This is a genomic window from Desulfitibacter alkalitolerans DSM 16504, from assembly GCF_000620305.1.
GTDB classification, from domain to species: Bacteria; Bacillota; DSM-16504; order Desulfitibacterales; family Desulfitibacteraceae; genus Desulfitibacter; species Desulfitibacter alkalitolerans.
In genome coordinates, this window is the sequence record NZ_JHVU01000032.1 from 1 (window position 1) to 40,979 (window position 40,979).

General features: G+C 43.7%; 38 protein-coding genes, 2 pseudogenes and 2 riboswitches. Of the genes and pseudogenes, 8 read left to right on the forward strand and 32 right to left on the reverse strand.

The window, feature by feature from the left end; translation table 11 throughout:
* The 15 genes and pseudogenes from K364_RS0105055 to K364_RS0105125 form a co-directional block, all read right to left on the reverse strand.
* A pseudogene (locus tag K364_RS0105055) lies at positions 1–761 on the reverse strand (tyrosine-type recombinase/integrase); the annotation flags it as partial.
* 89 nt (positions 762–850) lie between these two features.
* Entirely contained in the window at positions 851–1,081 is a 231-nt protein-coding gene (locus K364_RS0105060) for a DUF6133 family protein (RefSeq protein ID WP_028306881.1), read from the reverse strand.
* A gap of 130 nt (positions 1,082–1,211) precedes the next feature.
* A complete protein-coding gene (locus K364_RS0105065) occupies positions 1,212–1,427 on the reverse strand; it encodes a DUF6133 family protein (protein ID WP_242841660.1) in 216 nt (71 codons plus the stop codon).
* Positions 1,428–1,525: 98 nt separating this feature from the next.
* On the reverse strand, positions 1,526–1,942 hold the full coding sequence (locus K364_RS0105070; protein ID WP_028307115.1) for a SpoVG family protein: 417 nt from the start codon (positions 1,940–1,942) through the stop codon (positions 1,526–1,528).
* A gap of 55 nt (positions 1,943–1,997) precedes the next feature.
* Positions 1,998–2,564, reverse strand: a complete 567-nt coding sequence (locus K364_RS0105075) for a YodL domain-containing protein (RefSeq protein ID WP_028307116.1) — start codon at positions 2,562–2,564, stop codon at positions 1,998–2,000.
* 16 nt (positions 2,565–2,580) lie between these two features.
* Positions 2,581–3,309 (reverse strand): hypothetical protein, encoded by a 729-nt coding sequence (locus K364_RS0105080; RefSeq protein WP_028307117.1) that lies wholly within the window; start codon positions 3,307–3,309, stop codon positions 2,581–2,583.
* Between the two features lie 41 nt (positions 3,310–3,350).
* On the reverse strand, positions 3,351–7,958 hold the full coding sequence (locus tag K364_RS0105085; protein ID WP_028307118.1) for an S-layer homology domain-containing protein: 4,608 nt from the start codon (positions 7,956–7,958) through the stop codon (positions 3,351–3,353).
* Between the two features lie 88 nt (positions 7,959–8,046).
* Entirely contained in the window at positions 8,047–8,631 is a 585-nt protein-coding gene (locus K364_RS0105090) for a hypothetical protein (protein WP_028307119.1), read from the reverse strand.
* Positions 8,624–8,917 (reverse strand): division/cell wall cluster transcriptional repressor MraZ, encoded by a 294-nt coding sequence (locus tag K364_RS0105095; RefSeq protein WP_028307120.1) that lies wholly within the window; start codon positions 8,915–8,917, stop codon positions 8,624–8,626. Before K364_RS0105095 ends, K364_RS0105090 begins: the two co-directional genes overlap by 8 nt.
* The gene (locus K364_RS0105100; RefSeq protein ID WP_028307121.1) at positions 8,914–9,363 is read right to left on the reverse strand and encodes a hypothetical protein; all 450 of its coding nucleotides are present in this window, start codon (positions 9,361–9,363) and stop codon (positions 8,914–8,916) included. Before K364_RS0105100 ends, K364_RS0105095 begins: the two co-directional genes overlap by 4 nt.
* 34 nt (positions 9,364–9,397) lie before the next feature.
* A complete protein-coding gene (locus K364_RS0105105) occupies positions 9,398–10,330 on the reverse strand; it encodes a DNA adenine methylase (protein WP_028307122.1) in 933 nt (310 codons plus the stop codon).
* Between the two features lie 4 nt (positions 10,331–10,334).
* The gene (locus K364_RS27820) at positions 10,335–10,535 is read right to left on the reverse strand and encodes a hypothetical protein (protein ID WP_028307123.1); all 201 of its coding nucleotides are present in this window, start codon (positions 10,533–10,535) and stop codon (positions 10,335–10,337) included.
* A gap of 87 nt (positions 10,536–10,622) precedes the next feature.
* Positions 10,623–11,828, reverse strand: coding sequence for an antirestriction protein ArdA (locus tag K364_RS0105115; protein ID WP_028307124.1), 1,206 nt, complete (start codon positions 11,826–11,828; stop codon positions 10,623–10,625).
* A gap of 61 nt (positions 11,829–11,889) precedes the next feature.
* Complete coding sequence (locus K364_RS0105120; protein ID WP_028307125.1) at positions 11,890–12,216, reverse strand: hypothetical protein; 327 nt, start codon at positions 12,214–12,216, stop codon at positions 11,890–11,892.
* Positions 12,216–12,725: a hypothetical protein gene (locus tag K364_RS0105125; RefSeq protein ID WP_028307126.1), complete on the reverse strand. Its 510-nt coding sequence runs from the start codon at positions 12,723–12,725 to the stop codon at positions 12,216–12,218. Before K364_RS0105125 ends, K364_RS0105120 begins: the two co-directional genes overlap by 1 nt.
* A gap of 546 nt (positions 12,726–13,271) precedes the next feature.
* On the opposite strand from K364_RS0105125, the gene K364_RS27825 reads away from it, so the two are divergent.
* The 7 genes from K364_RS27825 (at position 13,272) to K364_RS22900 (ending at position 19,498) form a co-directional block, all read left to right on the forward strand.
* Positions 13,272–13,604 (forward strand): LytS/YhcK type 5TM receptor domain-containing protein, encoded by a 333-nt coding sequence (locus tag K364_RS27825; RefSeq protein WP_416338607.1) that lies wholly within the window; start codon positions 13,272–13,274, stop codon positions 13,602–13,604.
* A 202-nt stretch (positions 13,605–13,806) separates the two neighbouring features.
* A riboswitch (NiCo riboswitch) is annotated at positions 13,807–13,897 on the forward strand.
* Positions 13,898–13,997: 100 nt separating this feature from the next.
* Positions 13,998–16,535 carry a cation-translocating P-type ATPase gene (locus K364_RS0105135; RefSeq protein ID WP_028307128.1) on the forward strand — a complete coding sequence of 846 codons (2,538 nt, stop codon included), beginning with the start codon at positions 13,998–14,000 and terminating at the stop codon, positions 16,533–16,535.
* Between the two features lie 4 nt (positions 16,536–16,539).
* Entirely contained in the window at positions 16,540–16,833 is a 294-nt protein-coding gene (locus K364_RS0105140; protein ID WP_126309280.1) for a hypothetical protein, read from the forward strand.
* Between the two features lie 153 nt (positions 16,834–16,986).
* Positions 16,987–17,268, forward strand: a complete 282-nt coding sequence (locus K364_RS27830; RefSeq protein ID WP_242841661.1) for a zinc-ribbon domain-containing protein — start codon at positions 16,987–16,989, stop codon at positions 17,266–17,268.
* Complete coding sequence (locus tag K364_RS22890; RefSeq protein ID WP_197723828.1) at positions 17,261–18,031, forward strand: protein kinase family protein; 771 nt, start codon at positions 17,261–17,263, stop codon at positions 18,029–18,031. Before K364_RS27830 ends, K364_RS22890 begins: the two co-directional genes overlap by 8 nt.
* Positions 18,032–18,054: 23 nt before the next feature.
* Positions 18,055–18,750 carry a TVP38/TMEM64 family protein gene (locus tag K364_RS22895; protein ID WP_051533815.1) on the forward strand — a complete coding sequence of 232 codons (696 nt, stop codon included), beginning with the start codon at positions 18,055–18,057 and terminating at the stop codon, positions 18,748–18,750.
* A 241-nt stretch (positions 18,751–18,991) separates the two neighbouring features.
* Complete coding sequence (locus K364_RS22900; RefSeq protein ID WP_126309279.1) at positions 18,992–19,498, forward strand: GGDEF domain-containing protein; 507 nt, start codon at positions 18,992–18,994, stop codon at positions 19,496–19,498.
* Positions 19,499–19,888: 390 nt separating this feature from the next.
* Here K364_RS22900 and K364_RS27835 read toward each other — a convergent pair.
* From K364_RS27835 to K364_RS0105240, 15 genes and pseudogenes are all read right to left on the reverse strand, one after another.
* Positions 19,889–20,459, reverse strand: a pseudogene (locus tag K364_RS27835) (AAA family ATPase).
* 492 nt (positions 20,460–20,951) lie between these two features.
* Positions 20,952–21,302, reverse strand: coding sequence for a hypothetical protein (locus tag K364_RS0105175; protein WP_028307133.1), 351 nt, complete (start codon positions 21,300–21,302; stop codon positions 20,952–20,954).
* A 239-nt stretch (positions 21,303–21,541) separates the two neighbouring features.
* Positions 21,542–21,667 carry a hypothetical protein gene (locus tag K364_RS27535; RefSeq protein ID WP_277995548.1) on the reverse strand — a complete coding sequence of 42 codons (126 nt, stop codon included), beginning with the start codon at positions 21,665–21,667 and terminating at the stop codon, positions 21,542–21,544.
* Positions 21,657–21,917: a type II toxin-antitoxin system Phd/YefM family antitoxin gene (locus tag K364_RS0105185; protein ID WP_028307134.1), complete on the reverse strand. Its 261-nt coding sequence runs from the start codon at positions 21,915–21,917 to the stop codon at positions 21,657–21,659. Before K364_RS0105185 ends, K364_RS27535 begins: the two co-directional genes overlap by 11 nt.
* A 220-nt stretch (positions 21,918–22,137) precedes the next feature.
* Positions 22,138–23,238, reverse strand: coding sequence for a plasmid pRiA4b ORF-3 family protein (locus tag K364_RS0105190; protein ID WP_422857202.1), 1,101 nt, complete (start codon positions 23,236–23,238; stop codon positions 22,138–22,140).
* Between the two features lie 12 nt (positions 23,239–23,250).
* Entirely contained in the window at positions 23,251–23,412 is a 162-nt protein-coding gene (locus K364_RS26600) for a hypothetical protein (RefSeq protein WP_156946405.1), read from the reverse strand.
* 70 nt (positions 23,413–23,482) lie between these two features.
* Positions 23,483–24,304 carry an ABC transporter ATP-binding protein gene (locus K364_RS0105200; RefSeq protein ID WP_028307136.1) on the reverse strand — a complete coding sequence of 274 codons (822 nt, stop codon included), beginning with the start codon at positions 24,302–24,304 and terminating at the stop codon, positions 23,483–23,485.
* 14 nt (positions 24,305–24,318) lie between these two features.
* Complete coding sequence (locus K364_RS0105205) at positions 24,319–25,362, reverse strand: FecCD family ABC transporter permease (RefSeq protein ID WP_028307137.1); 1,044 nt, start codon at positions 25,360–25,362, stop codon at positions 24,319–24,321.
* Complete coding sequence (locus tag K364_RS0105210; RefSeq protein ID WP_028307138.1) at positions 25,359–26,372, reverse strand: FecCD family ABC transporter permease; 1,014 nt, start codon at positions 26,370–26,372, stop codon at positions 25,359–25,361. The genes K364_RS0105205 and K364_RS0105210 overlap by 4 nt, the downstream gene beginning before the upstream one ends.
* A gap of 75 nt (positions 26,373–26,447) precedes the next feature.
* Positions 26,448–27,467, reverse strand: coding sequence for an ABC transporter substrate-binding protein (locus tag K364_RS0105215; RefSeq protein ID WP_028307139.1), 1,020 nt, complete (start codon positions 27,465–27,467; stop codon positions 26,448–26,450).
* Positions 27,468–27,570: 103 nt separating this feature from the next.
* A complete protein-coding gene (locus K364_RS0105220) occupies positions 27,571–29,196 on the reverse strand; it encodes a helix-turn-helix domain-containing protein (protein ID WP_028307140.1) in 1,626 nt (541 codons plus the stop codon).
* A gap of 444 nt (positions 29,197–29,640) precedes the next feature.
* A riboswitch (cyclic di-GMP riboswitch) is annotated at positions 29,641–29,731 on the reverse strand.
* 68 nt (positions 29,732–29,799) lie between these two features.
* Positions 29,800–33,519 (reverse strand): S-layer homology domain-containing protein, encoded by a 3,720-nt coding sequence (locus K364_RS27060; protein WP_028307141.1) that lies wholly within the window; start codon positions 33,517–33,519, stop codon positions 29,800–29,802.
* 38 nt (positions 33,520–33,557) lie between these two features.
* Positions 33,558–34,019, reverse strand: a complete 462-nt coding sequence (locus K364_RS0105230) for a zinc-ribbon domain-containing protein (RefSeq protein ID WP_028307142.1) — start codon at positions 34,017–34,019, stop codon at positions 33,558–33,560.
* 6 nt (positions 34,020–34,025) lie between these two features.
* Positions 34,026–34,598 carry a zinc ribbon domain-containing protein gene (locus K364_RS0105235; protein ID WP_028307143.1) on the reverse strand — a complete coding sequence of 191 codons (573 nt, stop codon included), beginning with the start codon at positions 34,596–34,598 and terminating at the stop codon, positions 34,026–34,028.
* A 96-nt stretch (positions 34,599–34,694) separates the two neighbouring features.
* A complete protein-coding gene (locus K364_RS0105240) occupies positions 34,695–38,087 on the reverse strand; it encodes an S-layer homology domain-containing protein (protein WP_028307144.1) in 3,393 nt (1,130 codons plus the stop codon).
* A 218-nt stretch (positions 38,088–38,305) separates the two neighbouring features.
* On the opposite strand from K364_RS0105240, the gene K364_RS25430 reads away from it, so the two are divergent.
* Positions 38,306–39,727, forward strand: coding sequence for a helix-turn-helix domain-containing protein (locus K364_RS25430; protein WP_028307145.1), 1,422 nt, complete (start codon positions 38,306–38,308; stop codon positions 39,725–39,727).
* A gap of 56 nt (positions 39,728–39,783) precedes the next feature.
* Here K364_RS25430 and K364_RS22920 read toward each other — a convergent pair whose 3' ends face one another.
* Both K364_RS22920 and K364_RS27840 read right to left on the reverse strand, forming a co-directional pair.
* Positions 39,784–40,260: a JAB domain-containing protein gene (locus tag K364_RS22920; RefSeq protein WP_051533818.1), complete on the reverse strand. Its 477-nt coding sequence runs from the start codon at positions 40,258–40,260 to the stop codon at positions 39,784–39,786.
* Complete coding sequence (locus K364_RS27840; protein ID WP_028307146.1) at positions 40,239–40,481, reverse strand: TOTE conflict system archaeo-eukaryotic primase domain-containing protein; 243 nt, start codon at positions 40,479–40,481, stop codon at positions 40,239–40,241. Before K364_RS27840 ends, K364_RS22920 begins: the two co-directional genes overlap by 22 nt.
* Positions 40,482–40,979: the final 498 nt, after the last annotated feature.

Below are 40,979 nucleotides of genomic sequence, written 5' to 3' on the forward strand. Positions count from 1 at the left end.
TCTGCGGGCAGCACAACCACTCTAAGGGGATTGTCCCGGCCTGACCGGGCGCTTTGTTTCCCCTTGGAACGTGAGGGCCGGATGGTTTGTTCCACCGGATCATAGTGCTGGAGCCGCATACTCAGCACTTCATCGATCCGGAAGCCCTCCAGCGTAATGCGGAATACCGCCTCATCCCGCAGCGTTTCAAAATGGCTGCACAGCGCATCCTTTTCCGCCTCCGAATACCACTTGATATATTCCCGGCGGGACTTTTGCCGCGGCAGGCTGCTGTCAAGAATATACTGGTAGTCGCAGGAATAAATTTGGCCATACAGGAAGGATTTCCGCGCCCTGTATGTATCTGTTTTGGTTTGAAACGTGATGTTGGTTTCGTAATTGTTGGCAAGCCATTTGTACATCTCGGTAATGGCTGTCAGGTACCTGCCGGCTGTGGCGCAGACAACCTCCGTTTCAAGGAATTTCAGCTTGAGTTCCTCAAGACCTCCATAAAGCAGATAGTGAATAAAGCTTTTCACATGCCTGTTGGTGGCGGTATCGTACTCCACGCCGATACTATGGAGATAATTCAGGTACACCACCAGCTTTTTGGCGTACTCTTTTCCGGTATTGGCATTTTGAAGGCTCCTGCTCTCGATCCATTGATTGATCTCAAACAGAGGAATCTGATAGTCGGTAATCATATGCCTGTAAACCATTCCGCCGGACTGTGTTTCAAAGGCAAAGCGCACAAGCTTGAACCTTTTCTTATCATTTTTCATGACATGACCCCTTTCTGACCAGGCGGATTATTTTTTGCCTGCTCAGAAAAAGTATAGCATGCCCTGTGTTTCACAAGAAAAGGATGCTCTTAACCGCCATAGTTGAACATGTCTTGAATACGGTCGCGTAATTCCGGCATAATCATTTCGCCAAAGAGAGCATAAAGCCCGGCGAGGAGCAAAGCGCCGATGACAACAGCAATTAAAATTTTAATTGCCGTATCCACAAAGCCTTCGCCGCGTTTATCCATTAATATCCGCCTTGTTCTTACTGCCATCTCAAAGGATTTGCCCTTGATAGAGTTGATAAAGTTTTTCATGGATGATCTTCCTTTCATATTTGAATTTTGGTTTGGTTTGCATATGATGAGAGGGAGAGGGAGGAAACCTTATTGAGAAAAGTTTTCCTCCCCCCAAACTCCCCCTCCTTCCAAAAGGAAAGGGGACTGTTTAAGCGTAGCACTTTCTATCGTGTTTATACCGTGAAGAAAAAAGCACCGTTTCTCCGAACAGGGCATAGAGCCCGGCGAGGACAAGCGCGCCGATTACAACGGCCATTAGGATTTTTATGGCGGTATCCACAAATCCCTCCCCGCGCTGGGAGCAGAGCAGGGTCTTTGCCGTGAGATACTTCAAAGTCAGATGGTCACGGATATTGACCGCCATGTTGGACAGGTTTCTCTTGATCTTGTTCAGGAATTTCTTCATATTAATTTACCTCCGATATTTTTGTTGTAGTTGTTGTGTGACAAGGATGGCGGGACCTATAGTCCCGTCATCTGCATGCCGGAGCGCTGCTCCGGCGTTTGTTCAAAAGGGGATACTTCCGCCTTCTGCTGGTTCTGTCCCTGGCTCTGCGTCAGAGCCTGATGGTAAGCGTCAATGACGACGTTGTTCAGCTGCTCCCGGAATTCCTTGGTTACCGGGAAGCAGATGTCCTTGTATTCACCGCTTCCGGCCTTGTAGCTGGGCATGGCTACAAACAGCCCCTTAGTGCTGTCCATCACCTTCACGTTGCGGATGGCAAAGCAGTCATTCAGATTGACGGATGCGATAGCACGGATATTGCCCTCCGGCCGGATGGAGCTGATTTTCACATCTACCTTCATGGGCAGGGGCTGTTCCGCGGCGGTCTGTGCATCCTGCTGGGGAGCCTTGGGTGCTGCCTGGGTTTTACTCATGGTCGATTCCTCCTTTTCATTAATAAAGCAGCCTTCCGGCTGCGAGTGACTTGGGTTACATACTCATCTGCGGGCCTTGCTCCAACTCTTGTCCCGATTCCTGAAACGGTATCTCCCGGAAGCCGAAGCGGTCGACATAGTGGAAGGAGTTGCCCGATTCATCATACAGCTCCACGACGTCCGACATAGAGAGGCTGTGCCCTTCGTAGCTGGGCGGGTGGTCCAGGTTGAATTTAGCATAGAGTTCCTCCAGATCGTTGGTTTCCACTTCGCCGTCGTATACCACTTGGTAATTGGAAGGGTCAGGCTCCCCGAAGCGCTCCGTGAGTTCGTCGTATCCGATGAATTTCATCATAATATCGGCATCCGGCTTCAGCTGATGCACCCTGCATTTCTTCAGCACCTGCAGGTTGCCCTCCGGGTCGAGCTTACCCGTCGCCAGACGGTCAAAGGTACCGGGCCTCCACTCAATGTTAAGCCCTTTGGTGTTTGAAAGATAAGATTTCAGCTCATCGTTTTCAAACATCGGGTCCACTATGGCCGTTGCCCGTTTGGTGTCAAGATAGCCCGCCGTATTGCCATAGTAGAGAATGCGGTTGTTTTTGATTTGGATTCCGTTCATATAGCACCTCCTTGCGTCACATTCCTCCCATTGTCTGCTCCATGCCGGATTCCTGGGATGCAGACTCCTGAGAAGTCCATCCGGTCATGGATTTGATGACCATGGCTTCCTCCTGCAGTTTAGAAACTCCCAGCTTTTCGTTGTTGTAATCGGCCAGCTCTCGGTTCTTTACCGGATCGCCGGTATCCCAATCCGATTTGTAGTAGCCGGTTTCGCCATGCTTGATGCAGATCAGGCTCCCATCACTGGACAGGGTGGAAAAACACATTTCCGGTAAATCCTGTTCTGTATCCAGGAGCTTTTGAAGCTTGTTCATATCCTGCTGACGCTTGTCGTAGATATATAGATAGGCATTGTAATCGCCCTGGATCGGCGTACACCGCAGGCAATAACGGTAATGCTCGCTTTCGGCAACAAACCCGTAGCTTCCTCTGGAGCCGTCACCCAGCCTGCCGTCACCATGGCCGCAGCAATATTCTGACATTGCCGAAAGATCTCTCAATGGTCCGGTTTTGCGGAGCTCATCCACGAAGGACTGAAGCTCCGACTTGAATTCCGGTGTATTCAGCGCGTCTTCGTTGTGCGGCCACCAGGTTGACCAGAACTCCCTGCCGTCATGCCCAAAGTCCACGCGCATATGTCCGACCGTGCCAAGCTCAGCATCTTTCGCATCCTGAGAATAGAACAGCCCCGCTTCCTCAATCGAAGCGGGGCGCAGACAAAGCCTCCGGTTTTCAGCGCTCATTGGTGATTCCTCCTTTTCTGTTTTCCGTAAATTCCGCCGAGTTACTGGAAATAGAACGTAACGGAATAGGTGATGTTTGACTTGTTATACATGCACGTATGGTTCGTGTAGTAGTAGAACTCCAACTGGCTGTAGATTCCGGCCGCTAGAGTACGGCTAAAGGTGATGCCGTTGGTGGTGGTCTGGTAATCCAGTTGGTCCCACTGCCCGGTCAGGACGTTGTACCCGCGGACGCGGCCGTAATCCTGACCGCTGTGCCCGTCAACCGGCGGCACTGTAAAGGTATAGCTGGTGATGGTCGCTCCTGCGATGCCTTGCTCCAGGATGACCGATTCCGGTCCGGTCAACGTCATGCCGCCTCCATGGTTGGGGTCAGCAACGAAGAACACAATAGCCGCCCAGGGTGATTCAGCTCCGGTGGAGTCCACCGCCTTGACGCGCACCACATTCTTGCCCAATGGATAGGCGGTACTGGTCTGTGCCGGCCTGCCCTCCCACACATAGGTTATGGCGTCGCCGTCCGGGTCGGTGCTGCTTGCCGTGATAGTGATTGCTACGCCGGGAGCTATACTGTTGCCATCCGGCGTTCGGGTAATGACGGGTGTGGTCGGCGCCGAGTTGGTCACGGTGAAGGAGATGGCAGTCCAGTCGGAATAAAGCCCCCAGGCATCCTTTGCCCGGACATAGACTGTATGGTTGCCCACAGCATAGTAGCTGTCGGAGGTGTTTCCGGAGTATTCCAGGGTAACGGAATCCCCGTCCGGGTCGGAAGCGTAGGCATAGAGGTTGACCAGGAGATTACCATCCTTGGCTGTTCTGGTTACCGAGGCGCTTCCTGAAGGCTTGTTTGGCGCGCTGTTGGTGATGGTGATGCCCTGCGAGTAGCTGAAGGTTCTGCCTGCGCTGTCAGTGGTGCCGGCCGTCAGGACATAGCTTCCTGTGGCGCTGATGGCAATGGTGCCGCCGCTGTTTGACAGACTTCCTGTGTAACTGGCCGTGCTGCCGTCCCTGATCAGCGACCAGTTGAGGGTTCTGCCCTCCAGCCCGGAGGTCGATGGTAACGACACGCTGAATCCGGAACCGATATGTGCAGAGGAAGGAACCGTAAAAGCAAAGCTGGCGATGGGCTTGATTGTTCCGGCATTGGAGGTAAAGGTGAATTTTCGCCCGTTGGTGTCGGTGACTACTGCCTGCAGCTTCACGGAAATGGTTTTATCCGTATTGAACCGTAGGGTGCCGCCACTCATTCCAAGGGTTCCGGTGGCATAATCCGTGTAGGGCGTAAAAGCACCCCCATCGACGGAAAGGTACCAGTCTGCCGTGACTCCGCTCAGCTCGGTACCGGAGGCAGTAACTGCCAAGGATTCGCCGCTGTAGGTCAGCGACGGGATGCTGATGCTCATAGTCGGGATGGGGGATATTGTGAAGCTCCGGCTTCTCGTAAACGTGCGGCCGGTGGGGTCCGTCATGGTCAGGATAAGTTCATACTGCCCCTTCGTGGGGAAGGTGATCGATCCACCATCCTTGGTCAATGTCCCGGTCGCATAGGCTGAATACGGCTTTGCTTCGCCATTGCCCTGAATGATCGTCCAGTCTGCGGTGAGGTTATCCAGATCGGTACCGCTGACGCTGACAGTCCCGGCTTCCCCAGCGTACCAGGGCTGCGGGATGCTGATGCTCATGGTCGGGATGGGATACACCGTGAGGCTCCGGCTTTCCGTGAAGGAGCGGCCGTTGGTATCCGTCATCGTGAGGATAAGTTCATACTGCCCCTTTGCCGGGAAGGTGATCGTGCCGCCCTCCTTGGTCAAAGTGCCTGCAGCGTAAGTGGAATAAGGCTTTGTATCTCCATTTCCTTGCTTAATAGTCCATCCCTCGGTGAGGTTTTCTAGATCGGTTCCGCTGATGCTGACCGTTCCTGCTTCGCCGGCATGCCAGGTCTGCGGGAGGCTGATTGACATCGTTGGGATGGGAAAGACGATAAAGCTCTGGCTTCGTACAAAGGTGCGGCCGGTGGGGTCTGTCATTGTGAGAATCAGCGTGTATTGTCCTTTTGTCGGGAAGGTTATAGTCCCGCCTGTTTTCGTCAGGGTTCCGGAGGTATAAATGTTATAGGGCTGTGTACCGCCGTCGCCCTGAATGACCGTCCAGTCTGCGGTGAGGTTATCCAGATCGGTACCGCTGACGCTGACCGTTCCTGCTTCTCCGACATACCAGGTCTGCGGGAAATTCAGCAGAACGGACGGGATGGGATAGACTGTGGTGGAGGAGCTGTAAGAGAACACCCGGCCCAGGGCGTCCGTCATGGAGGCCGTCAGGGTGTATTCTCCAACATCCTTGAACTGGATTTTGCCGCCGTAAGCGTTCAGGCTGCCCTCCAGCGCGTCGGTGAGCTCTGCCGGCTTGCCATCCTTTGTGAGCGTCCATTCCACCGGTAGCACGTTGTTGTTGCCGCGGGTCCGAAGGTCAACGGTGCGGTCGGTATGCGTCGATGCCGGCAGCTCGAAGGAAATATTCAGAACCGGCAGGACTTCGATCTTACCGCCATCCTCATAGAGGAACACACGCCCGGTTTCATCGGTGATCCTTGCAATGAGCTCATAGGTTCCGGCGTGTTTAAAGCGGATGGTTCCGCCGTTGTTGTCCAGAGTCCCGTTGATGTAGGTCGCAAGATCCTGGAATCCGAAGCCGTTCTCCAACAGCCATTCCACTTTTAAGTTCCCTAATTCCAAGGTTTCTGGAATCACAGAAACAGCGGTATCGGTGTGGGCGGTTTGCGGCAGCTTGTAAGTGATGCTGGGTACAGGATAGACCTTGATGGGTGCGGTATAGCTGTAGGTTCTGCCTGCAGGGTCGGCAAAGGCGGCTTTCAGCACATATTCGCCCTTTTCCTTAAGCCTGATGGTGCTGTTTGTATCCGTGAGCGTTCCTTCGATGCAGTCGGCAACAGGTACGGCTTCGCCGTCTTTTGCCAGCGACCACTGGATTTCGGCAGTCCCAAGATTCTGGAATGTTGCCTTTACAAGAACACTCGTATCGGTATGCGCGATCTCCGGCAGATAGAAACCAACGGAACCCACAGGGTAGACCGTGACGGTCTGTGAGGCTTCGAAGGTACGGCCGGTTTCATCGGTGAGGGTTCCGGTCAGCATGTACACGCCCTTGTCCTTGAACCGGATGTTTCCTCCCGCATCGGTCAGGGCGCCCTCCAGCTCGTCGGATAGCACAGCGGCTTCACCATTCTTGGTCAGGCTCCACACTACAGACAGGCCGCCGTTTTCAGTCAGCGTGGTGGCTACCTCCACGGTTTTGTCCGTATGGGAAGCAGCGGGCAGCGTGAAAGCAATACCGACTATCGGGTAAACCTTGGTGCTCTCTGTATGCGTAAAAATGCGCCCGGTTTCATCGGTTATGGTGGCGGTCAGCTTATAGCCGCCCTTGGTCTTGAAAACAAAGATGCCGCCGTCATTCCCCAGCGTACCATCCAGTATGTCTGTAGTCTGGACGGCTTCTCTGTCCTTTTCTGCCGTCCACATGATGTCGTGGTCGTATAGCTTTTCCAGCAGGAAGGTAAGGGTGACCGACTTGTCAGTGTGAGTAGTTTCCGGCAGGTCAAAGGTCAGGTCAATCACGGGATAGACCGTCACAGTTTTGCTTAAGACCGTTTCTTTTCCTCTGGCGTTTTTCGCCGTTGCCGTGAGAGTGTATTTGCCTTCCTCCTTAAACTGGATTGTACCGCCCTCCAGTCCCAAGCTGCCGGTGACGGCGTCTGCCAACTCCACCGGCTGTTCAGAGCCGTCCACCGCTGTTTTCGTCATTGTCCAGGTGAAGCTCTGCATATATTTCCACACGGGCATCACCTTGATCTCAGTATCGGTGTGTGCAGTTTCGGGCAGGTCAAACCGCACCTGTGCATCCGGGACATAATAGGAGCCGCCGCCTGAACCACCGCCCGGCGTGGGTGTCGGTGTCGGGGTCGGAGACGGGGTTGGTGTCGGCTGTTCCTTATCCGGGTCGGTAGGCGTCGGTATCGGTGTCGGCGTAGTGGTATCGGTTGCCGGGGTTGTTGGGGATGGTGTCGGTGTTGCTGGTTTCGGGTCGGCCTTGTCAAACATGTCATCGGCTTCTCCTTTGGTCACCGGGTCGTTCGGATGGAGCTTGTTATCCTCCGTATCCCCGATGATACCATCCTCCTTTCCAACAATGACATAGCCCTTGTTATCGTCCGCGATATCCGACTGGTCATCGTAGCCGCTGTGTCCTTGGGTGTTTTTCGCTTCCTCGTCCTGGCCCTTGGCCCGCACCATCATTTTAATGATCTCGGCGCGGGTGATGGGCTCGTCGGGTTTGAAGCCGTCCGGGTAATCGGCAGGGTCAATGATGCCGGTGTCAACGAGGGCCTCGATGTACTTCTCCGCCCAATGTCCGTCGATGTCGGGAAAGCTGGGCGTGTCTTTTTCCGATCCGGTGGTGTCCAGCTTCAGCTCCTTTGCCAGTTCCGCGGCAAATTCCCCGCGGGTGATGATATCGTTCTGCCCTATGAACAGTTCAGGATGCAGGCGATAGGCAATATAAAAGCCGCTGGTCACCAGCAGCACTGCCAGAAGAAATACCGCGAGGATACATTTCCTTTTGTCTTTCAGGTTCATAAATTTTTCATACCTCTCTTCCTTTTAAATTTGATTGTGAAAAAGCCGGAATCATATTCTTGATTCCGGCTTTAAGTCCTTAATATTTTCATAGCTTCAGCTCCATGCCTCCCGGCTCCTGCCCATCGCGGTGTGCATCCAGTATCTCCTGCGTGGGGTAGATGACCTTTCCCTCTACCATTTCAAAAACGCAGAAGTCATCGCGGTCACAGATCATGATCCTGTGCTGGTAGTCCTTCTGCATCTCGATGTAATCCTGTACCTCCTTGGAGCTGCACAGCCATACGCCGGAGGTGTAGCGGCCGTCCGGCAGGTAGCAGTAGCCGCTGAACTGCGGCTCGTTGCCCTTTAAATCCAGTGCGCCGATGGGCCGGATTTGAGAGAGCTGGAGGCGGGCCTTCTCAGAGAGGGCTTCCGGTTTTGCGATACCGAAGACGTCGCTCCGGTTCCAGCGGACATGTTCGCCATCCGCAAGAGAGACAGTGAAAATGGAACGGCCAATGGGATAGGGATTGCTGCCGTTGCCTCCGGTGCAGAAATAGAGCTGCCGTTCCGCGTTTCGGTATTCCTCCGGCAGTGCGGAGGAGTGAAGAACAATCACTTTTCCCGCGATGGACATGTCATAACCGACCTGCCGGCAATCCTCCTGTGTTAATAGGGTCTTATCACTCATGTCGTTGTCCCTTCCTCTGCTCAACGAGTTCCAGGAGCTTTGCGGCAATGGAAATCTGCTTTTCCTCCGGCATCTCCCGGATGGCGGCATGGACATAAGCTTCCACTGCCTCCGGCGACATGTCGCCCACCTCAATGAGATCGACCTTCTTCACGCTGACGGTTCCCTGGCTGACGCCGACCTTGACGATATCGCCGTAGTCCATGCCGGAGGCTGTGCGGAGCTCCTTGGGGATGAGGACGCGGCCTTTGCCGTCCATGATCTTGTAAATCGGTTTTGCTTTCATACGAAATAGCCCTCCTTTTTCATGACCTCCCGAACGGTTTCGGGGTGGACGCCGAAGGATTGGAACAGGGTCTTAAGACCATCCGGCAGGCGGTTCAGGATATCCGACTCCTTGATGATGATGGCGCCGGGAACACAGGTGACGTCCAGATCGCTGTCGATGGGAATGCCTGCGGCGTTTAAAAGCTCATGAGGAAGCGCGAAGTCATCCTCCGCTTCACCGTCCTCCGGTTCCTCATCCTCGTCACAGTCCGGAGCGAATGCAAAGGTTACCGGGGTATCTGGCGAGACGACCATCACCGGGCAGGGAAGCAGTCCTTCCTCTGAAATCGCCAGGGTCACGGTCATCTCTGAGTCTGGCTGGATAGCCGCCGCGTTGATGAATTCCATGGGCAACGGCAGGCGGCCTTCCTTGTCTACGCAAATACGTTTTTCAATCAGTTTCATAATGGTTTTCCTCCTAAATTTGATTTTTGAATAGTTATTCCATGCCATAAAATCCGGCAAGGTCGAAGAGCCCCAGCTGGGTCGGCATATCCCGCAGCCGTTCGCCGGTGTCGTAGTTGGAGATCAGGACTTCGGCATACTCGCTGCCGTTATCATAACGCTGGGCCAGATTGTTCAGGCGGCTGACCGATTCAATCTGGAAGTCCTGATATAGCTCCCGTATGAATTCACAGTCGTTGTAGCTTACCAGACACTTGCCCTGACAACCTGCCAGCGCATCCCGCAGACGGTAGTGATCCTCCTTGAGAAATTCCACCGCATAGTGACCTTCTGTCAAATAGTACGGCGGGTCGCAGTAGATAAAGGCGTTCTCCCGGTCGTATTGCTTGATTACATCCTCGAAGTCCTTATTCTCGATGACGGTATCCTTTAATCTTCGGCTGCCCTGCCAGAGCAGATGAAAGGTCTTACGGATATCGAAGGGCTGGCAGCCGTAGCTGGTACAGCCGCTTCCGTAACTGTAGCGTATGAGCTTAAAGAAGGCAGCGGCGCGTTTGATGTCATTCATCTGTGCCTTCTCAATGAGGATGGTTTTGATTTCCTCGAACTGGATCGGAGTCAGCTGCCGCTGAGCCAGCTCCAGTTCCTTCAGCATAAATTCGCTGGTGAATTCCTCCTTCTCCAGATATCGTTTTAGGACCATAAACTCGTCGCGGCCGTTTAATGGAAGGAATCCCAGTTCCGTCAGGAACGCCATCGGCTGGTCACGGACACAGCGGAACAGATTCGTCAGGTCGGAATTATAATCGTTGTACACCTCCATGACCGCGTTCAGGGGACGCCCAAACAGCACCCAGCCTCCGCCGCCGAAGACTTCGACATACCGCCCGTATTCCTTAGGCATCCTTTGGTAAATGAGATCCCGCAATGCTTTCTTGCCGCCCACCCAGCTGATGATGCTGTTCATCGCATCACCTGCCTTTCTTTTTGCCGTGTATCCGATCCAGGTCGGTCTTTAAACAGGAACCGTCGGGACTCCAGCAGATAAATCCGACGCCGGGATAAGGACAGCCCTCGCAGCGGGAAGGCTCCTTCGGGGAAGGTATCGTAAACTTCGGAGGTCCGGTGATCTCCGCGACTGTTTTTTCTTCTGTTTTTAAATCATGATTCATAGCTTCAGCTCCTTCCTCGGAAAACAAAAAAGGCGCTGCCTTTTTTGTAAAGACAGCGCCATTCTGTTCCGATATGTAGTTGGCCGGTCAACGCATCTGTTGGCCGGTTTGCTTGATGGAAAAGTCCAGGGTCATTTCCTGGTTGTTGCGGCGGATGATGCCATAGGGAGTAGTGATGGCTTTTGCTTCCTGCATCCATTTGGAATCGCAGCGTGAAAAGTGGAGCAGCTTCAAGTCGGGATCGCTTTCCGGAATGTGATAGCGTAGGAGGAATTCCTGCCTTGCATATTCTTCTGGTGAGGATAGGTCAGGATTAAAATCATAGCAGTCCAGGTTTCTGGTCAAGTCCAACGCCTGGTCGATGTCCGAGCAATCGCTGATTTCCAGGGCAGCTTTGAATTTCGGAAGCTCTCCGGCGTTCTCCAGTTCTCGGATACGTTCGGCAAGGAGATTCATTTTATCAATGTCCTCACTGAAAGAGAAAGCCTGCTCCAGCATCGGAATGGGACTGGAGCAATGGGTAAACACACATTCCTCCAGTGATACCGCACCCAGCTGCTCCAGTGCCGCGAGGATTTTCTTATCTCCAGCCGGCAGGAGAAGCGGCACAGTCTTATCCGGTTCCTTATCTTCCATATTAAAATCCGCCTCGGCTAGCTGGAGTTTGAAAATATATGGTGCTTCCTCCGGGAGATCGGGAAGGTGAGCGCCGTCATAGATTTGGTTCATAACACCGGAGCCATGCACTACATAATAACCATTCTTGAATATACCGCCTTCCGCTTTCCGCTGCTCATAACCGATTTTCTCATAGTCCAGCAGCTCCAGCAGTTCCTTCTGATACTCCGGCGGTATATGATTGACCGCGTCGATGAAGTCGTTGTCCACATAGAATTTTCCGAGCTCCCGATCATTGTTCACGGGAACCACATGGACATCCTCCAGACTATAAGTTAGATTAATGAGTGCTTTCATGTCCGGCCGTTCATCGCCCATCGCCACACACCCGTTGAAAGCCAGCAGGTCATGCGTGGGCAGATCGCTGATGCGGTGTGCCAAAAAATTTAGTTTGTCGAGGGAAGGCTTCTCCTGAATGAAGTTCAGTTCCTCGCCCTGCATATTAAAGCACTCGACAATTTGATATGGCAGACCGTCCCTGATCCGGGCGCGATCCATTGCGTCCTGTATCTCGTCCCGGCTGGCGGGAAGGTTTAGGTAAGCACCGACATATCCCGGCGCGTCATATAAGTCCGACCGCATGAGTGTAACGATCATCACTTTTTCTTTCTGCATTTGATCAACTCCTTCTGAAATAAAAAAGCGCCCTTCAGTTTCAGGTAGAAACCAAAGAGCGCTACATGTTCATCTGCAATCCCTGGTCGGGATAGAGGATAGCGAAGCGTGCAGTCTGCAGCTTTTCCGCCTCACCGTTTTTAATAATTTCGTTGTGTGAGCCGATCCACTGTAAGTCCTCCAGAGCAGCTAGCTCGGGCGGGCCTTGTCCATACCGGAAGGATTGGACAACCACAGAGATATATTCCGAGCAGCCGCAGTCCTCTACCAGCTCCTGATATGTCTGCGATCTTTGTATGTCCTCCACTTCAGGGATGCCGCCCATGATGGCAACGTCGCGGATGCCGGTATTGGTTTCCAAACCGATGAGTGAAAATATCTTGCTCATCACATCCCTCCCATCACGGGACCGCCGTGTTCAAGGTCGGGAGCTTTGTTTTTCATTTCATTCTCCAGCTTAAGGGAATAGTTTTCATGATTCCAAAAACTGACGTAAATCTCGCCGTCAGGAGTTTTGATGGGACGCTGCTCGAAACCTTCGCCGTATCCGTCAGAATTTTGTCCAGAGACATAATCCAAGAGTGCGGCAACTTCTTCGCCGGAGAGGGGCTCCTTCAGTCCGGCATTCATAACTCCCCACAGCTCGCCGTCAACAACCTCCACTGATGGATAAAGGCTATACACTTTTTTGTTGAGAGCTTCGTCGTGGATATATTCGGCAAGACCTCGATCGTTTTCGAAGAAACGATTCTCCTTGGCAATGGCAGCGAGAATCTGATCCTCATATGCCACAGCTTCCCTGGGAGAAAGTTCTTCCTGATCATCTTCCGAGCAGTCGTACTGAGGATAGGTGATGAGCTTCAGAGGAAAAAAGAATCGCATGGTTTCATTTGACATCGTGTTGTCCTCCAATCTTTTTGAGTTGTCAGTGCTTTCAGGGAAATAAAAAAAGGGCTATGCTTTTCGTTTTTAGAAAAACATAGCCCACATTTTTTTAGCTCAGTGCCAAAAAGACACTCCATTTTTAGCCTGTAAATAAAAATAAAAACATCAAGATATCCTCATAACAGGAATATTCAAGTTAACTAATATAGAAAACATAGCCTTTATCGTGGGCGTGTTGACAAATCGGATAATAGAACTGATCGGCATCAGTGTTGCCCATGACCAAGACCACGTATCTGCCAGAAAAAACTGCTTTAGAGCGATGGAAAGCAGTTACGAAATGTGATATATTTTTTCTTATATGTATGTTATAAAATTATGATGATGAACAAATCAAAGAACACAAAAGGGTATAAGTGAAAAATGTATGAATTTGCGAAAGAATTGTTTTTTAACGCCACGATCATGATATCGTTTATTACTTTGAGTAACCAATTATTTAGAGAAAAAATTGCAACACCTTCTTCAACAATGCATAGGAAAGTATTAACTGGGTTAATGGCGGGGTTGCTAGGTTGCCTGCTAATGGTTTTCAGCGTACATGTTACGTCTGATATATATCTTGATTTGCGCAATCTGCCGATAATTATGATGGCGCTATATACGACATTTCCGTCAGCAATTGTTGCGTCATTAGTAATAGGACTGTTTCGTATAGCATACTTTGGCATAAACCAATCATCTATTATTGCTTTTGTCGCCGCAATTTGCATAGGTATAGGATGCGGATTAATAGGAAAGTTAAACATTAGAAGGTCGGTAAAGTGGATATTGTCTATATTGATAGCATTCATTATTGCTGCATTGCCAATGGCTGTTGCTTTGTCATAGGCTTTCAAAAATAGTATGTTATCAATCAATTTCAAATTAATGCTGAGGAATATGTCAGCGACAAAGGAGAAAATGCTGAAGCGATTAATCACAATTAGTAACTTAAAACTTATAAACTATATGAATATGAGTATTTTAACTTGACATAGCCATAATTTGCATGGTATTCTCTTAATAATCTCTTTGCACTGCATATAAATCTACAGTACAATCTGATCAGGCGATGAACTTTGTAAAAGTTCATGGGGCTGGGCCTAATTAGGCAGCAGGTGAATACAACCTGTGGGACAGTAAAATGTTCCACAGGTTTTTTTTATATCTATTTTGGGACATATCTGAAGATTGCAATGCCATAGAGCTATCTTATAACAAGAAAAATTGGAGGTAACTATTATGACAGATGAAAAGATCAACAGGCTGAAGGGGCTGACAACCTCAGAGGCAACAAAGCTTCAAGAACAGTACGGCAAGAATGAGCTAGTTCCGGAAAAGAAAGAAAATATATTTCATAAAATCTTTCAAGTCATCACAGAGCCAATGTTTTTATTACTGATCATTGCAGCAGCAGTCTACTTTATACTTGGAGAGCCAAAAGACGGAGCAATCATGCTCGTATTTGTAATCGGGATAATAAGCATTGAAGCAATTCAGGAATGGAAAACAGATAAGACACTGAAGGCATTGAAGGACTTATCGGCTCCTCGTATCAAGGTGCTGCGTGATGGGGAAGAAAAGATTATCAACAGTGTGGATTTGGTTCCTGGAGATATCATGTTCATAGCGGAAGGTGTCAAAATTCCGGCAGACGGAACTGTTGTAAGGGCAAGTACGCTATGTGTTGACGAATCCTCTCTCACTGGAGAATCGCTTGGTGTCTGGAAAGTGACTAGCGATAATTATGTTAATGAAAACAATGATTATTGGCGACGTGATTATTGCTATGCAGGAACCCTTGTTACACAGGGTACAGGTACTGTTTTAGTTGATAAAATCGGACTTTCTAGTGAGTATGGAAAGATCGGCAAGGATATCGCTGTTGCCCCGATAGGAGATACACCTCTTCAGAAGCAGACAGGCCGATTGGTAAAGCTGAGCGGTATGATTGCTGCGGTGCTGTTTGTTTTGGTTGGTGTTGTTACATTCTTTAACATTCCTGATCACATAATTAAAAGCAGAGTTATTGAAAGCATACTATCAGGAATTACCCTTGCAATGGCTATGATTCCAGAGGAGTTTCCAGTTATATTGACGGTTTTCTTGTCCATGGGTGCTTGGAGGCTTGCAAAAAAACAATCGCTTGTAAGAAGGCTTCCTTCAGTTGAAACCTTAGGTGCAGTATCTGTTCTGTGTGTCGATAAGACAGGCACAATAACACTAAACAAAATGTCAGTTAGAGAAACCTTCAGCACCTCAGGCGATGAAAAATACATATCCAAGATAATGGGTATGGGCTGCAAGCCTGACGCGTACGATCCTATGGAAAAGGCTATGATCGCTCGATGTGAAGAACTGGGGATTTCAAGAGAGCTTCTTTTTAGCGGGCAGCTGCTAAAAGAATATGCCTTCACTGATGAATTAAAAATGATGGGCCATGTCTGGAAGAATGGAACTGAGATTGTAGTTGCCGCGAAAGGCTCTCCTGAGCGTATTCTTACAATATGCGACATTTCTCCCGACGAAAGAAAAATAGCCGAAGATAAGATTTACGAAATGTCCAAGCAAGGTCTTCGTGTGATTGCGATTGGCCAGATGGTTATCCAAAATAAAAATGAAATTCCGGATACCCTCCTGGACTGCAAGCTAGAGCTTCTGGGAATGGTAGGTCTTGCAGATCCGCCGAGAGAATCGGTAAAAGAAGATATCAAGACCTGTACAAAAGCCGGAGTTCGAGTGGTTATGATAACCGGGGACAACGGAATTACAGCAAGCTCCATAGCAAATCAAATCAATATGCCAAATAGCGACCATATAATAACTGGTGACGAACTCAATGAAATGAGTGACGACGAGCTGAGAGAAAGAGTGAAGGATGTTAGCGTCTTCTCTCGTGTTCTTCCTGAACATAAGATGCGAATTGTGAAAGCCTTTAAAGAAAATGGCGAAGTGGTAGCAATGACTGGAGATGGTGTTAACGACGCGCCAGCACTGAAATATGCTGATATTGGAATAGCAATGGGCAAGCGTGGCTCGGAGGTTTCAAGGGAAGCTGCAGACCTGATACTTCTGGATGATAACTTTTCAACAATTGTTGATACTATTAAGGATGGCAGAAGGATATATGACAACATTAAAAAGGCAGTTGGGTATGTATTTACTATCCATATACCTATAGCATTTGCTTCACTTCTTGCGCCTTTTATGGGGATAAGTCCTACGAGCCTCTTGCTTCTTCCGCTGCATGTAGTTTTGCTGGAGCTAGTAATTGACCCGACCTGCTCAATTGTATTAGAGCGCCAGCCTGCTGAGTCTAACATTATGCAAAGGCCACCACGCAATCCAAAAGAAAAGCTTTTAACAGCAGCAATGCTATCCAAGAGTGTAATGCAAGGCTTAGTAATATTCGGAGCATCCTTTGCAACGTACTACCATTTCATAAATATGTATCCGGAAAATGCACCTCTTGCAAGAACGATGGGGCTAAGCATTATATTCCTTTCCAATGTTCTGCTTGTGCAAGTAAACAGTTCAAATACAGAGTTTGCCTTTAGAACTTTTATCAGACAGATAAAGGATAAAGTAATGTGGGGTGTTATCATTGGCACTTTAGCCGGACTGCTTATTATGCTTTATACGCCACTTAGTGGATTTTTGAAATTAGCACCGTTGTCTTCAGAGCAACTGCTGCTTTCGGCTGGAATCTCATGTATAGCGGTGCTGTGGTATGAGTTGGTAAAACTTTTCCGAAAAGTCATTTTCAAGCAGGAGGCTTAGAGTGGTGAAGGATGATAATAAAGCATTGAGATATGTTAGGAAGAACATCATTCTTGATTCTATACTCTTTATATTTATGGCGGGATTAGCTGTTAGTTGGGATTCGGATTTGCATCCTATTCTTGGCATAATAGTAGTGATATTAGTATTGATTCATATTGCTTGGCATCAAAAACAAATAAAAGTAATGTTTCGCCAGGCTTTTCCAAATTTAACTATACAAAGACCAATAAAAACGATGCTTTTAGTTTTAGGCCTTATAGCCCTGATCCTATCGCTATTCATGGTATTTGAATAGACAGCATTTTTCAAACAAGTAAAATAAAACAATTGAAAGAGGTGTAATAGAATGAGTTTTTTTTCAAAATCATCAAAAGGGAATCACTATAGGCAAGGTAATTATGGAAGTAATCATTATCAGAAAAAGGGTATATTTGGCAACTTGCTTAATATGTTTGGTTCGGGAAGTGGTTCTGGGGGGCACTACAATAATTACGGGAACCAACCTTACCCGCCACAACAGGGCTATCCTCAAGGGCAGCAGAATCCATCATCAGTTCAGCAAAATACACTCGCATGTAATAAATGCAATTCCCGGGTTCCAGCAGGGTCGAAGTTTTGTCTGAACTGTGGTGAACAGGTCAAAACGGAGTTGTATTGCCAAAATTGCGGAGGAAAAATGCCACCCAATGCTAAATTTTGTAACAATTGCGGAAATAAGTTGAATGGTTGAGTTGATGCGATGTTTTAGTGAATTAAAACATCGAGGGAAAAAATACGGGGAATATACAATTGAGGAAGTAGCCGGTGAAGGAAGATACGGCTTGTGCTTTCATGCTAAAAACGACCATGGACAAAGGGTTGTTCTTAAAAGATTCAAACCTAGTATCTTTGCGCGAAATTCAGATAAGAATGCACATGAGGCAGTCATACTCTCAAAGCTCAGGGACTATCGAATCCCTGAGCTTCTGGGTGTGATAAATGAAAAATCATTCTATGCGTTTGTATTGGAGTTGAAACCTGGAATTACTCTAAAAGATATGCTTTTTAAGTATAATTATAAATTTTCAGATGAGGAAATATTTGATATTGGGATTAAGATCATAAACATAATCAAATATCTGCATGAAAATGGTGTGGCCCATAGGGATATAAGGATACCTAATGTTCTCGTTGATCAAGAGGATGTATATCTTATTGACTTTGGATTAGCCAGATTTGCAGATAATAACCTATATAAATATGATCTAGATTATTCTTATTTTGGTGACTTACTTCTTTACTTGATTTATTCCTCTTTTCAAAAGAAAGATAAAAAAAGGCAGCCTTGGTATGAGGAATTACCATTAAAGGAAAAGCAACAGCATTTTTTAAAGAGATTAATGGGGCTTGATATTATATATGAAAGCATCACCGATATTGAGACGGATTTTAATGATGCGTTTACTATTGCCAAGGATTGTACAAGGGCACAGACAAATTTCGAATTTGAATAAAAGGATCGGTAAGGTAAAATGAAATGTTGAAAAAACTCCAGGATATTGATAAAAAAACAAAAATCAAGTTCTCTATCCTTCTGATCTTTTCAGTAGTAATTGTGGCATTTATCCTAAGCAATTATGATTGGATTTTAAACAAACTAAATGATGCAGAGACGATAAGACAATATGTTCTTTCTAAAGGGTTCTTAGGATTTATCTCATTTGTTGTTATCCAGGCGTTACATGTTTTGCTGGTTGTGATACCAGGTGATATATTCAATTTCACTGGAGGTTACGTTTTTGGTATTCCGATAGGCTTTGGCTTGTCGATACTGGGTATTATGGCCGGAACAATGAGCGCATTCTTTATTTCTAAAACCTTGGGTGCTGAGTTTGTATCAAAATTGGTACACCATGATAAATTGAAAAAAATAAGCGACTTGGTTAACTCAACTAAAGGCTCATTCGGTATCATGATTATTTGTCTGCTTCCATTCATCCCCAAGGATTTACTGGTGTATATAGCAGGATTGACTCCTATAAAAGCTTCACGATTTTTCTTGATATATGGAATGTCAAGGATACCTGGAACACTAATTTGGGTTTCAGCTGGATCACAGACTCAAGAAAATAATTTGCAGGGGCTAATATTAACCTTTGTTGCATTGGCCTGCTTTATTGGTGTTGGTGCTTTGCTGCAGAAAAGGTACGGGAAAAGTTTATTGAAGAGTTAAATCAATAAGTATTTCATGGGAGTGTTTATTATGCCGATGGATTTATTTGCTATGCACACCCCTGAAAAATGCACACCCCCTTACCTTGAAATCGTTTGACATAGGCTTTTCATTTTTACTAAAAAACTTAATAGTGCTTAAAGATGTGCTTATATCTTATTACGGTATATTTGCGGCGTCTTCCTTCCTGTTATACTTTTTATTGGAAAATACTACTGAAGCGAACAAGATATATAGTCAAATGAAAGATGACGCTAAGAAAGATTTTTTAACCGGATTGAACAATGTCAGGCAATTTGACACGCTATTAAATAAAGCCATTAACGAAGCAAATGAAAGAAATGAAAATCTCTCGTTTCTTTTTATTGATGTTGATTTTTTTAAAAAAGTAAATGACACTTACGGGCATACTGAAGGAGATCTTGTCTTAAAACAACTAGGCGATATCATCAAAAATACTTGCCGGAGTTTTGATATTGTTTCCCGAAACGGAGGCGAGGAGTTTTCAGCTATACTTCTTGATTGCCCGTTAGATCGAGCTGTCAAAGTTGCTGAACGCGTTAGAAACAATATTGAGCATCATGGTTTTATTTTGAGCACTGGCCAAGAGATAAAAATGACTGTATCAATAGGCGTTTCGTCATATCCGGAAGATACATTAGATGCCGACAAGCTTGTAGAATACTCTGATATTGCTCTATATAATGCAAAAAGAGAAGGCAGAAATAATGTAAGCACAAAAAAATAGCGGCTGCATGAGGGTTTACGAACGTTATGGTCATGAGAGGGTTTGTCTGGAAAGTACGGTATTTAGCCTAAGCATAAATACAAAGGCATCAAGATTTGCTGTCCTGATGCCTTTGTATTTTCCTGTATGAAATTGTAATTTTGGAGGTCATTTCTCTCCAACGACCCTTTGTCATCTATGAAAACGGCCAAAAAAACGGGCCAAAATTTGCACTTTTTTGCTTCGATTTTTGTTCATTTTTGGCTTGCAAACCACAACATCTTGTGGTCAAAGTCTACTTTTTGTCCTCCGAACCACATTTCGTCATCATTATTATCGTTTCAACGTGCCTTGAGGATACAAAAAAGATGCCGCTTGCAACTATTAGTCCCTTGGCGGCAATTATTTGTGTTATTCAAACTCACTCTTGTGTCTCTCAAAAAAGTTATAGAAATACCTTACGTTCTCGAGTTCTGTCCATTTTGTCACCTCTAATTCCCTTGAATCAAGATTATAGATTTTTGCATTTAATGTCCCTAACATAAATGGTGAATGTGTAGAAATAATAAACTGGCATCCCAATAGCCTTGACATTTCATTTATCTTCTCAGCTAACTGTGTTTGATTTGCAGGCGACAAGGATACCTCCGGCTCATCCAACAAATAAAGTGCATTTGATTCAACAAAATCATCAACCATCTTCATCTTCACCTAAAGTATAACTGCATTCATCTATGAACTTTGTAAAGTAATGTATAATTCCATACTGATTGCTGGTAGCGTACTCTTGTCCTTCAATCTGCAACTTATTTGCCATAATATTCAGCATCGTAGATTTCCCAGAAGCATTATTGCCATATAATACTGTAATTGGACTGAAAAATAATGATTTCTCTACTTTATTACTAAACACATTATATGGATAAATATTCGGATTGCTTACTGTCTCCTTTGAAAATAAAAAGCTGCTTAAATATATTATAGATTACACCTTCTCTCATGAAATTGAATTCTAATGGCTTCGAAAAGAGAATCTGCAAATTTTTTCATCATTCTGGCTCTTTATCTTTCCCTCTTAAATACTTCAACATTGCCTCATCAAAGTTAGAGACATAATCCCTATCCTGTTGAATACGTAAGTCTTGCTTTTTCTCTTGGGCTTCATCCTTGGGTTTTGGGACGAAGCAGAACTTTTTTAAGAAAGGCAGGGCTTTATTTTAAAAGCAGAAGTTTATTTTGGGACTATAACTTTTTTTCGTAAGCGTCAAACGACGGTTAGATTTAATACATCATGGTTAGGGGTTGCTGAATGGATTATTTAAACCGCAAAATCCGTTCAACTGTAGATGAAATCTGCGTACCGATCGGCTAAATGCTGATTTATAGCCGATTACAGCCCTTAATCATTGATGAGTGGCTAAAATATGGTATCTAAAAATTCCTCTTTCCCTTTAAAATCTTCATATAAACTACATCAAAAATCAAACAGAGCCGATGCATCAAATAGGATGTCATTTGGCATACACACTTTATGTTTTTCACAAAACGAATTTATAAATTCTCTTGTTGGCTCCTTATGGTTCTGATATTCTTGTGCAAGTTCGATTTTTATTTCTTCACGTTTTGAAACAGCCTTTTCTGCATCCACATAAATAATTCCGTATAATATGCCATATGAAAAGTATATTTCATATAATCCTTCTTTTGAAGAAAATAAACTCACTTCGATTTTTCCATCATATACTTCATTAATTTCCATATAGGTATTCTTATAATGCCTGTCCTCTTCTGAAAAATAATCGGTCACATTTTCCCAATTATACAAATCTACATACCTCACTTTCATCTTCTACACAATTTGATTTCAACCTCAGCGTGAAGTTTTTAGGCCATTTCACCTTTCAAATATTTCTTTTATGTGAATAATCAGATCTCTGTCGTTTAATTCACGATGACTTATAGGCCTGTTAAGCCACTCGTAGTATGTGCTCCTACCTATTTCTAAGATTTGGCACATCTTCTTGACGGGAAATTCGGAGCTAAGTTCTTTTATTATTAAATACTTTATTTCACGTCTCTGCTAAAGATGGCCATGGCTTTTTTTAGCATTGCATTTTCAATCTCAATGTTATAAACAATATCATCAATATCCTTATGAGCCTCTTTTGTAATGACAAGTTTATAAGCCATATTTCTCTCTTGTTTTTCTTAAAGATTCAAATCCATCCATTACTTCACCTTTATCAATAGACTGCTCCGCTTCATCTAACTTTTTGTATATATCATTCATTAACATAGTTTTCTCGTAGGTCTCCATGCTCATGATAACCATATCCCCATAGCCATTTTTTGTTATAAACACAGGTTCTTTCACTTTACGGCACAATTCCGATAGTTCGCTGGTCTTCTTTAAATCCCTAATAGGAATAATTTGAGGCATAATTTTCATCTCCTTTTATTCTCTGTGGGTCAATTATATCATAATTATGCCCTATTTACGATTTTTATTAACTTTATGCCCATTAAATTAAACGACCCACCCTGGGACACATTATTAAGAGGTGCGGGCGGGATCTGTTACTAATATTATACTAAAATAACCCATTAAACTGTAATACTTCCATGAATACGCTCCAAGAGCCCATGTGTCATTAATTAGATTATACCTTTATGACTCTGGGGCGGCTTTTCCAATCAGTGAGCTCTATTGTCCAATACTTTGCCCATTCCTTCATTTCGCCATACTCCGGATGATTCGGATTCAGCATAATTTCTCGGAAGCTCACAAATCCTCCCACACCGCCCACATCTTCAGGTGGAGTTTGACCACTTGCTTCCAGCAAATAGGGTGATTCCTTGTCATACTCCTCGATCACACGAACAAGCTGGATTTCATGTTCCCAGTTATCCTCCATATCATAAGTATAGATCATATGCTTGTGCTCTGAAAAAAACTCCGACAAGGTATGTCCTTTCATTAAAGTAGCATTCTCATCATACTCCAGATCCTCCTCAAATGGAACTAGCCTGGCAACCGCTTCACCATTGTAGTCATCAAAGATGGTAAAATCATAAAGGTGATAACTCTGCCAGCTAAACACCGATTGCAACACCTTGTGTAAGCGTGTAAATTCTATATCAGCAGGTACAATAATTCTCCGCACCGCTTTGTATACTTCCAGATCAAGTGTAATCATCAATTCAAAGGCACGATATTTATAAGCTTGCTTTCCTGTAAGTTCAGAAAGTGCATTAATCATTGATTTGTAAGGGTAAAACCCCTCGTTATTATTACCAGAACAATTGACAATACGGTAATTTGCAGAAACACCAACTGTATCACTAAACATTTTTGCAATGCCATTATATTCATTTCCAACATGATAAGCACATTCCTGTCCTGCTTTTGCTACCCACGACGCTGTTTGTCTGTTACGATTTTGCGTAAACTCCACCTCGCCTGCCAATTGCATATATTCCTCTACTAGATCTGGGTTTAAATTCATGGACAGCAGTGTATTTGAAATGGCCGTTCTCATCATTTCCGCTACATTTTTTAAATCCTTCCGCTTAACTTGGTAAATAGCAACGGTAAAGCGCGTGGCGTTGTTAACCAACACAAGCATATCCTCCACTCTACGATTATCCCAAACCTTTGTCCAATTTGCTGTCCAAGAAAAAAGTGGATTTCCATTTTCATGTGCCGCTGGAGGATTTACGCCCATGGCCTCCGATAGTTTTTTAGTAAGTGCAATTTGTATATTTTCATCTCCTTATAAAACAATTTTTTTCCTAACACCGCATAGATAGAGGCTGTCTGTTACAATGGTTTTATTTTTCTCAGTAGTAACATCAAAAGGATTAATCTTCTCAAATATTTTAATAGCTTCTTCTATTTTTTCTTTATATTCTTTGGTGAAAACTCTTTTTGCCATCGTGTAGACACAACCTTTCTTTACGTAATATTATATCATCTACACGACAACTATCCTAACATCTTCTTGTTTAAGCGAGGATGACATGTTGTTGGTCATTTTTTACTTTCCTCCCTCTTCCATGTGGAATGCATAATGGTGTTCCAAACAAAGGATCGATGGTGATTTCACATTTCATTCCAAAAACGGACTGGACCATTTTACTTGTTACAATATCTTCCGGTTTTCCCTCAGCATAGATGTTCTTGTTATGAACCGCTACAATATGATGAGCGTAACGGCAAGCTAAATTCAGGTCATGAAGAACCATCACAATTGTTCGATTCTCCTTCTCATTTAAGTCATAAAGTAAATCAAGTATTTCAATTTGATGACTCATATCTAAGTAGGTTGTTGGTTCATCCAAAAGCAAAGTTTGCGTTCCTTGAGCAAGTGTCATTGCAATCCACGCTCTTTGACGCTGCCCTCCCGACAAAGCGTCCACAGGCGTATCTGCAAATTGCAACATATGAGTAGACGTTAATGCGAGATTAACCATCCGCTCATCTTCTTTCGACCACTGCTTTAACCAGCTTTGATGTGGATATCTACCTTGACTCACTAATTGGTGAACAGTCAATCCTTCTGGTGCAGAAGGGCCCTGTGGAAGAATTGACATTCGTTTTGATATTTCTTTCGTTGATAATTTTACAATCTCTTCACTATCTAAAAGGACCGTACCTGATGTAGCTCTTAACAAACGTGCCAATGTCCGTAGAAGGGTTGATTTCCCACAGCCGTTACTTCCTATTAAAACAGTAATTTTCCCTTTTGGTATTTTCAAATTCAAATTATCTATAATGGGGTCAGAGCCGTAGGATATTGTCAATTCTTTTGCTTCCAAATGTTTCATCATGCTCCTCCTTTTTAAAATTGATTTCGATTCTTAAATAATAAATAGATAAAGAACGGCGCTCCAATCCCAGCAGTAAAAATTCCAGCCGGAATGTCTAATGGATAAAAAACCGTCCGAGCGACTAGATCAGCGCTAAATACAAGTGCACTGCCTATTAAAGCAGAAACGAGAATCAAGCTACCAAAAGGGCGCCCTACTAGTTTCCTAGCAATATGAGGTGCGATAAGACCAACAAAACCGATTGCCCCAGCGATAGACACAGCGAAACCCGCCAACAACACACTAAAAAGAAGTAAAAGAAACCTGTGTAGCTGAACACGAATTCCTAATCCGGTTGCAATATCATCACCTAGTTCTTGCAGACTCAGACTTCGAGCTAAAAAAAGTATTAGAGGAACAATAATGAATACGACCGGAACAATCATATAGACATCAGCCCATGATGTACCATATACACTGCCTGTGAGCCAAATATATGCTTTTCCTAGCGAAAAAATGGGACTCATTACTAACATGAATGTCGTACCCGCACCCATGATAGCGGACATACCAATTCCTATCAGTACAAGACGGATAGGGGTAATTCCACTTCTCCAAGATAGTAGATAAATCAATATGGATACGAGCATCGCCCCACTTATTGCAGCAATTGGCAATAATTTAATACTTACTACCCCTCCAAGAAAAGTGATGAAAGCCACTGCTGCAAATGAAGCACCACTGGTAATCCCAATGATATCTGGTGAAGCCAATGGATTTCGAATCATTCCTTGTAATATGGCACCTGATATGCCTAAGGCAGCACCAACAAATAAAGATGCAAGAACCCGTGGTAACCTTAATGTTTGGATAATAAAGTCATATTCACCGAAACCCCTTCCAAAAATCGTCAGAATAACTTCCAAGGGAGTTATCATCGTATTACCTATACCAGTACCTACCACAACAGAAAGAATCACACAGAGGAAAAGTAAACAGATGACGATTAATGACTTTCTTTCAATCTGTACAGAAATCGTGTCGCTTTTATTACGAAAAAGGAGATTTGGTCTCATATCTTTGACACCCCCTTACGCGCTATATATACAAAAAAGGGGCCACCAATAAAAGCGGTCATAACACCGATAGGGACCTCCCTTGGCATAATCACCAATCTTGCCACGACATCAGCGGATAGTAATAATACAGCGCCTAAAACAGCTGAATAAGGGATCACCCAGCGATAGTCGTTGCCAACAAATGCTCGCGCGATATGAGGAACCACTAGACCAATAAAACCAACAGCACCTACAACGGCAACGGAACTGCCCGCTAACAGAACAATTATAATTCCCATGGAAATTTTCACTATAAAGATATTTTGTCCCATCCCTTTTGCGATATCATCACCAGTCGTTAATAAGTTAATTGCTCTACCCATAAACATCGCAATAACCCCAGCAAATAGCATAAAAGGTAATACAGGGAGTAACATTTCTAATGTACGCCCACTAACTGAGCCAGCTAACCAAAACAAAACATCTTGTAGTCCTGTTTCATTTAATACTAAGACAGATTGTGTTAAAGAAATGAATAAGGCGGTGATAGCGGTACCGGCTAATACAATTTTTATGGGGGTGAGTCCATCTCTGCCAATGGAACCTAATAAGTAAACAATCATAGCTGAAATTGCTGCTCCAAGAAAAGCAAACCACATAACATAAACTAATGATGAGATAGATAAAAAGACGACTGCTATGACAATAAAGAATATTGCACCCGCATTAATGCCAAAAACACTGGGAGATGCTAAAGGATTTCTTGTTAATGCTTGCATGAGTGCACCAGCAACTGCTAAACTTGCTCCTACCATAGTTGCAATTACGGCTCTTGGTAAACGTTCAGTTTGAATGATCATGTGCTCAATAGAGCTAGAATCATAGTATAAAAAGGCTCCAATTGCATGATCTAAAGTAATAGGGGTTCTACCAAAAATAATGCTGGAGATAAACGCTGCTATTAATAAAAGTAAGATCATGCCCAAGCCGAAGAATTTCATTTGTGTTTTTAAAAATAGTTGAAACATATCCTCACTCTTTCGTGGATGAAATGATAGATAAAGAGAGAAAATGGCTAGGCCATCATCTCTCTTTTAAGCAGATTACTTTTCAAGTTCAAAAATTTCATATAAATCATCTAACATCATATTGGCCGTTATGTATCCGCCGGCACTATTCCAAATCACTTCATTTACCTGAATTACTTGATCATTCTTAACGGCATCTAGATTAGCCCAAAGAGGATGATTGGTCCATTCCTCATACGTTTTTTGAATTGCTTCTGTATCCGTTCCAGAATTAAAATTGAAAATCATAGCTGCATTCATGTCTGGAATACTTTCTTTTGAAGTTAATTGGATTCCCCATATATCTTTGTCATGGCCTTCAGGTCGAGTGAAGCCAAGCTCTTGTAATATTTTCCCTGCATACCCCATGTAAAAAATACGGGCATGATCGGCTCTAAAGTTCGTGATTGTCACTTCTATAGGTAGGCTATCCCCCATCTGTTCTTTAAAATCTACTACGCGTTTATCCCAGTCCAGTAACAATTGGCTTGATTTTTCCTCAATATTTAGTGCTTTCCCCATTAAATCGACAGTTTCCTTCCAATCATAAAGCACTTCGTTCATCACCGTAGGAGCGATATGCGATAGTTGATCATAGATTTCTTCATGGCGTATTTTAGAAACAATAATTAAATCCGGCTTAAGCTTATGAATCTCCTCCAAATTAGGCTGGGTTTCCAAGCCAAGTAACTGAACATTTTCAAGATCATCTCTTAAATATTCGTAAATTGGTTTCTCTACCCAAGATTCAACTACTCCTATCGGTTTTACTCCAAGAGCAATCGCAGCATCCGTCGCACCTTGATACAGTGTTATCACTCGTTCCGGAGTGCCTTTGATTTCCGTTTTCCCCATCGCATGTTCAATAATGCGGACTTCTTCCTGTGCAGGCGTTTCCTCTTCCTTATTCTCATTTTCGGTAGACTTCACTTCAGTTACTTCTTGATTTTGTTCTGAAGATGTTCCTGTAGATTCGCTCGTTGTGCAACCAGTGATAAAAATCATCAACACGAATAAGGTTGCTAACGTAAATAATCCTATTTTTGACTTTAACATTGTTTCGACTCCTTTTCTTTCATCCTCATGATGATAATGATATTTATTCTCATTGATAATTATAACTTAACTAAACCATATTTAACATGAAAGATTATGTTCACTATATGGACGATTCTGTCACAAATAACCGCTGTAGCTTATCAAGTAATAGATTATGTGTATAAGACGTATAACACGTATAGAGATGCTTGTGATCATACATACCATAAATAGCCCTATTCCGAACGGCCTTTAACTCCTGCCATTTTTCACTGGTGAATAATGCATTGATTTTATTTTGAATCATTTGATCCATATTCACCGTACCATCATGCTTATACGGTGTTAATAGAATTCTATCCGCTTCAAATCCAAATAAATCCTCAAGAGTTATTTCCTTGAAATATTCAATTTCTTCTACACCTTTTGGAATCTTCAATCTTAAATCTCCGTATAGAACCGTTCCAACATTACGAGTACCGTATACACAAATCTTCTCCTTGCCAATTCCAATCACTAATATTTTTTCATCTTCAATCTTTCTTTCAATTAGTTTACGAACTTTTTCAACTTTTTGGTCATAATATTCTAACCAAATACTAGCTTCCTTTTCCTTTTCAATGATTTTTGCAATGGTTTGAAAAAGCATGCGCCACTCATGTAAAAAAGGAACGTTTACAGTGGGAGCGATTTGTTCAACCATTTTCTCCTTGAGTGACTTATCATCCTTATGATAATCTCTTGTTAAAATTAAATCTGGTTTAACCTCCATTAGTTTTTCTAAATCGGGATCAAATTCACCAAGGGGAATAGTATTTCGGAGTTGGGTTATTACTGGGTATGCATTACTTATAACAGCGGCATAAGGCTCTATACCAAGTGTCAGCAAATGACCAGTTAATAGGTGTTTAAGTGAAGTAATCCGTGGCGATGATTTTATTTTCTTAATGTAAATGGTTGGTGAACAACCTTTCATCGCTTTAAACTTACGACTAAAGTAAAATTCATCGTTGAAACCGACCTTATTAGCAACCGTACTTAATTTTTCATCAGAGTGGATTAGAAGTTGCTCAGCTTTTTTGATTCGTATATCCGTTAAGTATTCCATTGGACTTTTTCCAGTTTCTCTTTTAAACATGCGAGAATAATAGTCTGTACTGACCCCAGCAATTTCAGCAAGCCTTTTACGAGTAATATTCGTACTGTACTTTTGCTCCATATAATCTTTTGTAAGTGTAATTGCTTTTTTAAGATCGACCTTTTGCTTATCCATGTAATCTTTGAAAAGAAATAAAATCATTTCTTGGAAGCGAATATTTGCTTCCATCCCGCCAAAAGAATCTTTACTTTGAAAATTTCTTCCTATATTCTCAACCATCTCATTTAAAACTTGATTATTGAACAAAAAAACCTTCTCTGGAAAGCGAACTTTACCAGAAGTAAAACAATCATTTCCAGCATATTGTAGAGCATGAAATCTGATTTGATAGTAATCCACTGTTAAATTATCATCTATACTAAGCTTCACTTCGGTCCCCGGTGAGAGTATGAAACCTATTTGCCCTTCCATGGCGTGGCTTCTTTCTTGTATATAAATAGTTCCTTTCGCTTGCCTAAACAACAACATTGTATATAAACTTCGGTCCTGCTGTTGAAAAGTTAATTGACTTGAATGTATGTGTTTAATATCATCTAATCTGTACATAAAAGAAGCTAAATGATCAGAGAGGTTTTCTTCGCTATTCATATGTGTCACTCCTCGTATAATGTTCATTACGTATCCTTTTAGTAATCCTGCAAAACATAATTGATAATCATTTTCAATTATGTTTACTATACTATCATTAGAAATTAAGATTGTCAATAAAGGGGGAAAAGCCAAAAAAGTAATATTACTTTTTGGACTGCACTGCATTATATCATTATTTCTATTAAGGTTTATTAGGCTATATGTTTCGATACTCCAATAAGTTGTTAGTACGATTTGAGAAAAATAAACTAAAATATATGTGTTTTTTAAAAACATACTCCACGGAACTTCACTCCAACTAACAATAATTTCTTCTCCATGAAAACTATTGCCACGAATTAACCAGCGTTAACTAAAATAATGAGGAATAAATTTACTTCAAATAACTCATGCATAAAAAAACTGCCTCTTCTAAGAAAGGGCAGTTATGTACATAGTCTCTGCGGCAGCCAGGCTGTCGTAGCGCGGTAAAAGCGCTTTAGACCCTGTAGCTTTGCGTCGCCGGTTTTCACCGGGTTTGCCCTTGTCTTCATATTATTCAATTTCTGTGTATGTCTTCATGCTGCAAGGTTAATCCCTTGCAGCATGAGACCTGTTTGTTTATTTTGAGAGCAGGCTGTAAAGCACCTGGGCCATCTGCGCCCTGGTGGTGGTATCCTTTGGGGAAAGCCTGTTCCCGCTGCCGCTGATGGTTCCGGTTTCCACAAGCAGCTTCATGGCGTCTTTAGCCCAGAGAGCTATGTCGTCGGCATCGCTGAAGCTTGACAGCGATTTGCCGGAATCGCCCTGGGGCAGCTTGCCGATTACTTTCAGCCCATTGTACAGCAAGGTGAACATTTCCTGGCGGGTGATTTCCTTTTCCGGTGCAAAGAGGTTGTTGCCTACGCCTGCGGATATGCCAAGCCTTTTTGCCGCAGCCAGGTAGCCGGTATACCAGGTGTTGCCTGCGTCTACGAAGTTGTCCTTCGGATTCGCGTCGGGGGTTATGCCGTATGCCTTCATCAGCATGACGATAAACTGTCCCCTGGTCAGCTTCGCTTCCGGGCTGAAATTGCCGTTGCCCGTGCCTGTGGTAATATCCCGTGCGGCTATAAAGGAAACCGCCTTTACATACCACGCGCCTGCCGCCACATCCTTGAAGCTCACCTGCTTGTAGCTTACGGCGTAGTAGCTGAAATGAGTGGTTGTGAAGGTTACGGTTCCGGTGGCCGGGTCGTAACGCCCATTGGGTACTGAAACCACATTACCGTTTTCATCTATGTACCAGACCACTATGTGTTCCGAATCAATAAGTTCTGTTGGAGTCGGAGTGTAGGGTATGGATACCGTTACTGATGCATTTTCATTGTTCCAAGCATATAGCTCTCCGTCCACTGTTAAACTAAGCTGAATTACCGGTCTGTCGCCAATACGGTTCTTTATTTCCTCACCTATGCTTGAAACATCTGCATGTGCAATGGTAATGGACACATTTTCTGCACCTGCAACAATTTCCTTTGGCAACATGCTGCCGGGCAGGATTACCATAGCTATATCTGTTTTTATTTTCATCTGCCAGTCTGCATTTGACGATGACAGGACACTTGCAGGCATGGTAATATCATATGCCTTTGCACTTTCCACAAAAGGTATAGTAATTTCAACAATCTTTTTACCGTCACTGCTTTGTCCTGTCTTTTCAAATGCTGCAGCCAATATAGTTGAATTAATCTCTGCTGCTGCAACACCTGTGTTTTCATCCAGCATTGGTGCAGTGATTATATTTCCATTTGTGTCTACAGCAGTGATGTTTGCTTTATTTGTATCGCTTGTTGTTCCTCCGTTATCAACACCTGAAGAAGTGTCTGTATCGCCGCCGGTGCTCCCGCCGGAACTCGAACTTTTAGTGCTTATGCTTGCACTCTCACTTGATGCCGATGCTTTATGGGTTACCGTTTCGGCTACTCTTTGGTAAAAGTTATAGGTAGTGCCTGCCGTCAACCCGGTGAATGTATTGGAGCTTTGCCAGTTGACTCCACCTCTGCTGTACTCATATCCCTCATTTGGTGTAAGGGTTATACTGGTAGTCGTACTGTTGGCCATGGTTGGGGCTGCAGGTGCTGTTGGATCATCCGCCTTTTCGATGGACCCGCTCGCCGTACCGGTTAAACTACCGGAATAATTTATCGCAGTTACCACTACCGAAAGCGTTGCGCCAATATCTGCATCTACAATAATATAAGTACTATTACTAGCTTCATTTATATCGGAACCATTTCGCTTCCACTGGTAAGATAGAGAAGCATCGCCCTGCTGGCCGGTTACCTCTGCTGTCAAGGTTTGGCCGTATTTCAGTGTACCTATGATAGATACTGAGCCTGTAAGGGACTCCGGTCCTGTGACAGGGCTTTTGGATGCCCTAACTGTATTCCCGTAGGCTCCCATGTTAATCCGGCCGCCGTTGGGAGTTGGTTCATTGCTGTAATCGGAGGCGGGGTCGCCGGCGTCGATGCAGGGGCTGGTCACAGCGTCCAGCACCCAATCCCCGTTCCCGTCGTTTGCCGCGGGATCCCAGCGTCCGGCCTCTGATTTTAGGTGGAAGTCGCCTCCTGAAGGGTTGGCAAACAGGGGGTCGGTGTTGATGTTTCCGACACCGGCAACCACTCCATCAGCTTGGATGTTGGAATAACTCGCAGTTAAAGTCCCGCCAAGATGTGTAAAATTATATACATTGTTATATATAATGCTGTTAATAATGATAGTGTTCACATTGGTCAAATACATCCTATTGCTGTTGTGGGCAAAGGTTACATTGGTTAGGGTAAGATTTCCCCTATGGGCGTCTATAATGTTGCAATTGCTGTTGTGTATTATGGTATTGCTTATTTGCAGATTGCTGCTTCCATCATCGCTTTTCATATTTACAGCACCATAGGATGAGGGATTATTGGGATTGATATTTTTAAACTCACAAAAAGCGATGGAAAGGGGGGTTAAGTTAACTGAAACACCTTGATCGTAACCGTATCTGATGCCATAATTCAAGGAATCAAAAATGCAGTGTTCAAAGATATTTGGATTTCCATTGCCTTGGCTTAAGACAAGGATTCCGCCGTTATCAAATGTCCCGCTTCCATAGCCTCGGAAGAGAATTGGTTCATCCTCAGTTCCCCGGGCCTCAATCCTGCCTGTGTCAAGAACTTGTATGTTCTTGCTGCGGTCTAGCAGCAGGGTCTGACCGGGTGCGATGGTCAATTTCCCCCCTACCGGCACAAAGTAAGGCAGTTTGTATGAATAGCCTGCCGTCAGCTGTCCCCAATAGGCTTCCACACCTGAAGCAATTTCCCCACCTTCCACCAATATTTCCCTGTACCCCTCCGGATATCCTTCAAAAGTTACATTATCTAAAGTAAAAGCAGGGATGATTCTCAAAGGATGCTTTGCAAGATTTCCTCCGTCAAAATGGTTATTTTGGAATGCCACCATCACATCAGGCCTAGCCAGCAAATCTGTTTTGCCGTTTTCCATGAAGGTACAGTCTGTGAGTGACAGCCTCCCTCTCTCTAAGACCATCGGCTGCCCGTCATCCTGCTCTTTGGCTGAATCGGATATGGTACAGCCAGTTATTTCAACATCGATATTACTGGAAGACTGGGAGGATACATGAATTGCCCGCCCTAAGTCCGTGAAAACGGTACCCTCAACCGTAAGACTGCTGCCGTCTCCTGCCCTGAAATATATCCCGTTGGTTTTGGCATCATTATAGACAGTACCCTGTCGGAATGTGCTATCGGAAACAGTAAGGCTGATATCCTCGCCGCCACCATCATCCACCATCAACATACCGTATGTAGATGCTCCGGATCCGCCATACTTGAAGGTACAGCCGGCAAATGTGCCTGAGGAGCCGTCATAAAAGGTGAGTGACGCCCAGGACGGTGACTGGCTGCCATCTCCTGTGAATCCGGTAAAAGTCACCTCGTTTGCAATAAGACTGCCTCTAACTCGAAGCTCCGGCCAGACATTGTAAACAGTTTCGCTGACGGTTATCGTTCCGTTATGACCCAGTTGAACTTCAACGCCACTTCCAATGGTCAGCGTGACTCCGGCAGCAACTTCGGGAGCACCGCCCCCATCCTTTAAGCAGATGATATATGGGCTGCCTGCCGCAGTCCAAATGGTGTCTTCAGTAATGTCAGTGTTGATAATGGTAGGACCTACCGTTGATTCTCCCATTACATGTATAATACTGAAAAACATAACAAATGAAATTATAAGCATAAAAGCTGATAGAGCAAAAAGGGTTTTTTTCATCTTTGATAAAGAAATAATATTTTTCATGTTAGGTTGGATGCCTCCTTTATTAAATTAATGAGCGGTTATTTCCCTATACTGTTCCACGCCATAAAAGGTGCTATAGCAACAAGAATATTGATAGCTCCTACCATACTTCCAGACAGCAGGAGAAAAAGACCCACCAAACCTGCAACAATACCTGCCATTAAACATACTGTTTTTGCAGTATGGGTATCTCCATCATCAAACTTTTTCATGCCAAAAAAGTAAATGACAGCAGCAATGGCTCCGGACAAAACTAGTCCCAGGCTGTCGCCAAAAAGAAGAGAAATTATGGCAAGTCCACCAAAAGTAAATACAGAAACAGTAAGATACATTTTTGTGTCACCTGATGTTGAAGAAGCCGATATCGGATTCTGTCTAAACTTGGTATCAACTTCTTTTCCTTCCTGCAGAGAAGTATTTACCTTTAATTTATGGCCGCAGGCAGGACAAAAGAGATTGCTTTCCTCATGTTTGGAACCACATTGAGAACAAAACGGCATATTGAATCACTCCTCTCTTTTTATTTTTTTCCCGCACCGCCTGCAAAAAGCGTCATTTTCCTCAAGTATGCTTTTACAGCCGGGGCAGGAAGGAGGACTTGGCCATTCTTCTTCCAGTGCCGGATCTTTATGGCTTTCATCTGAAATAATAACCTCAGTTCCACAGCCTGTACAAAACCTGTCACCCTCCTCTAAAACCCCTCCACAGTTAGAGCAGGAGTTTCCTACCACAGCCGGTAATGAATTTTGGGCAGAGTTGAGGACTGCATCTAACTCAGAAAATATTTTTTTGACCATGCGTTCTCCTTGACCGTAATCGACCAAGGTCAAGGAAGACTTTGGTCTACTTGAAATGGTTACTGTGGCTTTCCCGGGATTGCTGCACTGTTCTATTACAATGCTGAACTTTGTACCCGCAGACCACAAGCTTAAACCTTCTGCCGCTTCAATCACCCCTTTTCCTTTATCTTGGCCGACAACTTTTATTCCCAGGGAAGGTAAGGCAGCCAGAACACTGTCCCAGACCTCACCCATTTGATTCATATAAACCCTGTTCTCGGATGCTGTTCTTAAACCCATATTTGCCACTCCCCTTTTTATTAATCAAATTATGATAGTATGCAAGCAAAAGCCGGCAAACCATTTAACAGTTTCCCGGCTTAATTTGTTTTAATTTTACTGTTCTGCCGGAACAATAAATCCAAACCCTATTTTGCAAAATGTATGTTGATGAGGTAATGCCACCTCTGTTCCAAAATTGTCGGAAGATACTCCTGTAATTATTATGGTTGTACCGCTTGAACCGGAATCATCTCTTTCACCGCTTAAAGCCAGAGCAAGGGCATCCATAAGATCAGGGTTATCAGCATTGTCACCGGAATTAATGAATGTGACGAAAATATCGTAGTTATCACCATTTGATTCAACAATTACTGACGATACACCGTCTGTAAATCCGCCAATTGTTACATTGACACTAATTCCGCCTCCGGTATAGTGAATCGTATTAGCATCGTCAAAGTCCAATATAAAACCATCTTGAAGAGTTATAACAACCGTCCTATCGTCATCACTCCATTGAACACCATTAACATCATTTCTATTAGAGTATAGGCCAGTAGGTATGCCAAACACATTGTCTTCCTCTGCAAATGCCAGTGTAATTCCATCCATTTGTCCGAAGTTCAACGGCTTGTCAAAGATAATTACTATCAGATCTCCAAGAGCAAGCGCTCCTCTGTGCTCAGAATTATATACCGCGTCAACCACCGATATGCTTTGCACAACCGGTGCCGGACCACCACCCCCACCAGGTGGTGGACTTGCTATTTCACTGTTTTCCAGTGTGATATCAATGTCAAATACCGGCTGTAAATCAGTAAGCATGCCCACAGATGGAGCGCCACCCGGTTTAATGGATTCCAGTTGATTTTTAGGTATAGTAAGGGTTGCTCCAATAAAGTCCATGGGATTTTCTCCCAGCGCAATAGTGCACCTTGAAACATTAAAGGAACCTGAAAAATCGGCAATCTCAACCATATCCCACAAATATCCGGGATTGGTGCCAAAATCTCCATAGCTGGGTGAGAGTCCCTGAAAAGCCTGCTTTCCAACTTCACCTAATTGCCTTTTAAAGGTAATAACAACCTTATCCCCTTGAGTTATACCTCCAGAACCATCTTCATCCACGATTTCAACGGAATATAATACCGAAACCGTCTGTAGAGCCTTCAGCTTGTTGAGTATTACACCCCCTGGATCGGAATAGCCTAAGTTGGTTGTAACCCTATCATATATATCATATTCATTGTTTACAGCAAGCTGATGAGGACCCAGATTTTCTCCGACGAAAAGCACACTGTAGTTGTCGGGTGATGGAAATTGGTGGTCATACATGTGTTCGTTAAAGCTGTCAGGATTATTCCGCAATCCTATTACTCCGACAGTATTCCATTTATCGGAAAGCTTTTCAGTAAGCCGAATATATTCATCAAGAAATTCCGGCGCCTTATCCAGAGGGTTGATATAATATTTAAGGAAAGCAACCTTGTAATCCTGATAAAATTGAGTGTTTCTGGTTTCTTCGTCAATTATGTCCGAAACAAGGTCGTCAAATTGTGGATTGATTTCAACCTCACTGTCATTTTCTTCGTTTATGAATGTCCTGCCTAATACATAATCAGCTTTTTGAACTATTCTTCCAAGCAACTCATTCTTGTATGCCGTCTCACCATAGGTCACCTCGCTGCCGTCCACTGCTGCAACAAAGCCGATGGTGTCGGTAACGGCAGTGATTTTTACGGGAGTTTCGCTTTTCACATTTACTGCAGGAATATCAATAGTCCCTTCCGCAGAAATATTGATGGGCTGCGTTTTGTCATCTCTTTTATCATCCACCTCGATGATTCCAAGGCTGGATGCACCCTGGATATGTATGCTGTTGCTGCCTCCACCCTGGATAATGGTTTTTCCCTGTACAACTACATTGCTCACATAAGCATTCCCATTGCCTATGCCCGCATCAAAAATCAGGCTGCCGGTAATCACGAGATTCCTAAGAGTTACATCTGCTACGCTGACGGTAACGTTTCCGTCAACAGTGGCTGAGCCCGATGCAGGTCCGTATGTTCCTGCACTGGATGCGGTGTAGTTGCCTATATACCCACCTGATAATGGGTTTGTAGGGGTAGAACCTCCTCCACTGCCACCACCAGAACTACCGCCTCCACCACCTGTGGAAGGAGTTGTTGAAACTGCCGGAGGAATTGTGACGGTTGTACCGGCCTTAACTTCTGTACCTCCAGCTGTAACGCCTGTTACGCCTTGTGCTGCCGTAACACTTGTTCCTACTGTATCAATCTTTACATCATTTGCATTGGCTTGTACACTGCTTACCGTTCCACTTCCAGTTATATTTGTCCGGGCATTGGCAACAACCGTTCCAACAACTGCTCCCTCATTTGCATTAATAGCTGTACCGCCTGCTGTTTGAGCAATGGCAATACTTGAAACCATACCGCTTGTCACTGAAATATCAGCCTTTACTTCAACGGTCATTGTCTGAACAATTCCTTTGACCTCTATTCTAGTGGTATCAGAGGCGCGTGAAGCACCTGCAACCACTTTTACCTCTCCAAAACTTCCCTCAAGCACTACCTGTGAGCCGGCCTCAATTTTCTGAACAGTTGTATTCTGATCCGTTACGAAGCGGATTTCATTATTTACATTATCAATAATTACCGTACCATTGATTGTCGTACCATTAATAATATGAATGGAGTTTTTTCCTCCACCCCGGATTACGGTACGGCCTTTTATCTTAACATCATCTAAAGTAACGCTGCCTGTACCTACACCGTCACCTATAATGAGGTCTCCTTCAACTGAAACTCCTTTCAAGGTAACATCGGGTGCATTGATCATAAGATTTCCACTGGAAACAGTTGTATATGTTCCTGATGTTTTTATGTATGTTTTTATAATGTTATGCATTACCTGCGCAAATTCAGCCCGGGATATATTTGCCAAAGGATATAAGTATCTTCCATCCCCCTTAACGTATCCGGCTGCTGCAAGAGCTGCAAGTTCGGGTTTTGCCCAATCACTTATATCTGTCTTATCACTGAATTTATCAAGGGAAGAGTAATCGCCTGTTGAAAGCTTTAAGGCACGGGCAAGTACGACAAATACTTCCTGTCTCGTTATCGGGTCTTCAGGTCGCATTAGACTTCCATGTCCGATAAATGTTCCCATTTGTACAGCCTTTGCCATATCATCGGCATACCATTTATCAGTAGAAGTATCAGTATATTTCGAAATGTCACCTTTTTGTGTCGCTCCAAAAGCACGGTTCATTATTGCTGCCATTTCGCATCGTTTCAAGTCGGCTTTTGGCATTATCCTATTTCCTGAACCGGAAATTAAGCCATTGGAAATAGCAGCTATAACCGCTTCTTTTGACCAATCGTCCGGAATGTCGGTAAATTCACGAGGACTTACCGCTGCCACCGGAATCATTATACTAAGCAGCATAGCAACTGTAAGTATTACGGACATCATTCTTTTCATTCCACACCACTCCTATCATTTGTTTTTGTTATAGAATCTTTTTCATCGATTAATATAAATACCTTTCATTTGCAGGTAAAGGAAAGAAAAAAATCCTTAAGAGGATTTTAGAATAAACTCCTTCCTATGCCAATTGTACGAACGTACAATATTGTTGTTCAAATTCGATGTATTCTGTGATATACTGTGGAATTATATAGAAAAACGGAGGTGGCAGCTTGAGTACTCGCAAATTTGCAATAATTACTACAATGCTGGCTTTTACATATTTTTACTACAGCTCCGGTTTTATTACCGGGGTTTATGTTTTCTCTCCGCAGGTTTCTTTATCGGAATATTCTCTTCTTTTCAATGTAGGAACTCAAATATTTGTTATTATCGGCATATTTCTTTTTTATCCTGCTGCAGGATTCTTCACATCCATCCTAAGGAATAAATTTCTGTTAAGTATACAGATATTTGCTGTTATAGCTTTAATAAGCACTACTTTTACCATAAGCAATGTGACAATCGCTAAATACTTATTCTGCTTTTTTAATAGTGTCAGTTATTTTTATATATCCTTTTGTCTATATAGTGTTTCATGCCTTTTACCCTATCACCAAAGGGGCAAAAGTATTGGTATTGCTTACTCAGTGAGCATCTTATTTACTCTCTTTCTCGGTCTTCTGCCTGGCAATGCCGGTTTAACTCCCCCTTTTGCACTTGTTATTTACAGTTTTTGCATTGCGGCTTCATTTTTCCTGTATTCCAGGCTTGCAAACGAAAAGTATCCTGAAAAAAAGAAAAGTTCTTTCAAAATAGAGCAAAGACATACCGGTAATAAAGAACTGCTGCTAGCTTTACTGTCTTTTACACTGCTTATCTCAATTCTTTACGGGGTATCAAGCCAGATTATTGCCTCTTATGCATATGAGGGAATGAATGTAGCGATATCAAGGGGATTTGCAGCAGTGGGATTCATTTTGGCCGGATTTCTTGCAGACAGGAACCGGAAGCTTTCCTTTTTAATCTCAATTACTGCCATTTCTTTTGCTTTTTTAGGCTTGCTTTTATACAGTTTCCCAGATGCTGCCTTTTTTGCAGCATCATTTACATATCTGATAACAGGATTTTATGTGTTATATACTTTAGTAGTTTTTACCGACTTTGCTGCCAAAACTCAGCCTGCCTTATTTGCGGCTTTTGGCGCACTTTCTTTAAGGCTGGGAACCATAATATCCTATCTGATGACAAACCGTTTTATTTTACAAAACTCCGTTATGGATATTCTTATAGTTTCCGGCCTGTTTGTATTGCTGTTGCTATCTGCTGTGTATTTATACGAACGGCTATATCCTAAAACGGAAATTCTGGAAAGAATAGTGGAAGTAAAGTCTCAGGAATACATATCTCCGATAGACATTGAAAGTGCCAAAGAAAAATACGGTCTTACAGCAAGAGAAAAGGATGTTCTTTCCCTCATCTTAACGGGGATTACTGCAAATGATGCTGCTCAAAAGCTCTACATAACCGAAAGAACAGTTAAAGCCCATTTATCATCAATATATCGCAAAACCGGAACAAAAAATCGTGTTGAACTTTCCATGATTATATCAGAAAAAGATATTCCTGCAGCCGCTCGTGAAAATAAAGATTAAAAGCTTTAAAATTAAAACTCTTTATTAGCCACTGACTGTATCTATGTTTATTAATGTTAACGCGATTGTGTATGTTTAAACCTGTTGCGCTTTTCTTCCGCAGGCATTGCCGCTAATGTAATCGCTTCATAATTGGCTGTACTTTTGCACTTTTCGGGAATGTTTCCTCTTTCCTTCATAGAAGAATAGCTTGCGCCGCCCACAATAATATGGTCCAGAACTTTGATCCCAAGAGGATGAAAAATATCAACAATTCTCTGTGTAAATGCTTTATCTTCAAGAGAAGGATTTACGGAGCATCCCGGGTGGTTATGGGCTAAAATCATTGCATTGCAATCACAGGCAAGGGCATATTTCAATATTTCTCTCGGATAAACCGCCGTTTGTCCGATACTCCCTTCCGACATGGTCTTTGTTTCGATTATGTTGTTGCCGCTGTCCAAAAAAGCCACCATAAACCTTTCTTTATCCTTCATTCCTCCCAAAAGGGCTAAAAAATATTGGCCTGCTATTATGGTTGATGAATTGAGCATGACCTTTTCGCTGCTTTGCTTAAAAGTCTAATAAGCTGTGTTAAAAGCAATGTGCCGAATTTCCTGACTGTTGCTGCACTGATCTGCTCCTTAAAGAAGAACCACAAATGTGCCCCATTTCCGGATTGTGACCGTTCTAATGCAAATGGTATATCCATTGTGTTGCAGATATCTCTCAATACACTTACATCCTTCTGCCCGCCTTCGTCATCAAAGTCCATCGCTATGGCTATTTTCTATCCTATGAACATATGAAAAGGCGAGAGGATACAAAACTATAAAACCAACAAATATACTAATAATACCCCATCTACGTAACTTTATTAGTTCCCAAAATCCCCTAATACCCAGTACAGTAATCTTGTATAAAATGCCGCTAGACAATTCGATTGATTGTGGTAATAAATCATAAATCCATTTTTCTTTTTCGCATTTTGTAAATCGAATCTGCTTATGTACCCTTCTAGACTTACTTACCCAGAGAACATTAGAACAATATAATTTCCTAGTTTTTTTATAATTAGGTAATTCATGCGACTTTTGTATTAATTCTACTGTCTTTTCAATTGAATAAGTTCTAGCTGTAGCCACATCTAACTGTGACATGCGGTTATTATCTAAAACTGTAGTGCGACAAGCTAATCTGCAGTGACTTCGACAAGCTAGCCTGCAGGAGAAAGCATAAACCATCATAGCTATATGTAAGACACCCTAAACTG

What these genes read in the sequence shown, in the direction of transcription:
- K364_RS0105210 (WP_028307138.1), bottom strand. Translation starts at nt 26,372, where the DNA reads ATGTTTCAACTATTTTTAAAAACACAAATGAAATTCTTCGGCTTGGGC.
- K364_RS0105220 (WP_028307140.1), bottom strand. Translation starts at nt 29,196, where the DNA reads ATGAATAGCGAAGAAAACCTCTCTGATCATTTAGCTTCTTTTATGTAC.
- K364_RS0105205 (WP_028307137.1), bottom strand. Translation starts at nt 25,362, where the DNA reads ATGAGACCAAATCTCCTTTTTCGTAATAAAAGCGACACGATTTCTGTA.
- K364_RS0105135 (WP_028307128.1), top strand. Translation starts at nt 13,998, where the DNA reads ATGACAGATGAAAAGATCAACAGGCTGAAGGGGCTGACAACCTCAGAG.
- K364_RS26600 (WP_156946405.1), bottom strand. Translation starts at nt 23,412, where the DNA reads ATGGCAAAAAGAGTTTTCACCAAAGAATATAAAGAAAAAATAGAAGAA.
- K364_RS27840 (WP_028307146.1), bottom strand. Translation starts at nt 40,481, where the DNA reads ATGGACTTTGATGACGAAGGCGGGCAGAAGGATGTAAGTGTATTGAGA.
- K364_RS27535 (WP_277995548.1), bottom strand. Translation starts at nt 21,667, where the DNA reads ATGGCTTATAAACTTGTCATTACAAAAGAGGCTCATAAGGATATTGAT.
- K364_RS0105100 (WP_028307121.1), bottom strand. Translation starts at nt 9,363, where the DNA reads ATGAAACTGATTGAAAAACGTATTTGCGTAGACAAGGAAGGCCGCCTG.
- K364_RS22920 (WP_051533818.1), bottom strand. Translation starts at nt 40,260, where the DNA reads ATGCTCAATTCATCAACCATAATAGCAGGCCAATATTTTTTAGCCCTT.
- K364_RS0105120 (WP_028307125.1), bottom strand. Translation starts at nt 12,216, where the DNA reads ATGAGCAAGATATTTTCACTCATCGGTTTGGAAACCAATACCGGCATC.
- K364_RS0105115 (WP_028307124.1), bottom strand. Translation starts at nt 11,828, where the DNA reads ATGCAGAAAGAAAAAGTGATGATCGTTACACTCATGCGGTCGGACTTA.
- K364_RS0105105 (WP_028307122.1), bottom strand. Translation starts at nt 10,330, where the DNA reads ATGAACAGCATCATCAGCTGGGTGGGCGGCAAGAAAGCATTGCGGGAT.
- K364_RS0105240 (WP_028307144.1), bottom strand. Translation starts at nt 38,087, where the DNA reads ATGAAAAGAATGATGTCCGTAATACTTACAGTTGCTATGCTGCTTAGT.
- K364_RS0105185 (WP_028307134.1), bottom strand. Translation starts at nt 21,917, where the DNA reads ATGCCTCAAATTATTCCTATTAGGGATTTAAAGAAGACCAGCGAACTA.
- K364_RS0105090 (WP_028307119.1), bottom strand. Translation starts at nt 8,631, where the DNA reads ATGAGTGATAAGACCCTATTAACACAGGAGGATTGCCGGCAGGTCGGT.
- K364_RS27825 (WP_416338607.1), top strand. Translation starts at nt 13,272, where the DNA reads ATGGCGGGGTTGCTAGGTTGCCTGCTAATGGTTTTCAGCGTACATGTT.
- K364_RS22895 (WP_051533815.1), top strand. Translation starts at nt 18,055, where the DNA reads ATGTTGAAAAAACTCCAGGATATTGATAAAAAAACAAAAATCAAGTTC.
- K364_RS0105080 (WP_028307117.1), bottom strand. Translation starts at nt 3,309, where the DNA reads ATGAGCGCTGAAAACCGGAGGCTTTGTCTGCGCCCCGCTTCGATTGAG.
- K364_RS27060 (WP_028307141.1), bottom strand. Translation starts at nt 33,519, where the DNA reads ATGAAAAATATTATTTCTTTATCAAAGATGAAAAAAACCCTTTTTGCT.
- K364_RS0105070 (WP_028307115.1), bottom strand. Translation starts at nt 1,942, where the DNA reads ATGAGTAAAACCCAGGCAGCACCCAAGGCTCCCCAGCAGGATGCACAG.
- K364_RS0105230 (WP_028307142.1), bottom strand. Translation starts at nt 34,019, where the DNA reads ATGCCGTTTTGTTCTCAATGTGGTTCCAAACATGAGGAAAGCAATCTC.
- K364_RS0105095 (WP_028307120.1), bottom strand. Translation starts at nt 8,917, where the DNA reads ATGAAAGCAAAACCGATTTACAAGATCATGGACGGCAAAGGCCGCGTC.
- K364_RS22900 (WP_126309279.1), top strand. Translation starts at nt 18,992, where the DNA reads ATGAAAGATGACGCTAAGAAAGATTTTTTAACCGGATTGAACAATGTC.
- K364_RS27830 (WP_242841661.1), top strand. Translation starts at nt 16,987, where the DNA reads ATGTTTGGTTCGGGAAGTGGTTCTGGGGGGCACTACAATAATTACGGG.
- K364_RS0105075 (WP_028307116.1), bottom strand. Translation starts at nt 2,564, where the DNA reads ATGAACGGAATCCAAATCAAAAACAACCGCATTCTCTACTATGGCAAT.
- K364_RS0105085 (WP_028307118.1), bottom strand. Translation starts at nt 7,958, where the DNA reads ATGAACCTGAAAGACAAAAGGAAATGTATCCTCGCGGTATTTCTTCTG.
- K364_RS0105200 (WP_028307136.1), bottom strand. Translation starts at nt 24,304, where the DNA reads ATGAAACATTTGGAAGCAAAAGAATTGACAATATCCTACGGCTCTGAC.
- K364_RS0105065 (WP_242841660.1), bottom strand. Translation starts at nt 1,427, where the DNA reads ATGGCGGTCAATATCCGTGACCATCTGACTTTGAAGTATCTCACGGCA.
- K364_RS22890 (WP_197723828.1), top strand. Translation starts at nt 17,261, where the DNA reads ATGGTTGAGTTGATGCGATGTTTTAGTGAATTAAAACATCGAGGGAAA.
- K364_RS0105060 (WP_028306881.1), bottom strand. Translation starts at nt 1,081, where the DNA reads ATGAAAAACTTTATCAACTCTATCAAGGGCAAATCCTTTGAGATGGCA.
- K364_RS0105125 (WP_028307126.1), bottom strand. Translation starts at nt 12,725, where the DNA reads ATGTCAAATGAAACCATGCGATTCTTTTTTCCTCTGAAGCTCATCACC.
- K364_RS0105215 (WP_028307139.1), bottom strand. Translation starts at nt 27,467, where the DNA reads ATGTTAAAGTCAAAAATAGGATTATTTACGTTAGCAACCTTATTCGTG.
- K364_RS27820 (WP_028307123.1), bottom strand. Translation starts at nt 10,535, where the DNA reads ATGAATCATGATTTAAAAACAGAAGAAAAAACAGTCGCGGAGATCACC.
- K364_RS0105235 (WP_028307143.1), bottom strand. Translation starts at nt 34,598, where the DNA reads ATGGGTTTAAGAACAGCATCCGAGAACAGGGTTTATATGAATCAAATG.